This is a genomic window from Streptomyces sp. NPDC000075, assembly GCF_040301925.1.
Classification (GTDB): Bacteria; Actinomycetota; Actinomycetes; order Streptomycetales; family Streptomycetaceae; genus Streptomyces; species Streptomyces polychromogenes.
On sequence record NZ_JBEPFL010000005.1, the window covers coordinates 220277 to 276541 of the forward strand.

Annotated in this window: 52 protein-coding genes (1 of these 52 running past the window's edge); 28 read left to right on the plus strand and 24 right to left on the minus strand. The window is 71.6% G+C overall.

Annotated elements, in window-relative coordinates; genetic code table 11:
* Positions 1-377, plus strand: the 3' portion of a protein-coding gene (locus ABT403_RS08790; protein WP_344164364.1) for a hypothetical protein. Its footprint begins 190 nt before the window's first position; 377 of the gene's 567 nt are visible here — the last part of the coding sequence; the start codon falls outside the window, past its left edge; it ends in the stop codon at positions 375-377.
* A gap of 76 nt (positions 378-453) precedes the next feature.
* A complete protein-coding gene (locus ABT403_RS08795; RefSeq protein ID WP_344164367.1) occupies positions 454-1020 on the plus strand; it encodes a hypothetical protein in 567 nt (188 codons plus the stop codon).
* Positions 1021-1065: 45 nt separating this feature from the next.
* On the opposite strand, the gene ABT403_RS08800 is transcribed toward ABT403_RS08795, so the two are convergent.
* Positions 1066-2730, minus strand: coding sequence for a fumarate hydratase (locus ABT403_RS08800; protein WP_344164370.1), 1665 nt, complete (start codon positions 2728-2730; stop codon positions 1066-1068).
* Between the two features lie 136 nt (positions 2731-2866).
* On the opposite strand from ABT403_RS08800, the gene ABT403_RS08805 reads away from it, so the two are divergent.
* On the plus strand, positions 2867-3577 hold the full coding sequence (locus tag ABT403_RS08805) for a DUF1707 SHOCT-like domain-containing protein (RefSeq protein WP_425580249.1): 711 nt from the start codon (positions 2867-2869) through the stop codon (positions 3575-3577).
* A gap of 188 nt (positions 3578-3765) precedes the next feature.
* Positions 3766-4164, plus strand: coding sequence for a WhiB family transcriptional regulator (locus tag ABT403_RS08810; RefSeq protein WP_425580250.1), 399 nt, complete (start codon positions 3766-3768; stop codon positions 4162-4164).
* Positions 4165-4295: 131 nt separating this feature from the next.
* On the opposite strand, the gene glpX is transcribed toward ABT403_RS08810, so the two are convergent.
* Positions 4296-5327 carry a class II fructose-bisphosphatase gene (gene glpX, locus ABT403_RS08815; RefSeq protein ID WP_079429574.1) on the minus strand — a complete coding sequence of 344 codons (1032 nt, stop codon included), beginning with the start codon at positions 5325-5327 and terminating at the stop codon, positions 4296-4298.
* Positions 5328-5553: 226 nt separating this feature from the next.
* Here glpX and ABT403_RS08820 point away from each other — a divergent pair, with 226 nt between their 5' ends.
* A complete protein-coding gene (locus tag ABT403_RS08820; RefSeq protein WP_344165834.1) occupies positions 5554-6072 on the plus strand; it encodes a DUF4245 domain-containing protein in 519 nt (172 codons plus the stop codon).
* 131 nt (positions 6073-6203) lie between these two features.
* Here the strand turns inward: ABT403_RS08820 and ABT403_RS08825 are convergent, their stop codons facing one another.
* From ABT403_RS08825 to ABT403_RS08840, 4 genes are all read right to left on the minus strand, one after another.
* A complete protein-coding gene (locus tag ABT403_RS08825; RefSeq protein ID WP_344164379.1) occupies positions 6204-6791 on the minus strand; it encodes a malonic semialdehyde reductase in 588 nt (195 codons plus the stop codon).
* A 96-nt stretch (positions 6792-6887) separates the two neighbouring features.
* Entirely contained in the window at positions 6888-7127 is a 240-nt protein-coding gene (locus ABT403_RS08830; RefSeq protein ID WP_344164382.1) for an exodeoxyribonuclease VII small subunit, read from the minus strand.
* Between the two features lie 25 nt (positions 7128-7152).
* Positions 7153-8412 carry an exodeoxyribonuclease VII large subunit gene (gene xseA, locus ABT403_RS08835; protein WP_344164385.1) on the minus strand — a complete coding sequence of 420 codons (1260 nt, stop codon included), beginning with the start codon at positions 8410-8412 and terminating at the stop codon, positions 7153-7155.
* A 33-nt stretch (positions 8413-8445) separates the two neighbouring features.
* Positions 8446-9831 carry an APC family permease gene (locus ABT403_RS08840; RefSeq protein ID WP_344164388.1) on the minus strand — a complete coding sequence of 462 codons (1386 nt, stop codon included), beginning with the start codon at positions 9829-9831 and terminating at the stop codon, positions 8446-8448.
* 86 nt (positions 9832-9917) lie between these two features.
* Here ABT403_RS08840 and ABT403_RS08845 point away from each other — a divergent pair, with 86 nt between their 5' ends.
* A complete protein-coding gene (locus tag ABT403_RS08845; protein WP_344164391.1) occupies positions 9918-10925 on the plus strand; it encodes a 4-hydroxy-3-methylbut-2-enyl diphosphate reductase in 1008 nt (335 codons plus the stop codon).
* A gap of 32 nt (positions 10926-10957) precedes the next feature.
* Positions 10958-11707, plus strand: a complete 750-nt coding sequence (gene ppgK, locus ABT403_RS08850; protein WP_344164394.1) for a polyphosphate--glucose phosphotransferase — start codon at positions 10958-10960, stop codon at positions 11705-11707.
* A 4-nt stretch (positions 11708-11711) separates the two neighbouring features.
* Here ppgK and ABT403_RS08855 read toward each other — a convergent pair whose 3' ends face one another.
* Positions 11712-12287, minus strand: a complete 576-nt coding sequence (locus ABT403_RS08855; protein ID WP_425580251.1) for a DUF6542 domain-containing protein — start codon at positions 12285-12287, stop codon at positions 11712-11714.
* A gap of 150 nt (positions 12288-12437) precedes the next feature.
* Between ABT403_RS08855 and ychF the strand changes: the two genes are divergently transcribed.
* Positions 12438-13526 carry a redox-regulated ATPase YchF gene (ychF, locus tag ABT403_RS08860; protein WP_344164397.1) on the plus strand — a complete coding sequence of 363 codons (1089 nt, stop codon included), beginning with the start codon at positions 12438-12440 and terminating at the stop codon, positions 13524-13526.
* Between the two features lie 81 nt (positions 13527-13607).
* Here ychF and ABT403_RS08865 read toward each other — a convergent pair whose 3' ends face one another.
* From ABT403_RS08865 to ABT403_RS08900, 8 genes are all read right to left on the minus strand, one after another.
* Positions 13608-13871, minus strand: coding sequence for a type II toxin-antitoxin system RelE family toxin (locus tag ABT403_RS08865; RefSeq protein ID WP_344164400.1), 264 nt, complete (start codon positions 13869-13871; stop codon positions 13608-13610).
* Positions 13864-14133: a type II toxin-antitoxin system Phd/YefM family antitoxin gene (locus ABT403_RS08870; RefSeq protein ID WP_344164403.1), complete on the minus strand. Its 270-nt coding sequence runs from the start codon at positions 14131-14133 to the stop codon at positions 13864-13866. The genes ABT403_RS08865 and ABT403_RS08870 overlap by 8 nt, the downstream gene beginning before the upstream one ends.
* Before the next feature lie 216 nt (positions 14134-14349).
* Entirely contained in the window at positions 14350-14538 is a 189-nt protein-coding gene (locus tag ABT403_RS08875; protein WP_344164406.1) for a hypothetical protein, read from the minus strand.
* A gap of 190 nt (positions 14539-14728) precedes the next feature.
* Complete coding sequence (locus ABT403_RS08880) at positions 14729-15358, minus strand: DUF6000 family protein (RefSeq protein ID WP_344164409.1); 630 nt, start codon at positions 15356-15358, stop codon at positions 14729-14731.
* 2 nt (positions 15359-15360) lie between these two features.
* A complete protein-coding gene (locus ABT403_RS08885) occupies positions 15361-16092 on the minus strand; it encodes a HEAT repeat domain-containing protein (protein ID WP_344164412.1) in 732 nt (243 codons plus the stop codon).
* Positions 16089-16475, minus strand: a complete 387-nt coding sequence (locus ABT403_RS08890; protein ID WP_344164415.1) for a CPCC family cysteine-rich protein — start codon at positions 16473-16475, stop codon at positions 16089-16091. The genes ABT403_RS08885 and ABT403_RS08890 overlap by 4 nt, the downstream gene beginning before the upstream one ends.
* 282 nt (positions 16476-16757) lie before the next feature.
* Positions 16758-17954 carry a hypothetical protein gene (locus ABT403_RS08895; RefSeq protein ID WP_344164418.1) on the minus strand — a complete coding sequence of 399 codons (1197 nt, stop codon included), beginning with the start codon at positions 17952-17954 and terminating at the stop codon, positions 16758-16760.
* 55 nt (positions 17955-18009) lie between these two features.
* Positions 18010-18981 carry an SMP-30/gluconolactonase/LRE family protein gene (locus tag ABT403_RS08900; protein WP_344164421.1) on the minus strand — a complete coding sequence of 324 codons (972 nt, stop codon included), beginning with the start codon at positions 18979-18981 and terminating at the stop codon, positions 18010-18012.
* Between the two features lie 100 nt (positions 18982-19081).
* On the opposite strand from ABT403_RS08900, the gene ABT403_RS08905 reads away from it, so the two are divergent.
* From ABT403_RS08905 to ABT403_RS08920, 4 genes are all read left to right on the plus strand, one after another.
* Positions 19082-19519, plus strand: coding sequence for a MarR family winged helix-turn-helix transcriptional regulator (locus ABT403_RS08905; RefSeq protein WP_344164424.1), 438 nt, complete (start codon positions 19082-19084; stop codon positions 19517-19519).
* A 152-nt stretch (positions 19520-19671) separates the two neighbouring features.
* On the plus strand, positions 19672-20805 hold the full coding sequence (locus ABT403_RS08910; RefSeq protein ID WP_344164427.1) for an alpha/beta hydrolase: 1134 nt from the start codon (positions 19672-19674) through the stop codon (positions 20803-20805).
* 199 nt (positions 20806-21004) lie between these two features.
* Positions 21005-22096: an alpha/beta hydrolase gene (locus ABT403_RS08915; RefSeq protein WP_344164430.1), complete on the plus strand. Its 1092-nt coding sequence runs from the start codon at positions 21005-21007 to the stop codon at positions 22094-22096.
* On the plus strand, positions 22093-22881 hold the full coding sequence (locus tag ABT403_RS08920) for a trypsin-like serine peptidase (protein ID WP_344164433.1): 789 nt from the start codon (positions 22093-22095) through the stop codon (positions 22879-22881). Before ABT403_RS08915 ends, ABT403_RS08920 begins: the two co-directional genes overlap by 4 nt.
* A gap of 31 nt (positions 22882-22912) precedes the next feature.
* Here the strand turns inward: ABT403_RS08920 and ABT403_RS08925 are convergent, their stop codons facing one another.
* From ABT403_RS08925 to ABT403_RS08935, 3 genes are all read right to left on the minus strand, one after another.
* On the minus strand, positions 22913-23854 hold the full coding sequence (locus ABT403_RS08925) for an EamA family transporter (RefSeq protein ID WP_344164436.1): 942 nt from the start codon (positions 23852-23854) through the stop codon (positions 22913-22915).
* 44 nt (positions 23855-23898) lie between these two features.
* A complete protein-coding gene (locus ABT403_RS08930) occupies positions 23899-24708 on the minus strand; it encodes an isocitrate lyase/PEP mutase family protein (RefSeq protein WP_344164439.1) in 810 nt (269 codons plus the stop codon).
* Between the two features lie 67 nt (positions 24709-24775).
* A complete protein-coding gene (locus ABT403_RS08935; protein WP_344164442.1) occupies positions 24776-25888 on the minus strand; it encodes a pyridoxal-phosphate dependent enzyme in 1113 nt (370 codons plus the stop codon).
* Positions 25889-26108: 220 nt separating this feature from the next.
* Here ABT403_RS08935 and ABT403_RS08940 point away from each other — a divergent pair, with 220 nt between their 5' ends.
* The 7 genes from ABT403_RS08940 to ABT403_RS08970 all read left to right on the plus strand — a co-directional run bounded on the left by ABT403_RS08940 (position 26109) and on the right by ABT403_RS08970 (position 34114).
* Positions 26109-27680: a S8 family peptidase gene (locus ABT403_RS08940; protein ID WP_344164445.1), complete on the plus strand. Its 1572-nt coding sequence runs from the start codon at positions 26109-26111 to the stop codon at positions 27678-27680.
* A 165-nt stretch (positions 27681-27845) separates the two neighbouring features.
* Complete coding sequence (locus ABT403_RS08945) at positions 27846-28985, plus strand: DUF4190 domain-containing protein (RefSeq protein WP_344164448.1); 1140 nt, start codon at positions 27846-27848, stop codon at positions 28983-28985.
* 138 nt (positions 28986-29123) lie between these two features.
* A complete protein-coding gene (locus ABT403_RS08950) occupies positions 29124-29876 on the plus strand; it encodes a GntR family transcriptional regulator (RefSeq protein WP_344164451.1) in 753 nt (250 codons plus the stop codon).
* Between the two features lie 194 nt (positions 29877-30070).
* Positions 30071-30274 (plus strand): SPOR domain-containing protein, encoded by a 204-nt coding sequence (locus tag ABT403_RS08955; RefSeq protein WP_344164454.1) that lies wholly within the window; start codon positions 30071-30073, stop codon positions 30272-30274.
* A gap of 33 nt (positions 30275-30307) precedes the next feature.
* A complete protein-coding gene (locus tag ABT403_RS08960) occupies positions 30308-30730 on the plus strand; it encodes a (deoxy)nucleoside triphosphate pyrophosphohydrolase (protein WP_344164457.1) in 423 nt (140 codons plus the stop codon).
* A 154-nt stretch (positions 30731-30884) separates the two neighbouring features.
* Positions 30885-31313: an ATP-binding protein gene (locus ABT403_RS08965; protein WP_344165840.1), complete on the plus strand. Its 429-nt coding sequence runs from the start codon at positions 30885-30887 to the stop codon at positions 31311-31313.
* A gap of 182 nt (positions 31314-31495) precedes the next feature.
* A complete protein-coding gene (locus tag ABT403_RS08970) occupies positions 31496-34114 on the plus strand; it encodes a SpoIIE family protein phosphatase (protein WP_425580274.1) in 2619 nt (872 codons plus the stop codon).
* A 21-nt stretch (positions 34115-34135) separates the two neighbouring features.
* Here the strand turns inward: ABT403_RS08970 and ABT403_RS08975 are convergent, their stop codons facing one another.
* The 6 genes from ABT403_RS08975 to ABT403_RS09000 form a co-directional block, all read right to left on the minus strand.
* On the minus strand, positions 34136-34852 hold the full coding sequence (locus ABT403_RS08975; RefSeq protein ID WP_344164460.1) for a PspA/IM30 family protein: 717 nt from the start codon (positions 34850-34852) through the stop codon (positions 34136-34138).
* A 173-nt stretch (positions 34853-35025) separates the two neighbouring features.
* Positions 35026-37137: a TPM domain-containing protein gene (locus ABT403_RS08980; RefSeq protein WP_425580252.1), complete on the minus strand. Its 2112-nt coding sequence runs from the start codon at positions 37135-37137 to the stop codon at positions 35026-35028.
* A gap of 918 nt (positions 37138-38055) precedes the next feature.
* On the minus strand, positions 38056-38838 hold the full coding sequence (locus ABT403_RS08985; RefSeq protein WP_344164463.1) for a succinate dehydrogenase/fumarate reductase iron-sulfur subunit: 783 nt from the start codon (positions 38836-38838) through the stop codon (positions 38056-38058).
* Positions 38835-40736: a fumarate reductase/succinate dehydrogenase flavoprotein subunit gene (locus ABT403_RS08990; protein ID WP_344164466.1), complete on the minus strand. Its 1902-nt coding sequence runs from the start codon at positions 40734-40736 to the stop codon at positions 38835-38837. The genes ABT403_RS08985 and ABT403_RS08990 overlap by 4 nt, the downstream gene beginning before the upstream one ends.
* On the minus strand, positions 40736-41560 hold the full coding sequence (gene sdhC / locus ABT403_RS08995; protein WP_344164469.1) for a succinate dehydrogenase subunit SdhC: 825 nt from the start codon (positions 41558-41560) through the stop codon (positions 40736-40738). Before sdhC ends, ABT403_RS08990 begins: the two co-directional genes overlap by 1 nt.
* A 104-nt stretch (positions 41561-41664) precedes the next feature.
* Complete coding sequence (locus ABT403_RS09000) at positions 41665-41889, minus strand: Rv0250c family protein (RefSeq protein ID WP_344164472.1); 225 nt, start codon at positions 41887-41889, stop codon at positions 41665-41667.
* A gap of 359 nt (positions 41890-42248) precedes the next feature.
* Here ABT403_RS09000 and ABT403_RS09005 point away from each other — a divergent pair, with 359 nt between their 5' ends.
* The 9 genes from ABT403_RS09005 to ABT403_RS09045 all read left to right on the plus strand — a co-directional run bounded on the left by ABT403_RS09005 (position 42249) and on the right by ABT403_RS09045 (position 56166).
* Positions 42249-44666, plus strand: coding sequence for an ABC transporter family substrate-binding protein (locus ABT403_RS09005; protein ID WP_344164475.1), 2418 nt, complete (start codon positions 42249-42251; stop codon positions 44664-44666).
* 368 nt (positions 44667-45034) lie between these two features.
* Positions 45035-46939 (plus strand): translational GTPase TypA, encoded by a 1905-nt coding sequence (typA, locus tag ABT403_RS09010; protein WP_344164478.1) that lies wholly within the window; start codon positions 45035-45037, stop codon positions 46937-46939.
* Positions 46940-47363: 424 nt separating this feature from the next.
* On the plus strand, positions 47364-49010 hold the full coding sequence (locus ABT403_RS09015; protein WP_344164481.1) for a peptide ABC transporter substrate-binding protein: 1647 nt from the start codon (positions 47364-47366) through the stop codon (positions 49008-49010).
* Between the two features lie 180 nt (positions 49011-49190).
* On the plus strand, positions 49191-50114 hold the full coding sequence (locus ABT403_RS09020) for an ABC transporter permease (protein ID WP_344164484.1): 924 nt from the start codon (positions 49191-49193) through the stop codon (positions 50112-50114).
* Positions 50115-50142: 28 nt separating this feature from the next.
* Positions 50143-51072 carry an ABC transporter permease gene (locus ABT403_RS09025; protein ID WP_344164487.1) on the plus strand — a complete coding sequence of 310 codons (930 nt, stop codon included), beginning with the start codon at positions 50143-50145 and terminating at the stop codon, positions 51070-51072.
* Positions 51073-51090: 18 nt separating this feature from the next.
* Positions 51091-52146, plus strand: coding sequence for an ABC transporter ATP-binding protein (locus ABT403_RS09030; RefSeq protein WP_344164490.1), 1056 nt, complete (start codon positions 51091-51093; stop codon positions 52144-52146).
* Positions 52139-53284 carry an ABC transporter ATP-binding protein gene (locus ABT403_RS09035; RefSeq protein ID WP_344164493.1) on the plus strand — a complete coding sequence of 382 codons (1146 nt, stop codon included), beginning with the start codon at positions 52139-52141 and terminating at the stop codon, positions 53282-53284. Before ABT403_RS09030 ends, ABT403_RS09035 begins: the two co-directional genes overlap by 8 nt.
* A gap of 232 nt (positions 53285-53516) precedes the next feature.
* Positions 53517-55142, plus strand: a complete 1626-nt coding sequence (locus ABT403_RS09040; protein ID WP_344164496.1) for a peptide ABC transporter substrate-binding protein — start codon at positions 53517-53519, stop codon at positions 55140-55142.
* 79 nt (positions 55143-55221) lie between these two features.
* Positions 55222-56166 (plus strand): GNAT family N-acetyltransferase, encoded by a 945-nt coding sequence (locus ABT403_RS09045; protein WP_344164499.1) that lies wholly within the window; start codon positions 55222-55224, stop codon positions 56164-56166.
* The last annotated feature ends 99 nt before the right edge of the window (positions 56167-56265 follow it).

The window sequence follows — 56265 nt, forward strand, 5'->3', positions numbered from 1 at the left end:
AGATCCCGCCGCCTCCGCCCGCCTATGGCGGGGACAAGCCGTCCGAGATCATCGATCCGGGCGAGTTTGCGGAGGTCGCGAGCCGTTACGGCAACTGGGCTTCGCTCGGGGCGCTCAATTCCGCCGAGTCCGAGCACCACAAGTACCGGGGTGCGATGGTGGCCGCCCTGGCAGCCGCGCAGGAGGTGCTCAAGTTCATTCCGGAGGGCCAGGACGCGGTTCCCGCCTCCGCCTTCACGTCTGAGCGCGGCAGGGCCCGCTACGAGAGGGACCCCGGCAAATTCAGCCGGGACAGCCTCGAGCGCAAGCTGAATGCCACGAACAGGGCCCTCGCCGCTCTCGACAGCCCCTCGCCCCCCGCCGCCGACGAGCACTGACGAAGAAGAGGGGCCCGCACCGACGGGGAGGTTTCGCGCCATGGGCGGGCCGCATAGCGGACTTTATGATCATGTCATGTTGAAAGCCCGTTCTTCCCTGGAAGCGCACTTGTACATGGATCTGCACCCGTGTGAGTGCGGGGGTAGCGGTGGTTTCGAGCGGCGGCATCATCTGGAGCAGCAGGGCGAGGACCTCGTGACGGTGTACGAGGGGGCGTGCCGTGCCTGTGGGCGGGACAGGCGTTTCGCCTTCGTGATGGACGACGAGATCCCGCCCCCTCCGCCCGCGTACGGCGGGGACAAGCCGTCCGAGATCATCGATCCGGGTGAATTCGCCGAGGTCGCGAGCCGTTACGGCCGCTGGGCCGCGCTCGGGGCTCTCAACGCGCCCGAGTACGAGCGTCACCAGTACCGGGGGGCGATGCTGACGGCGCTGGCCGCCGAGGAGGAGGTGCTCAAGTTCGTGCCGGAAGGTCAGGACGCGGTTCCCGCCTCCGCCTTCACGTCCGAGCGTGGCAGGGCCCTCTACGAGAAGGATCCGGACAAGTTCAGCCGGGACCTGCTTGAGTTCGACATCGAGGTCTCGCAAAGGGCCCTGGCCGCGATGGAGAGCGACCCGCCCCCCGCCGCCGACGAGCAGTGACGAACGAGAGGGGCCCGCACCGGTCGGTGCGGGCCCCTCTCGCTGCTACAGGCCCGGGCCGCGGACCGGGATGTGGGTGAACGTCGGCTCCGGGGCCGGGTTCTGGAAGAAGTCGTTGCCCTTGTCGTCCACGACGATGAACGCCGGGAAGTCCTCGACCTCGATCTTCCAGACCGCCTCCATGCCGAGCTCCTCGTACTCCAGGACCTCGACCTTCTTGATGCAGTCCTGCGCCAGGCGGGCCGCCGGGCCGCCGATGGAGCCGAGGTAGAAGCCGCCGTGGGCGCCGCACGCGTCGGTCACCTGCTGCGAGCGGTTGCCCTTGGCCAGCATCACCTTGGAGCCGCCCGCCGCCTGGAACTGCTCGACGTAGGAGTCCATGCGGCCGGCCGTGGTCGGGCCGAAGGAGCCGGAGGCGTAGCCCTCGGGGGTCTTGGCCGGGCCGGCGTAGTACACCGGGTGGTCCTTGAGGTACTGCGGCATGCCCTCGCCCGCGTCCAGCCGCTCCTTGATCTTGGCGTGCGCGATGTCGCGGGCCACGACCAGAGGTCCGGTGAGGCTGAGGCGGGTCTTGACCGGGTGCTTGGTCAGCGTCGCCAGGATGTCGTCCATCGGCTGGTTCAGGTCGATGCGGACCACGTCGGCCGACTCGTCGAGGTGCGCGTCGGTGGTCTCCGGCAGGAAGCGCGCCGGGTCGGTCTCCAGCTGCTCCAGGAAGACGCCCTCGGCGGTGATCTTCGCGACGGCCTGGCGGTCGGCGGAGCAGGACACCGCGATGGCCACCGGGAGGGAGGCGCCGTGGCGGGGCAGGCGCACCACGCGGACGTCGTGGCAGAAGTACTTGCCGCCGAACTGGGCGCCGATGCCGATCTTCTGCGTCAGCTCGAAGACCTGCTGCTCCAGGGCCTCATCGCGGAAGCCGTGGCCGAGCGGGGAGCCCTCGCGGGGGAGCTCGTCCAGGTAGTGCGCGGAGGCGTACTTGGCGGTCTTGAGCGCGTGCTCGGCGGAGGTGCCGCCGACCACGATCGCCAGGTGGTACGGCGGGCAGGCCGCCGTACCGAGCGAACGGATCTTCTCCTCCAGGAACTTCATCATGGAGGCCTCGTTGAGGACCGCCTTGGTCTCCTGGTAGAGGAAGGACTTGTTGGCCGAGCCGCCGCCCTTGGCCATGAAGAGGAACTTGTACGCGCCGCCGTCGGTCGCGTAGAGCTCGATCTGCGCGGGCAGGTTCGAGCCGGTGTTCTTCTCCTCCCACATGGTCAGCGGGGCCATCTGCGAGTAGCGCAGGTTGAGCCGGGTGTAGGCGTCGTAGATGCCGCGCGAGAGGGCCGCCTCGTCCCCGCCCTCGGTCAGCACGTTCTGGCCGCGCTTGCCCATGACGATCGCCGTGCCCGTGTCCTGGCACATCGGGAGCACGCCGGCCGCCGCGATGTTGGCGTTCTTCAGCAGGTCGAGGGCGACGAACTTGTCGTTCGCGCTCGCCTCCGGGTCGTCGATGATGCGGCGCAGCTGCGCGAGGTGCGCGGGGCGCAGGAAGTGCTGGATGTCGTGGATGGCCTCCTCGGCGAGCTTGCGCAGCGCCTCCGGCTCGACCTTGAGGAACGTACGCCCGTCGGCCTCGAAGGTCGAGACGCCCTCGGAGGTCACCAGCCGGTAGGGGGTGGTGTCCTCGCCCAAGGGCAGCAGGTCGGTGTACGCGAACTCCGGCATGGTGGCCAATCCTCACTCGGCAGACAGCGCTGACGCCCGATTTGGCAGCGCGGCTATCCAGCGTAGAACCTCCCGGCGCGGGCTCGTCTGTGAGGTAAGGCTCACCGGCCAGTATCGCGATCTATCGTGTCTCGCTATGCTGACCGTCGTGGACCTGGAAAAGCACCCCGCCGCCCCTGCCCCCGCGCCCGCTCCCGAGGCGCCCGTCGCCCCCTCCGCCCCGGCCGCCGGCAGGCTGCGCGCCTCCGACGCCGACCGGGACCGGATCGCGCAGATCCTCGCCGACGCCCTCGCGGAGGGCCGGCTGACCGCCGACGAGCACTCCGAGCGCCTGGACACCCTCTACGCGGTCAAGACGGTGGGGGAGCTGGAGGTGCTCGTCCGGGACCTGCCGGCCGGCGCCGCCGCCGCCGGCGCCCACCGGGCCGCCGCCCCGGCCCCCGCCTCCCCGGGCACCGGCCCGGTCGAGTCCGTGGTGGCCGTGTGCAGCAGCTCCGCCCGCAGGGGCCGCTGGCGCCCGGGGGCGCACACCCGCGCCGTCTCCGTCTTGGGCGACATCACGATCGACCTCACCGAGGCGGTCTTCGAGCAGCAGCTCACCGAGTTCAACGTGGTCTCGGTCCTCGGCAACGTCGAGATCCTGGTCCCGGAGAACGTCACCCTGCGCGGCTACGGCAGCGGGGTCCTCGGCAACTTCGAGGTGCGCGGCGAGGGCGCGGCCGCCGACCCCCAGGCGCCGGTCGTGATCGTCCGCGGTTTCGCCCTGCTCGGCAACATCGAGGCCCGCCCCAAGCTCGGCGCCCGCCTGGTCGACCTCGCCGGCCGGCTCCGCAAGCGACTCGGCTGACCCGGCCGCCGGGCCCGCCCCGGGCCCGCCCGGCGGTCGGCCCGGGGCGGGCGGGGTAGGGGGGCGGGGGTGGGCGGGTTTCGGACGAACCGCGTCCGGCCCGCCGTCACCGGTGCATAGGGGCACGCGCAGCGGGTAGGGACAGGTGCATCGTCTCTCGCTCGCGTATACGTCGTCAGGAGTAGACCGTGCCGCATCCGCCGCATCAGTCCGTGCAGGCAGCCGCCGTCCAGAGCCTTCAGGCGCGCCCGGCAGCCGTGCCGAAGCCACGGGTGGCGGCGAGGGAAGAGGAGGACGGCCCCTGGCACACGGAGGCGGTGTGCCGCAGGGACGAGGCGGGGCTCTTCTTCGCACCGTCCAAGGAGCCGACCGCGGCCCGGCTGGCCCGCGAGGAGGCCGCCAAGCGGGTGTGCGCGCGCTGTCCCGTGATGGTGGCCTGCCGGGAGCACGCCCTGCTCCAGCCGGAGCCGTACGGGGTCTGGGGCGGCCTGACGGCCGCCGAGCGGCGGGTGGTGCTGGGCCGCAGGCGGCGCCGCGCCGCCGAGCTGCTGCCCGGCGCGGCCGGGCCGGTCGCCGCAGCCGGCTGACCCGTACCGCCGCCTGACCCCGTACCGCCGCCTGATCCGTACATCCGTACCGGACACGCCCGAGGGGCGGTCCCCCGCACGGGGACCGCCCCTCAGGCGTGTCTGTGGCGTCATCGGCCGCAGGGCGCTCCCTACTGGGCGCGGCCCAGGGAGATGCCGCTGTAGGCGCGGAGCTTCGACAGCCGGTGCGTGGAGTCGATCTGCCGGATCGTGCCCGACTTCGAGCGCATGACCAGCGAGGACGTGGTCGCCGTCTCCGAGCGGTAGTGGACGCCGCGCAGCAGCTCGCCGTCCGTGATGCCGGTGGCGACGAAGAAGACGTTCTCGCCGGACACCAGGTCGTTGGTGGTCAGGACGCGGTCCAGGTCGTGGCCGGCGTCGATGGCCTTCTGGCGCTCGGCCTCGTCCTTGGGCCAGAGCTTGCCCTGGATGGTGCCGCCGAGGCACTTTATGGCGCAGGCCGAGATGATGCCCTCCGGGGTGCCGCCGATGCCCATGAGCAGGTCGACGCCGGTGCCTTCGCGCACCGCCATGACCGAGCCGGCGACGTCACCGTCGGAGATGAACTTGATCCGGGCGCCGGTCTCGCGGATCTCCTTGACGATGCCTTCGTGGCGGGGGCGGTCCAGGATGACGACCGTGACGTCCTCGGGGGCGATGCTCTTGGCCTTGGCGACCCGGCGGATGTTGACCGAGACGGGGGCGTTGATGTCGACGAAGTCGGCGGCCTCGGGGCCGGTGACCAGCTTGTCCATGTAGAAGACCGCGGACGGGTCGAACATGGTGCCGCGGTCGGCGGCGGCCAGGACGGCGATGGCGTTCGGCATGCCCTTGGCGTTCAGGGTCGTGCCGTCGATGGGGTCGACGGCGATGTCGACCTCGGCACCGGTGCCGTCACCGACGTGTTCGCCGTTGAAGAGCATCGGTGCTTCGTCCTTCTCCCCCTCGCCGATGACGACGACGCCGTTCATCGAGACGGTGGAGATCAGGGTCCGCATCGCGTTGACCGCGGCGCCGTCGGCGCCGATCTTGTCGCCACGGCCGACCCACCGGCCCGCGGCGAGCGCCGCAGCCTCGGTGACCCGTACGAGTTCCAGGGCGAGGTTGCGGTCAGGCGAGTCGGGGGCGACTTCGAGCTGGGGCGGCAGGTTGTGCTCGGTCATCGGAGCGCACCTTTCTGTACGACGACGGCCGGAGTGTGAGGGTGTGGGAACTCTATCGGTTCGTCGACATATTGAGCAGAGCGGGTCACTTATGAGCGGATTATCGGTCGGGCCGTCCGGCTGAGCGGACACCGTACGCCCCTCGCGCGCCGCGTGCCCCAGCCGCCACGCCGACCCCCGGCGGTGATCGCCGTCTGCCATGCGGGACGATGGTGGGGTGGCAGGTATGAAAGGCAAGCAGACGGTCTGGGACATGGTCCGGTCGCTGGCGGTGATCGGTGTCGTGGTGGCGGGTATCTACATGTTCATCCCGCACGACGACAAAGCCGACCCGACGCGCACGGTGGACTACCGGGTGGAGACCCTGACGGCCCGCCGCGCGGCCCCGTACCCGGTGGCGGCGCCCGTGGGCCTGCCGGAGCAGTGGCGGGCGACGTCGGTCACCTTCGAGCGCAAGAACGCCAACGCCTGGCACCTGGGCTTCCTGGACCCGGAGAAGCAGTACGTGGCGATCGAGCAGTCCACGGACGCCTCGAAGAAGAACCTGGAGAAGCTCACCCAGAAGGCCGCGCCCACCGGGCAGACCCAGCAGGTCGGCGACCGCGCCTGGGAGCGCTGGGACGGCGAGAAGTACGACGCGCTGGTCCGCCAGGACCAGGGCTACGTGACGGTGGTCACCGGCACGGGCTCCTTCGAGCAGCTGGGCACGCTGGCGGCGGCGCTGGAGTTCAAGCAGGGGCAGTGAGCCCCCCCGGCGCCCCGCGCCGGACGGACGTCCGTCCGTACGTCCGTCCGTACGTCCGTACCTACGCGAAAGGCCGCCCGCCCGGGGGAACCGGGGCGGGCGGCCTTTGCGCGTATCCGTCGGGCCGGGGCTCAGACGGTGGTGATGACCTCGTCGTAGGACAGGCGCGGCGAGCGGGGGTGGAAGGCGTCCTCGCCCGGCTTGCCGATGTTGACGACCATCAGGGCGGAGTGGTCGCCGTCGAGGAACTCCTTGCTGATGCCCTCGAGGTCGGCACCGGTCATCGGGCCGGCGGCCAGGCCGGCGGCGCGGACGCCGACGATGAAGTAGGCGGCCTGCAGCATGGCGTTGCGGGCGGCGAAGGCCTCGCGGGCCGGGCGCTCGGTGAAGAAGTCCTTGACCTGCGGGTAGTGCGGCAGGAGGGTGTCGAACTCGTCGTGGAACTCGTTGTCCGCGGCGAGGATCGCGACCAGCGGGGCGGCGGCGGTCTTGGCCTTGTTGCCGTCCGACATCAGGTTCACCAGGCGCTCGCGGGCCTCGGCCGAGCGGACCAGGGTGATGCGCAGCGGGGTGCCGTTGAAGGCGGTCGGGCCGTACTTCACCAGGTCGTAGATGGCCTGGACCTGCTCGTCGGTCACCGGCTCGTCGGAGAACGAGTTGGCGGTGCGGGCCTCGCGGAACAGCAGGTCCTGAGCAGCGGCGTCGAGCACGAGAGACATCGGTAAGCCTTCTTCTGTACGGAGGTGAAGCGGTGACCCGACTGTAGGACAAAAGTAGATGAAAATTCAACTACTTTCCTTTGCGGGTGATCCGGATCACTCCCCGGAGCCGCCCCCGTCGGCCGCCTCCGCGGCCTCCCGGGCCGCCAGCGCCGAGTCCAGCCGGGCGCGGGCCCCCTCCAGCCAGTGCCGGCACACCCGCGCCAGCTCCTCGCCGCGCTCCCAGAGCGCGAGCGACTCCTCCAGCGAGGTGCCGCCGGCCTCCAGTCTGCGGACGACCTCGACGAGCTCGTCGCGGGCCTGCTCGTAGCCCAGCGCGGTATCGGTCTCAGACATTCCCGTGTCCCATCGTAGATGTGTGTTACAGCGACTTTGTTGCCGGAACGTGTCCGTCCGTACCGGTTCCCGAGCGGGCCTCCAGGACGGTCACCGCGAACTCGCCCTCGGCCACCCGCGCCCGCAGCTCCTCGCCCGGCGCGACCTCCCCGGGCGCCCGCACCACGTGCCCGTCCGCCCGCTGGAGCACCGCGTACCCGCGCTCCATCGTGGCCGCAGGCGACAGCGCCACCACCCGGGCCCGGGTGTGCTCCAGCTCCGACTCCGCCCGGTCCAGCAGGTGCCCCAGCGTGCGCCGGCTGCGGGCCAGCAGGGCCTCCAGCTCGTCCTCCCGGGTCTCCACCATCCGCTGCGGATGGACGAACACCGGCCGCGCCAGCGCGTGCGCCAGCCCGCGCTCCTCCCGCTCCAGCAGCCCCCGCAGCGCCCGCAGGCCCCGGCCCTGGAGCTGGCGCACCCGCTCCAGCTCCTCACCGACGTCCGGCACCACCTTCTTCGCCGCGTCCGTCGGAGTCGACGCCCGCAGGTCCGCCACCAGGTCCAGCAGCGGGGAGTCCGGCTCGTGCCCGATCGCCGAGACCACCGGCGTACGGGCCGCCGCGACCGTCCGCACGACCTCCTCGTCCGAGAACGGCAGCAGGTCCTCCACACTGCCGCCGCCCCGCGCCACGATGATCACGTCGACCTCGTCCAGGGCGTCCAGCTCCTTGACCGCCCGCACCACCTGCGGCACCGCGTGCACCCCCTGCACGGCCACGTTGCGCACCTCGAAGCGCACCGCCGGCCAGCGCCGCCGGGCGTTCTCCAGCACGTCCCGCTCGGCCGCCGAGGCGCGCCCCACGACCAGACCGATCAGCTGCGGCAGGAACGGCAGCGGCTTCTTGCGCTCCAGCGCGAACAGCCCCTCCGACGCCAGCGACCGCTTGAGCCGCTCCAGCCGCGCCAGCAGCTCCCCGATGCCGACGGGCCGTATCTCCGTGACCCGCAGGGACAGCTGCCCGCGCGGCGCGTACCACTCCGGCTTCGCCAGGACGACGACCCGCGCGCCCTCCGAGACCACGTCCGCGACCTCGTCGAAGACCTGACGGAAGCAGGTCACGCTGACGGAGATGTCGTGCGACGGGTCGCGCAGCGTCAGGAACACGACCCCCGCCCCCGGCCGCCGGGACAGCTGCGTGATCTGCCCCTCCACCCACACCTGGCCCAGCCGGTCGATCCAGCCCCCGATGAGCCGGGACACCTGACCGACCGGCAGCGGCGCCTCCGCCGACGTATTCAGACCCATGCAAGGAGGCTAACCGGCGCCGCTGACAGGGGCTCAGGCCCCGGGCGGGGTGTCGGGTCCCGTACGGGCCCCCGTCCGGCCCCGCTGGAAGAACAGCACCCCCAGCCCCACCGCCAGCCACAGCACCCCCACCGCCTGCGCCGCCGGGGAGGCCTCCACGATCACCGCGACCGTCACCGCCGCCCCCAGCACCGGCGCCACCAGGTGCCTGCCCCAGCTCGGCGGCCCCTCCATGCGCCGCACCACGAACCAGCCCACCACCGACGCGTGCAACAGGGTGAACGCCACCAGCGCCCCCACGTCCACCACCGAGACCAGATGGTCCAGCCCGTCGTCGCGCCGGGCCGCCCACACCGCCGCCACCAGCGTCACCGCCGCCGCCACCAGCAGCGCCACCCTCGGCGTACCCCCCGAGGTCCGGGCCAGGACCCCGGGCAGCCGCCGCTCCCGGGCCATCGCGAACAGCAGCCGCCCCGCCGCCGCCTGCCCCGCCAGCGCCGCGAACGCCGCCCCCACCGCCTTGCTCACCGCCACCAGATCGTGCAGCCAGCCCCCCACCGACGCCTCGACCGCCGTATAGAACGCCGGCCCCTGCAACGCCGGATCCGCCGCCAGCTCCGCCGCCGGGAACGGGGCCAGCAGCGCCGCCAGATACGTCTGCGCCACGAACAGCACCCCCGTCAGCCCCAGGCAGAACAGCACCGCCCGGGCCACCCGCGCACCGCCCCCCGTCACCTCCTCCGCGAACGAGGCGATCGCGTCGAAGCCCAGGTACGACAGCACCGCCACCGACACCGCCCCCACCACCGCCGCCGTCGAGAACCCCGCCGAACCGTCACCCGTCAGCGGCGACAGCCACCCGCGCCGCGCCCCGTCCCGTACCAGCACCGTCACCGCCGACACCAGGAACACCAGCAGGACCGCGATCTCCATCGCCAGCACCGCGAACCCCACCCGCGCGGCCGCCCGCACCCCCCACAGGTTCAGCAGGGTCGTCACCACCACGGCCAGCGCCGTCCACACCCACCGCGAGACCTGTGGCACCAGCGCGTTCATCGCGATCCCCGAGAACAGGTACGCCACCGCCGGGATCAGCAGGTAGTCCAGCGCCGCCATCCACCCGGCGATCATCCCCGGCCCCTCGCCCAGCCCCTTGCGGGCGTAGGTGAACACCGACCCCGCCTGCGGGGCCACCCGCACCATCTGCGCGTACGAGAACGCCGTGAACCCCATCGCCCCCGTCGCGACCAGGTAGACCAGCGCCACCGCCCCGTGCGACTTCGCGTCCAGCGTGCCGAAGACCCCGACCGGCGCCATGGGGGCGATGAACAGCAGCCCGTAGACCACCAGGTCCCGGAAGCCCAGGTTCCGCCGCAGTGCGGGGCGCGCGGCCGTACCGGGATCCACAGCGGCTGCCATCGTTCCTCCGGGGGGCGGTGAGGACGGACGTTCGACCCAGTCTCTGCCGGACGGGGGACCTCCGGCCTCCTGGAGCCCCCCGTACGATGGAGCGTATGACTGCCCCCGCACCCGCCTCCCGCCGCGTCCTGCTCGCCGCCCCGCGCGGTTACTGCGCGGGAGTGGACCGCGCCGTGATCGCCGTCGAGAAGGCCCTCGAACAGTACGGCGCCCCGGTCTACGTCCGCCACGAGATCGTGCACAACAAGTACGTCGTCCAGACGCTGCAGAAGAAGGGCGCCATTTTCGTCGAGAAGACGGAGGAGGTCCCCCCGGGCAACATCGTCATGTTCTCCGCGCACGGCGTGGCCCCCGTGGTGCACGAGGAGGCGGCGCGCGGCCGGCTCGCGACGATCGACGCGACCTGCCCGCTGGTCACCAAGGTCCACAAGGAAGCGATCCGCTACGCCAACGAGGACTTCGACATCCTCCTCATCGGCCACGAGGGCCACGAGGAGGTCATCGGCACCTCCGGTGAGGCCCCCGACCACATCACCATCGTCGACGGCCCCGACGACGTGGCCAAGGTCGAGGTCCGCGACGAGTCCAAGGTCGTCTGGCTCTCCCAGACCACCCTCTCCGTCGACGAGACGATGGAGACGGTCGACGCGCTGAAGACCAAGTTCCCGCTGCTCGTCTCCCCGCCCAGCGACGACATCTGCTACGCCACCTCCAACCGCCAGGCCGCCGTCAAGGCGATGGGCGCCGACGCCGACCTGGTCATCGTCGTCGGCTCCAAGAACTCCTCGAACTCCATCCGCCTCGTCGAGGTCGCCCTGGACGCCGGCGCCCGCGCCGCGCACCTGGTCGACTTCGCCAGCGAGATCGACGAGGCCTGGCTGGAGGGCGTCACCACCGTCGGCCTGACCTCGGGCGCCTCCGTGCCGGAGGTCCTCGTCGAAGAGGTCCTGGAGTGGCTGGCCGCGCGCGGCTTCGCCGACGTGGAGATCGTCAAGACGGCCGAGGAGTCCATCGTCTTCTCGCTCCCCAAGGAGCTGCGCCGGGACCTGCGCACCGAGGCCGCCGAACTGGTGGCCGGAGCCTCCGACGAGTAGCCCGCACGGCGGCACCTTCGTACGGTGAGTCCATGCAGATCTTCGGTGTGGACATCGGCGGTACGGGGATCAAGGGCGCTCCCGTGGACCTGGACCGCGGCGAGCCGGCGCAGGAGCGCCACAAGGTACTGACACCACATCCGGCCACCCCCGAGGGGGTGGCCGGAGGCGTCGTCGAGGTCGTCCGGAACTTCTCCTGGGACGGCCCGGTCGGCGTCACCTTCCCCGGGGTGGTCACCCACGGCGTGACCCGGACCGCCGCCAACGTCGACAAGGCCTGGATCGGCCTCGACGCGGCGGCCCTGCTGACCGAACGGCTCGGCGGCCGCCAGGTCACCGTCCTCAACGACGCCGACGCGGCCGGCATCGCCGAGATGACGTACGGGGCGGGGCGCGGGGTGCCCGGCACGGTCGTCCTGCTCACCCTGGGCACCGGCATCGGCAGCGCCCTCTTCCGCGACGGCCGGCTCGTGCCCAACACCGAGCTGGGCCACCTGGAGCTCAAGGGCCACGACGCGGAGACCCGGGCCTCGGTGAAGGCCAAGGAGGACGGGGACCTCAGCTGGGAGCGCTGGGCGCGCCGGCTGGACAAGTACCTGGCGCACGTGGAGATGCTCTTCTCCCCGGACCTCTTCATCCTCGGCGGCGGCGTCAGCCGCAAGCCGGACAAGTTCGTCCCCCTGCTGGAGAACGTCCGGGCGCCGATCGTCCCCGCGAAGCTCCAGAACAACGCGGGCATCGTCGGCGCGGCGATGGCGGCGCGCGACGGCCTCACCCGCTGACCGGTCAGTAGGCGGCGCTGCTCCGGCCGGCGCTCCGGCTCCGGCTCCCGCCGCCGCTCCCGCCGGTCCTTCCGGTCCTTCCGGCCCCGCCGGCCCCGCCGGTCCCGCCTGCGGTCCGCCGGGCCGCGGCGGCCCGGCGGCGCCCGCTCAGCGCGGCCCGCCGCACCAGCGCGATCAGCCCCGCCACCAGCGTCCCCGCGTACAGCCACCCGGCGTGCAGGGACAGCGCCGACACCACCCCCATGAGCTCACCGCCGAAGCCGCCGGAGCCCCCGGAGACGGGCCACACCCCGGCCGCGAAGGCGATCGGCACGGACACCGGCGCGGTGATCAGGTCGGCCGGCCGCACCCACAGGGCGGTGGCGGCGGCCACGGGCAGGAAGAGCAGCCCGTACGCGAACAGGGAGGAGTCGAAGAGCAGCCAGCACACCCCGGCCACCAGCAGCATCGCCGCACAGGCGAACAGCCCGCCGCCGAGCCCGGTCAGCCGCGGCCGCGGCATCCGCCGGCCGGCCGGCGCGGGGGGTCGGGGGCGCCGCCCCGCCTGGGCGGGCACCTGCGGGTGACGTACCGAACGCATCCTGTATCGCTCCACCCCACCAACCTAGGCGCGACCCCCCGCCCAGCCCGCCCGGACACGCGTACAACCATGTGCGCTCATCGGGAAAGTAAACTGTCAGACGGCCCAGTCCGGGCCGCCGCCCCCACTCAGCTACGGGAAGTCGCCAACGTGTCGCTCACGATCGGAATCGTCGGTCTGCCGAATGTCGGCAAGTCGACCCTGTTCAACGCCCTGACCAAGAACGACGTACTGGCGGCCAACTACCCGTTCGCCACCATCGAGCCGAACATCGGCGTCGTCGGCGTCCCGGACCAGCGCCTCGGCGTCCTGGCCGGGATCTTCGGCTCCCAGCGGATCCTCCCCGCCACGGTCGACTTCGTCGACATCGCCGGCATCGTGCGCGGCGCCTCGGAGGGCGAGGGCCTGGGCAACAAGTTCCTCGCGAACATCCGCGAGTCGGACGCGATCTGCCAGGTCATCCGCGCCTTCAAGGACGAGAACGTCGTCCACGTCGACGGCAAGGTCTCGCCCAAGGACGACATCGAGACGATCAACACCGAGCTGATCCTCGCCGACCTCCAGTCCATCGAGAAGGCCGTCCCCCGCCTGACGAAGGAGTCCCGCCTCCAGAAGGACAAGGTCGCGGTCCTGGCGGCGGCCGAGAAGGCCCAGAAGATCCTGGAGAACGGCGACACCCTCTTCTCCCAGGGCATCACCAAGGGCACCGAGCAGGGCGACCTCCTGCACGAGCTGCACCTGCTCACCACGAAGCCGTTCCTCTACGTCTTCAACGTCGACGAGGACGAGCTGACGGACGAGGCCTTCAAGGCCGAGCAGTCCGCCCTGGTCGCCCCGGCGGAGGCCATCTTCCTCAACGCCAAGCTGGAGGCGGACCTCGCCGAGCTCGACGACGAGGAAGCCCTGGAGCTCCTCCAGTCGGTCGGCCAGGACGAGCCCGGCCTGGCCACCCTCGGCCGCGTCGGCTTCGCCACCCTGGGCCTCCAGACCTACCTGACGGCCGGCCCGAAGGAAACCCGCGCCTGGACCATCAAGCAGGGCGCCACCGCCCCCGAGGCGGCCGGCGTGATCCACACCGACTTCCAGCGCGGCTTCATCAAGGCGGAGGTCATCTCCTTCGCGGACCTGGTCGAATGCGGCTCGGTCGCGGAAGCCCGCGCGAAGGGCAAGGCCCGCATGGAGGGCAAGGACTACGTCATGCAGGACGGCGACGTGGTCGAGTTCCGCTTCAACGTGTAGCCGCCGCGTCACCACGCAGGCCGGAAGGGGTCGGGCTCCCGTGAGCCCGGCCCCTTCGGCGTTCCCGGGACGACGTGGCGATCAGGTCTCGTAGACCCTGGAACGGTGCCCGACGTGTACCACCCACACCACGAGCTCCCCGTTCTCGGCGGTGTAGACGACGCGATGGTCGCCGACCCGCAGGCGGCGGCGCTCAGGCTGGGATACGAGAGCGGTGGTGTTGAAGCCGAAAGGGTCGGTCTCCAGCTCTGTCAGTCTGGCCAGGATGCGCAGCGCCATGTCGCGGGGGATCTTCCGGAGCTCGGCCTGCGCCTCGGGGCGGAAGAGGGTTCGGTACTCACTCACCGCGCGCCAGCGTCTCCCTCATGATGTCCTCGATCGGGATGCCGCGTGCGGGGTTGGCCAGGCGCTCGTCGATGATCCGGTTGATCTCGCGCTCTTCCCACTCCTGGTACTTGCGCAGAACCTCGATGGAGACGACGGCGGCGACTTCCTTGCCTCGGCGAGTGATCACCGTGGGCACGTCGTCGCGGTCCGCGCGCTCCACGACCTCCGCCAGATGGGCGCGCACATCGCGAATGGACTCTATGGGCAGCGGCTGCGTCATGCGCTCAAGCGTACCGAGTGTCCCATGTGTACACAATGTCTTCGGTGGGCGGCCTGCCTTCGAGGCGGACGCGCGTGCTGGATGTGCTGGATGAGTCCGCACCGTGCTGGATGGGTGCTGGATCACCACTTCCAGAACCACGTTTTCGCAGGTCATTCTTGCGGTCCGCGCAGAGTCCGCAGCGTGCTGACTTCGGTCAGCGCGCGGGGGGAGCGGCTACGCCGCTTCGTCGACCTGTAGCTGAGCATCGGCGGACTGGTCCACGTCCGCCTTGTCGACGGCGGCCCGGGTCCGCTCCTCGGAGTCGGGCCACAGATGGGGGCAGATGTTCAGCGTCATGGCCGCGTTGGTGTGGTTGAGGCGCTCGGAGAGCGTCTTCACGAACTCGCCGTGCTTGATCAGCATGCTGGCGTAGTAATGCCGAAGGGCGTGGGGTCCGGTGCCCTTCGTAGATGTCCGCCCCTCGTCGCTCACCCCTGTCGGCGAGCATCTGCGGGCGCGACGGGCTGTGCTTGGCTGACAGGCGACGGGGCGGAGACTCGCGCACCTCTGGTGCGGCCCTGCCCCAGCACGCTCGGGGGCCGATGCACCCCGATTACGGGCGGGACCAGCCGTTGGCGAAGGCGCAGTGGAGGTCCGTCCATCGGCGCAGCTCGGCGGGGGTGTGGCTGGGGTAGCCGAGGCGTCCCACGCCCTTGCCCCAGTGGTCCCAGAGGCCGTCGGGCTCCGTGAAGCGGTTGGCGTGGTTGGTGCCGAGGCGGGCGTCGAGGTGGAGGAGGGCGCCAAGTGCGTCGGGCTGGTCGTAGTGCAGGTCGGTGCGGGGGAGGTAGCGGTCGAGGTAGGTAGTCAGGATCTCGGCGTCCGCGTGCGTGCCGAAGCGGGCCAAGGCGAAGCAGTAGGCGCCGCCGGAGTAGCAGACCTCGCTGGCCAGGAGCAGGTTGCCGATGCGCTTGCGGAACGATTCACGGCGATCGACACCGATCAGCCAGGCGGCTGTGAGGCGCGAGCGCCATTCGTAGGCGAGTAGGGCTTCCAGTTCGGCGTCGGTGATGGTGGCGGCGTCGTCGATCAGGTGGCGGGCGAAGCGTTTGGCGTGCGGCCACCCCGGCCGCAGGACGCGCGCGCTGTTCAGTTCGAGGTAGCGCGGGTGGTCCGAGTCCTTCCTCGTGACGTAGCGCTCGATCACGTAGCCGTAGCCGGTTTTCTTGGGGTGCTGGGATGGCATCGTCACCTCTCCGGGTACAGGTCGGTACGGTCGATCCAGCTGGGGGCGACGAAGATGTTGTCGCCGGTGGGGGCTTCGGAGGCTTCCAGTAGGGACCAGGTGCGGGACTCCTCGACCAGGTGCTCCCAGGGCGCGGTCCAGTCGAGTTCCCAGTCCAGAGCAGTGCCGGAGATGCCGTACGTGCGGCCAGCGTCCACCCGCCAGAACTGGGAGTAGAGGATCACCTGGGCGTGGCCGGCAAGGTCGTCGATGATCTCCGTGAAGTGGGCCGAGGGCCAGCCAGGGGCGTCGTCCGCAGCGATGGCGCGTAGGCGCGCGGTGAGCGGCGGGACGACAGGAGTGCGGGCACCGAGTTCGGTCAGGGCCCAGCGGATGCCGTCGGGCTCGGTCCAGTCCGGCGGGGTGGCCCGTTCCAGGCAGGCGCGGTAGGCGCGACGGAGGGGCTCGACTGCGCCCTCGATCTCCAGGCTCGCCAGGGCGATCGCAGCCCACTCGCGGACGGTCGGGTTGCCGCTGTCCAGCAGTCCGATGAGCGCGGGGCCGCAGCGGGGGTCGCCCACCTGCTGGAAGACCTCGATGGCGGTCAGCTGGCCGAAGCCGCCGAGGGAGGGCAGGCCGTCGATGATGGCGGGGGTGGCGGCGGAGCCGAGCCAGATCAGTTCCGCGCGGGTGTCGTAGGACACGCCGGCATCGCCGTCGAGCTGCTGGACGAGTCGCTCGATGTGGGAGGTCATGACGTCGGATGGTCGCGGCGCCAGAAGGTGGGGAGCCACCAGCAGAGCACCGAGCGGTCGTCGGGCCACGGGGTGCGTTCGTCCGCGTCCCAGTCCTCGAAGGAGTCGCGGGTCGGGTCGATGGGGCGCCAGGCGGGGTCGAGCGGCTCGTCCGCGGCCGGAGGGCGAACGTACTGCCGGCCGTGCTGGTCGCAGGCGCCGAAGTCCTGGTAGTTGAGCTGGGCCTCGATCAGGGAGACCTTGTTCGCTCCGCCGTCCATGGTCGGCCAGCGGAACTGGACCCCGTCGTCCTCCCAGAAGCAGACGGGGCAGATCTCGTAGGAGCCGGGCATGGCGTCGAGCACGCGGTGCCCGCAGCAGGGACAGGGGTAGCGGTCGCTCACCTGCGCAGTCTCGTGGGAGGTCCGGCCGGTGCGCCATGGATTTCTCTGCCTCGGCACCCGCAGCCAGTCCGCAGGACACTCGTAAACGGCCTTCGGGAGCCAACGCATGCCCAACGAGGAAATCCCAGGTCAAGGCCCTGTGTAGGGCTACGCCACAGGTCAGGATCAGCCCGCAGACATTCCGCTTCAACGTGTAGCCGCCGCGTCACCACGCAGGCCGGAAGGGGTCGGGCTCCCGTGAGCCCGGCCCCTTCCGCGTTCCCGTGCCGACGTGGTGCCTGCTCAGGCCGAGGGGCGGGCGGGTTCGAGCATTGGGTCGAAGGCGGGGTCCTCGTCGCCCGGTACGTGGGGGAGGAAGCCGTCCGGGACGGTGCGGGCGGCCGTGGTGAGCAGGCGGGCCAGGACGTCCGCGTCCGTGGCCGGGGGGAGGCGGAGTGCGGCCAGGAGGCGGGCGGCGACGGTGGCGTGGTCCGGGTTGTCCTCCAGGTAGTCGGCGTTGAGGGCCGGGGGCCGGAACCCGGCCAGGGCGTCGTGCCAGGACGGCAGGACGATGGCCAGGGTCAGCGCCTCGGCCAGGGACTCGGCGATGAGGGTGGCCCTGCCCTCCGAGTCGGTGTAGAGGACGGGGCGGGGGCCGCCGGGGGTGGCCGGGCCGCAGAGGTAGTGGGTGCCGCCCGCGTTGCAGCCGGCCACGGGCTCCACCGGCAGACCGGCCGGCAGCGCGATCGCCGGCTCGATGGGGTCGGTGAGGGTGAGGTCGAACTCGCCGTCGCAGGCGAGGTACGCGTGGACCTCGGGGTTCGCGGCGATCCGGCCGAGCAGGGCCTCGTCAGAGAGGGCGTCCGGGTTGAGGGCGCGGGCGGTTTCGGGGGTGAGGGGGTGGCCCGCGAGGACGTGGCGGATGACCTCGATCGGGACGGGGCGCCCGTACTCGTCCTCGAAGTGGGCCTGGACGGCCTCCGGGGAGCGGTCGGTGAGGAGGCGGAAGAGGTGCCCGGAGCCGTCCGGGTCCGGGCTGCCGGCGGGGAACTCGATGCCCGTGCCGGCGCGCCAGGCGGTGTCGCCGCTCTCCCGCCAGAGGCAGGCGGTGACCCGCGGCACGTCGATGTCCTCGTCGCGGAAGGCGGGTTCGTCCAGGAGCGGGCGCAGGGCGGCGGGCACGTCGTCGATGCCACCGGGCCAGACCTGCTCGTCGTCCGTGGCGTACGGACTCATCCGCGACTCGTGGTCGAAGCCGCGGACGAGCACGCCCGCCGGGGTGAACAGGACGGAGAACTCGTCCCCCGAGCCGTTCACCATCAGGGCCGCCTCCCCGGCCGGGCCCCGGTCGGCGGAGAAGGCGGAGAAGGCGGAGAAGGAGTAGCGGGCGGACCGTGGATCACGGGACATGGCCTCGTCCAGTACCGCCAGCGCACGCAGGTGAGCGCGCAGCAGGTCGGGGTCCGGGAGGAGGGCGGCGGTCGTGTGCACGGTGTTCATGGCCCCATGGAAACAGCCGCCACTGACACCGCCCGGGCGGATGCGAGGGCCCGGGCTACAGACCCCGCACCGCGGCGATCGTGAAGGTGGTCGGGGTGCCCGTCGACGGGGTCATCGGGCCGCCCTTGTCGAACTGGGAGCGGACCACCAGGGTGCGGGTCGGGGTGTGGGTCAGGGTGGTGGGGATCTGGAGGGACGGGTCCGTCAGGGTGTGGAGCAGGCGGGCCCGGGTGCCGTCCGGGGTGAGCTGCCAGCGGGTCAGGGTGTTGCTGACGTTGTGGGCCACCCGGAGGGTGCCGCCGGGGGAGAGGTCGAGGCCGTCGGCGGCCTTGAGGTCGCCGCCCGTGAGGGTGACCCGGCTGAGGGCGCCCGTGGCGAGGTCGACGCGGTGGAGCTCCCCGGCGGTCATGTCCACCGCCAGGAGGTAGCGGCCCGCCGCGTCGGAGGTGATGCCGTTCAGGGTGAACTTGCCGGGCGGCGGCGGGGTGACCTGCCCGCTCAGGTCGTAGGCCGCCGTCAGGGTGCCCGAGCCGGCGCGCAGCTGGGCCGGGGTGACGCGGTAGATCACCGCGCGGACGCTGTCCGTCAGGTACGCGGTGCCGTCCGGGGTGATGGTCAGGTCGTTGACGAAGTGCGGGATGGCGGGGTCCACCTCGAAGTGGGCCAGGCGGGTGCCCGTCGCCGGGTCGTACACCGCGACCCCGGCCGTGGAGTCGGTGACCCACAGGCGGCCCCGCGCGTCGACGTGCAGGCCGTTGGCCGTGTGCCGGCCGTCGGTGCCGGAGGGCAGGAACACCTCGGCGCTGCGGGCGCCGGGGCGGGCGCGGTAGACGGTGCCGTCCGCGTACGAGCCCACGTACACGGTGCCGGTGCGGGCGTCGGCGGCTATGCCCTCGGGGTACACCTTCGCGCCGGGCAGGGTGAACGCCGTCGACACGCGGGCGGGAGCCGGGGCGGCGCCGGTGGTGAGGGCGGTGGTCAGGGCCAGCAGGGCGGCTACGGGCACGGCGTACGACAGCTTGCGCATGGGTGTGTCCTTCTTGGTAGGTGAGTTCGAAGAGTAATAAGAGGTCTAATGGTTGGCAAGGTTCGAAGGGGGAGGAGTGGTGGGGCCCTAAGATGCCGTCATGACCTCCATGCCCCCCGAGGAGCGCATCGGCTCGCACGTCAAGCGCGCCGAGCAGGCGCTCATCGCGGCGAAGACCACCGCCTGCAAGCCGGCCGCAGTAACGGTTCCGCAGTACGCGGCCCTGCTCTGGCTCGCCGAGAAGCCGGGCATCTCCGCCGCGGCCCTCGCCCGGCTCTGCGGGGTCACCGCGCCGACGATGAACACCGTGCTGAAGAACCTCCACGAGCGCGGGTTCGTCGAGCGGACCCCGCACGAGTGGCACCGCAACGTGCTGGAGACCCGCCTCACGGCCGAGGGGCGCGCCGCGATGGAGCTCGCGGACGCGGGCGCCGTGCGGGTGGAGCGGGCGCTCGCCGACGCGTTCACGCCGGAGGAGCGCGAGCGGCTCGTCGCCCTGCTGGGGCGGTGCGCGGAGGTGCTCGACGCGCTGAAGTGAGCGGGTCGGGGCAAGCCGAAACCTGAAGTTCAGGGCAAGTTTTTGCAGGGATTTGGAACTATCCGCAGAATTCGCTCATCAGGACTAACCAAGGGGATGTCCGTTGAGCTGCCCCCGACCCTGGGCAGCCGAGACCGTTCGGAGCGAAGTTCGTGGATCAGCACCCTCAGCAGTCGTCCGGCCGCGCGCCCGAGCCGGCGGCGGGCCGCGGGAGGTCACGGCGCGCGCTGTGGATCAGCGCGGGCGTCGTCGGCGCACTGGTCCTCGGCGGCGGGGGTTTCGCCGCCTACGAGAACGAGTGGTTCGACGGGAACGGCCAGGCCGTGAGCTTCGGCAAGAACCATCCGCCGGCCGCCCCCGCGGACGGCGGCTCCCCGAAGAAGGGCGCGAGCCCCTCCGCCTCGCCCACCCCCACCGGCGACCCGGACGTGCAGCTGCCCGCCGGCCCCAAGTCGGACTTCAAGCAGACCACCAAGCTCGACGACGGCACGATCATCGCCAAGACCCGCCTCGCCGGCGCCAAGTCGGGCTTCGAGGGGGACGTCTGGGTCTGGGCCCCCAAGGAGTACGACGACCCGAAGTACGCCAAGAGCGCCTTCCCGGTCCTCATCGCCCTCCCGGGCGGCAACGGCTTCCCCGCCAACTACTGGTCCGACCGCAGCCTCGGCCTCCAGAAGGCCATCAGCGAGGGCGTCCAGGCCGGGACCAGCCTGCCCTTCGTCGTGATCATGCCGGTGCTCAACCCGGACAACAAGTACTACTACGACGGCGCCGACATACCCGGCCAGCCCAAGATGGGCACCTGGATCGCGGAGGACGTCCCGGACTTCGCCCGCGCCAATTTCCGTACGTACAAGTCCCGCGACGGCTGGGCCTTCATGGGCTCCTCCTCCGGAGCCTTCGTCGGCATGAAGACGCTCCTGCAGTACCCGGACCGCTTCAAGGCCGTGATCGCCAGCGGCGGCGAGATCGTCCCGGACTCCCCGCTCTGGAAGGGCCACCAGGCGGAGATGGACGCGAACAACCCCGAGAAGCTCGCCGACAAGCTGATCCAGGCGGGCGGCCCGGACGTCTACATCAACTTCCAGATCGGCACCAAGGAGTCCGGCAAGGACCGGATGACGAAGTTCGTCCAGCAGTACGGCAAGGGCCCCGTCAAGACGACCATCCGGGACATCCAGAACGGCGAGCACAACGGCTGGCACTACGTGCGGGGCATGAAGGAGGGCTCGCTCGAGTGGATCAGCAAGGTGCTCAAGGGCCCGAAGCCCGAGCCCACCGGCTGAGCCGCCCGCCCGCCCGCCGGCCGAGCCGCCCACAGGCCGAGCCGCCCACCGCACGGCGTCCGCCACGTGGCCCTCGCCACGTCGCCCCGGTCCCAGGCAACCCCTACGGTCGTTGACACCTCTGTAGAAGCGAAAAGGGGGACCTATCGGTCCGACCCGCGCCCAACCAGGGCGCCGGAGAAGGAACGGGAACGAATCCGTGCAGTATGACCAGCAAGGCGGTGACGGCGGCCCCGCGACCGGGGGCGGCCGCCGCCCCGGGCGCCGCCCGAGCAAGCGCCAGATCCTCATCGGCGGAGGCCTCGCCCTCCTCCTCGCCGCCGGGGCCGGAGCGGCGTACGAGTTCGGCCTCTTCTCGGACATGGGGGACCCGGTCTCCTTCGGGAAGATCCAGGAGTCCGCCGCCGCCGAGGACATCCGCCCGGGGGTGCTGATGCCCACCGGCCCCAAGTCGGACTTCGTGCGCACCAGCCGTCTCGCGGACGGCACGCAGATCGCGATGACCACCCTGACCGGCAGGAAGTCCGGTTTCACGGGCGACGTGTGGGTGTGGGTCCCCAAGGAGTACGACGACCCGAGGTACGCCAAGAGCGGCTTCCCGGTCCTGATCTCCCTGCCCGGCGGCCGCGGCTACCCCAAGAACTACTGGGGCACGGGCCCCGGCCTCGGCCTCCAGCAGGCCGTGATCGACGGGGTCAAGAAGGGCACCAGCCTGCCCTTCATCCTGGTCATGCCGGTGATCAACGCCGACACCAAGCACCACTACGACGGCTCCGACATCCCCGGAGAGCCCAAGATGGGCACCTGGATGGCCGATGACGTCCCGGATTTCGCGCGGGCCAATTTCCGCACCTTCACCTCCCGCGACGGCTGGGCCTTCATGGGCTCCTCCTCGGGCGGCTTCGGCGCCTTCAAGGACGTCCTGAAGTTCCCCGACCGCTTTAAGGCGGTCATCGCCAGCGGCGTCGACTTCGTCCCCGACTCCCCGCTGTGGAAGGGGAACCGGCAGGCGATGGACGAGAACAACCCCGAGAAGCTCGCCGAGAAGCTCATCAGGGAGGGTGGACCCGACGTCTACATCAACTTCCAGATCGGCACCAAGGAGAGCGGCCGGGACCTGGCCGAGAAGTTCATGAAGGAGTACGGCAGGGGCCCCGTGCACACCCGGCTCCAGGTGATCCAGGATGGTGAGCACAACGGAAAATCGTACGTACGTGGCATGAGGGAGGGCTCCCTGGAGTGGATCAGCAAGGTGATGCAGGCACCGACCCCCGATCCCGGCGTGCGATGAGCCCCGTGGTGAAGGGGGCGACCGCGCTGGCGGCCGCGGGGATCGTGGCGGCGTGCGCCGCCGTCCTCCTCGGGGCGTCCGGCGAGCAGCCGGTGCACCCCTTCCCCACCGTCGGCGTGCTCATGGCCAACGGCGAGCACTGGTGCACGGCGAGCGTGGTCGACAGCCCCAAGGGCAACGTCGTCGCGACCGCCGCGCACTGCGTCGCCCCGGCCGGCGAGGACGGAAGGCCCGGCGAGGTGGCGCACGACGGGCTCGCCATCGGCGAGCTCTCCTTCGCCCCCGCCTTCTCCGGCGAGGGCGCGGGCAACCGTCCCCTCGGGGTGTGGAAGGTCCGCTCCATCCACGTGGACGAGCGCTGGACGAAGTGGGGCGACGAGACCGCCGACTTCGCCTTCCTCACCGTCGAACCGGACGGGCAGGGGCGCAGCCTCCAGCAGCGCGTCGGGCACGGTGAGGCGCCCAGGCCGGACTGGACCTCCGGGTACGAGCGCGAGGTCACCGTCGTCGGCTACCCCGAGTCCGACCACAACCCGCAGAACAAGCCGGTCTCCTGCACCACCCAGACCCGTCACGACACCGACGACCCGGACATGCTGTACATCAGCTGCGCCGGCTTCTGGACGGGCACCAGCGGCAGCCCCTGGATCGCCGACCGCGGCGGCACGGGCCAGCCGGGACGCCTCATCGGGGTGCTCAGCGGCGGGGACACCGACGTGGACTCCACGGCGGCCCTGTACGACGAGCGGGCCAAGGCCCTCTACGAGGCCGCCGCCCGGGGCTGAGCCGCCGGCGGCGCCACCCCGGGCGGCGGCGCTACTTCCGCCGCTCGGTGCTGACGATCACGCCCACCCCCGCCACCACGACCGCGCCGCCGAGCACGATCGGCAGGGTCAGCGCCTCGTCCAGGATCAGCGCGCCCAGCACCACGGCCACCACCGGATTGACGTACGCGTACGTGGACACCAGCGACAGCGGGGCCGCCTGGAGCAGCCACGCGTACGCGGTGAACCCGACCACCGAGCCGATCAGCACCAGGTAGCCCAGGGCCAGCCAGGAGGCGGTGGAGAAGGAGGCCGGGTCCAGGCCCTGCTGCTCGCCGCGCGCCAGCCCGACGAGCACCCCGGCGAGCCCGCCCCACACCATCTGGTACGCGCTGCCGGTGAAGGGGTTGCCCGGCAGCGGCAGCCGCCCCGCCGAGAAGGAGCCCAGCGACCAGGCGAGCGAGCCGGCCAGGACCAGCAGCACGCCCGACAGCCGGACCTCCCCGCTCAGCCCCGGGCTGGTCAGCACCGCCAGACCCGCGAGCCCCACCAGCACCCCGGCCAGGGTGCGCCCGGGCGGCCGGTCCCCGGTGGCCGCCCGCAGCACCACCACCCACATCGGCACCGCCGCCACCAGCAGTGCCGCCAGGCCCGAGGGCACCGAGGTCTCGGCCAGCACGACCAGGCCGTTGCCGCCGAGCACCAGCAGCAGGCCCACCACCAGCGTCGAGCCGAGCTGCGCCCGGGTGACGCGCAGCGCGGAGGGCCCGTACCGCCAGGCGACGATGCCGGCCAGGACCAGCCCGGCGGTGATGAAGCGGGCACCGGCGGAGAGGAACGGCGGCATGGTCTGCACGACGATCCGGATGCCGAGGTAGGTCGAGCCCCAGACGACGTACACGAGGGCGAGGGCGGTCCAGACGGCTCCGCTGGTCCTGCGGCGGGGGGCGCCGGCCTCCGCCGTCTCCGGCTCCGCCGGTATCGAGGTGCTCATGACCGGATCCTATGGTCGGTGCCTCATGCACGCTTCTCGGTATCTCACCTCTTGAGCAGGGCGTTCACCTCGCCGTACGGGAGGGCGCCGGCGAGCGAGCCGTAGGTGCCGCCGGTGAGCAGCTCCTCGGTGGCGCGGCGGGCGACGGCGTACGCGGCCTCCGCCACCCAGGACCCGAGGCTGACGCGGGCCACGCCGAGGGCGCCGAGCTCGGCGACGGAGGGGGCGCCGGGGCCGACGAGGACGTTGAGCGGGGCGTCGATGCCCTTGGCGAGCTCCGCGATCACGGCGGGGTCGGTGACCCCGGGCACGAAGACGCCGCTGGCGCCGGCGGCGAGGTAGGCGGAGGCCCGGGCGAGGGTCTCGTCGACGCGGGTCGCGCTCTCCCCGAGGCCGAAGAGGTACGTGTCCACGCGGGCGTTGATGTACAGCGGGACCCCGGCGGCGCCGGCGGCGGCCCGGGCGGCGGCCAGGCGCTCCGCCTGCTCGGCGGGGTCCCGGGTGCCGTCCTCGATGTTGACGCCGACCGCGCCGGCGGCGAGGACGCCGGCGACGGTCTCCCCGACCCCGGCGGCATCGGCCGCGAAGCCGCCCTCGATGTCGGCGGTGACCGGGACGGAGACGGCGGAGGCGACGCGGGCGATCAGGTCCAGGGCCCGGTCCCGGGCGAGGGCGTCGCCGTCGGGCGAACCGAGCGACCAGGCGACCCCGGCACTGGTGGTGGCCACGGCCGGGGCGCCGGCGGCCTCGACGATGCGGGCACTGGCGACGTCCCAGGCGTTGGCGAGGGCGAGGGGGGTGGTGGGGGTGTGCAGGGCAGTGAAGGCGGCGGCCTTCTCAAGTGCGGTGGTCATGGGGTCAGTTCAGCAGAACCCGGTGGATCCGGCTGGCGGTTTTCCGACGTGGACGCGGACGGCGGGACTACGGCGCCAGACCGGACTTGGCGCCGGCTCCGCACAGGGGGAGGACCGTCGTGCGGCCGCGCAGGAGGTCGGACGGGGCGCCGGGGCCCACCGCCGCCCAGCACGCGGCAGCGGTCGGCTCGACGAACAGGCCCCGGCGGGCCAGGTCCCGCTGGGCCTCCCGGACGCGGGCGTCGGGGACCGTCAGGATCGTGCCGCCCGACGCGCGGACCGCCGCCAGGATCTGGCGGGCCCGCGGCGGCGCCGGGATCGCGATGCCCTCCGCGAGGGTCGGCCGTTCCTCCACCGGCCGCGCCTCCTGCGCCCCCGCGGCGAACGCCGCCGCCAGCGGCGCCACCGCCTCCGCCTGCACCCCGACCAGCACCGGCGCCCGTACCCCGCGCCGGGCGAGCTCCGCCGCCGCCAGCGCCGCGCCCAGCAGCAGCGTGCCGTTGCCGACGGGGACGACGAGCACCTCGGGGAGCCGGCCGCCCAGGGCCTCCCAGACCTCGTACACGTACGTCTTCGTGCCGTGCAGGAAGTAGGGGTTGAAGACGTGGCTCGCGTAGAAGACGCCCGGCCCGTCCGCCGCCGCCCGGGCGGCCTCCGCGGCGGCCTCGCGGCCGCCCGGCACGGTCCGTACCGTCGCCCCGTGCGCCCGCATCGGCCCGGTCTTCTTCTCCGAGGTCCCCTCGGGCACGAAAACTTCACAACGCAGCCCGGCCCGCGCGCAGTACGCCGCCACCGAGGTCCCCGCGTTCCCGCTGCTGTCCGCGACCACCCGCTCCGGGCCCAGCCGCCGGGCCAGCTCGGCGAGCATCACCGCGCCCCGGTCCTTGAAGGACAGCGTGGGCATCAGGAAGTCGAGCTTGGCGTGAATCCGCTCCCCGAGCGGGATCAGCGGGGTGTGCCCCTCGGAGAGGGTGACCGAGAACGCCCCCGGCAGCGGCAGCGCCGGCGCGTACCGCCACAGCGAGTGCGGGCCCGCCGCCGGGTCCAGCGCGATGGCCGGATCGGGCGTGAAGTCGAGGTCCCAGGGGCCGCCGCAGACCGGGCAGGACCAGGGGGCGGTCCGGACGTCCGCGCGCGTGCCGTCCTCGGGGCAGAGGTAACCAGGAAGTGCGTGCGTCATGTGCGGAGCACCTTTGCTCTTTCATGGCCGTGGTATGGCACGGATGTTACGCGTCCGTGGGGCTCTTGTGGGATGACGCACGGGTGGGTCAACCTTTTTGCGGCGACGGCCCGTTGGGCGTTTCTGATTGACATGCACATGGCATCTTCGCCATGCCGTGCGCCCTTCGCCGCCCGCCCGACCCCCACGCAGCGCACCGCCGATGAGGAGGACCCCTCACATGTCCGTGATGCGTCACACCCGCCGGAAGACAGCCGGCATCAGCGCGATAGCCGCCGCGGCCCTCGCCCTCACCGCGGCCGCCGCCCTGCCCGCCTCGGCGGCAGGCGGCGGCCCGCAGGGCGTCATCGAGAACGCGGGCGTCGCCGGGTCCGTGCCCGGCAGCTACATCGTGACCCTGAAGGACTCCGCCGCCCGCTCCACCGCCGACAGCGGCAAGGCCGTCGCCAAGCGGTACGGCGCGAGGATCGACCGGACCTACAGCGCCGCCCTCAACGGCTACTCCGTCGAGGTCTCCGAGGCGCAGGCGAGGAAGCTCGCGGCCGACCCGGCCGTCGCCTCGGTCGTACAGAACCGTATCTTCACCGTCGACGCCACCCAGCCCAGCCCGCCGTCCTGGGGCCTGGACCGCATCGACCAGCGCGCCCTCCCCCTCGACCAGAGCTACACCTACCCGGACAAGGCCGGAGAGGGGGTGACCGCGTACATCATCGACACCGGCGTCCGGATCACCCACCAGGACCTGGCCGGCCGCGCCTCCTACGGCTACGACGCCATCGACAACGACAACACCGCCCAGGACGGCCACGGCCACGGCACGCACGTCGCCGGGACCGTCGCGGGCAGCAGCTACGGCGTCGCCAAGAAGGCGAAGATCGTCGGCGTCCGCGTGCTCGACAACAACGGCTCCGGCACCACCGCCCAGGTGGTCGCGGGCATCGACTGGGTGACCCGCAACGCCGTGAAGCCCGCCGTGGCCAACATGTCGCTCGGCGGCGGGGCCGACTCGGCGCTCGACACCGCCGTGCGCAACTCCATCGCGTCCGGGATCACCTACGGCGTCGCGGCCGGCAACGAGTCCACCGACGCCTCGACCAAGTCCCCGGCGCGCGTGGCCGAGGCCATCACCGTCGGCGCGACCACCAGCACCGACGCCAAGGCGAGCTACTCCAACTACGGCTCGGTCCTGGACGTCTTCGCGCCGGGCTCCTCCATCACCTCCTCGTGGGGCACGGGCGACACCGCGACGAACACCATCTCCGGTACGTCGATGGCCACCCCGCACGTCGTGGGCGCGGCCGCCCTCTACCTCTCGCAGAACCCGTCGAGCACCCCGGCGCAGGTCCGTGACGGCCTGGTCGCGGCGGCCACCCCGAACGTGGTGACGGGCCCCGGCACCGGATCGCCCAACCGCCTGCTGAACGTGGGCGCCGGCACCACCCCGCCGAGCGGCCCGCGCTTCGAGAACACCGCCGACTACGCGATCAACGACAACGCGACGGTCGAGTCCCCGATCACCGTCAGCGGGGTCTCCGGCAACGCCCCGGCGGCGCTGGGCGTGTCGGTGGACATCAAGCACACCTACATCGGCGACCTGAAGGTCGACCTGGTCGCACCCGACGGGACGCTCTACAACCTGCACAACCGCACCGGCGGGAGCGCGGACGACATCGTCAAGACCGTCACGGTCAACGCCTCCTCCGAGGTGGCCAACGGCGTCTGGAAGCTGCGGGTGAACGACAACGCGGCCGCCGACACCGGCAAGATCGACTCCTGGGCGCTGCAGTTCTGACCCGCCCGGGCCACAGGGGCGTGACACCGGGCGGGACCGCCCGGTGAAAGCGGGGGCGACCGATCACCGGGTCGCCCCCGCTGCGTACTATTTCGGGCAGCCGTTCGCGTGAGGTCGTGCGCGCGCAGCCGTTTCGAGCCCCCCTGTGATGGAGCACCTCACGCTGTGAGCACCCCGCAACCGCCCCGCCCCGACGGTCCCGGCCACTCCTGGCCGCCGCCGTCGCCGCAGCCGGGGTGGGGGCCGCCGCCCGGGCAGCCCGGGCCGCCCCCGCTCAACGGGTTCGCCCTCGCCTCGCTGCTGGTCGGGCTGCTCTGCTTCCCGCCGCTCGGGGTCGTCTTCGGCCTGGTCGCGCTGGTGCAGACCGGGCGCAGGGGGGAGCGGGGCCGGGCGCTGGCGGTCGTCGGCCTGGTGGTCTCCCTGGTGATGTCGGCCGTACTGCTGTACGGCCTGACGAGCTACACCCGGCCCTTCCTGGAGCACCTGGGCTCGCGGCCCGAGCCGGAGCAGGTCGAGGGCCAGCTGACCGACATGGACCGGCTGCGGGCGGGCGACTGCTTCAACGTCCCCGGCGGGGACCTGCTCGCCGAGACCCCCTTCACCTACCGGACCGACTGCGCGCAGGTGCACGACGCCGAGGTGACCTCCGCGGTGACGCTCGGCCCCGGCGGCTTCCCGGGCGCCTCGAAGCTCAAGGACACTGCCACGCAGACGTGCTGGAAGGCGCAGGACGCGTACGCGATGGACGCGTGGGCGCTGCCCGACTACGCGGAGATGTACTACTTCGCGCCGACCCGGGAGTCCTGGCGGGCGGGCGACCGCCGGCTCTTGTGCGTGATCGGCACCTCGGGGGAGGAGCACCGGGGGAGCCTGCGCAAGGACGCGGGGATGCTGACGCCCGAGCAGGTCACCCTCCTGGGCGCCCTGAACGCGGCGGAGGGCGCGCTGGGGCGCGCCCCGGAGCGGGAGCTGGACGAGGCGCTGCCGGAGTACCGCACCTGGGCGCGGGAGGTGGACGAGGCGCTGGGCGCGCAGGAGCGCGTACTGCGGGACGCCGAGGCCGCGCATCCGGAGGCGGGGGTCCGGCTGAAGGAGCTGGCGGCGGCGCGCGTGGCGTGGCAGCGGGCGGCGCGGGCGGTGCGGCCGTCCGATTTCCGGCAGGCGTGGGACGCGGCGGCGGACGCGCTGACGACGGAGTCGGAGAAGGCGCTGCGGGGGGCCTACGGTTTGTCGACGCGGGTTCCCGAGTGGCTGCGGGGGGCCCAGGCGGGGCCGGGGCGCGGGCCCTCGTCCGGCGCGGCCTGAGGCCTTTGGAGGTAACGCCCGGTAACGGGTTTGAGTGACCAGGCTTCATCACATCGGGTGAAACTCTGGCCCGCACTTGCACAGCTCAACAGTGGGTTGCCAGGGTGTAGCTGTCTGTCAACCTGATGGGAGTGGCCAGTGACTTTCGGTGAGCAGCCGGCCTATCTTCGCGTCGCCGGGGATCTGCGACGGAAGATCGTCGATGGGTCCCTGCCCCCGCACACCCGGCTCCCTTCGCAGGCCCGGATCCGCGAGGAGTACGGCGTCTCCGACACCGTCGCGCTGGAGGCGCGCAAGGTCCTCATGGCGGAGGGCCTGGTCGAGGGCCGTTCCGGGTCCGGTACGTACGTGCGCGAGCAGCCGGTCCCGCGCCGGGTCGCCCGCTCCGGCTACCGCACGGGAGGCGCGTCGACGCCGTTCCGGCAGGAGCAGGCGGAGTCCGGCGCGCACGGCACCTGGGAGTCCAGCAGCGAGCAGGCGCCGGCGCCGGCGGACATCGCGAAGCGGCTGGGCATCGAGCCGGGGGACCGGGTCATGCGGACCCGGTACGTCTTCCGTGACGCGGGCGAGGCGATGATGCTCTCCACCTCCTGGGAGCCGCTCTCCGTGACCGGCCGGACCCCGGTGATGCTGCCGGAGGAGGGGCCGCTGGGCGGCTCGGGGGTGGTCGACCGGATGGCCGCGATCGACGTGGTCGTGGACAACGTGGTCGAGGAGGTCGGCGCGCGGCCGGGGCTGGCGGAGGAGAACATGACGCTCGGCGGGGTGCCGGGCCACGTGGTGCTGGTGGTGACGCGGACGTACTACGCGTCGGGGCGGGCCGTGGAGACGGCCGATGTGGTCGTCCCGGCCGACCGCTACCGGCTCTCGTACCACCTGCCCGTGCGCTGACCGGGGGTTCTCAGGCGCCGCCGGGGCTCGGAAGGGGAGTTCCGGCGGCGCTTTCGCACGCCTGGCCGGATGCGTACGCCCCCCAGGTACCTCTTCGTGAAAACCCGTATCCGCTCAGTGAAGGTCGGGCGTAAGCTCAGGCATATGCGCAATGCGGTTTCCTGGGCAGGAACATCGGCGGAGGGTGGAGCGCGATGAACGACAGCGGTGCCCTGCTTCCATGGCTGGTCATACGTCAGGACGACAACGGCAACCGCTACCGGGTGGGCCGGTACGCCACCCGGGCCGAGGCCCAGAAGGTCGTCGACGTCTTCGAGGACCGGGGCCACAAGCAGCTCTACTGGGTCGAGCGGATCGGGCAGGCGGACGGCAGCCCGGCCGCCACGAGCAGGAATTGAAGGTCCGCACAGGGCCTGGCATAGGCTCCGTCCATGACTGTACGCGTGGTCGTGGGCGGAGCCCTCTGTCATGACGGGCGCCTGCTGGCCGCCCGTCGCAGCGCGCCGCCGGAGCTTGCCGGCCGCTGGGAGCTGCCCGGAGGCAAGGCCGAGCCGGGCGAGACGGTGCCCGAGGCGCTGGTGCGCGAGCTGCGCGAGGAACTCGGCGTCGAGACCGAGGCACTGGAGCGGATCCCGGGGGAGTGGCCGCTGAAGCCCGGCCTGGTCCTGCACGTGTGGACCGCCCGGCTGCTCTCCGGCGAGCCCGCCCCGCTGGAGGACCACGACGAGCTGCGCTGGCTGGGCCCGCACGAGCTGGACTCCGTCGACTGGCTCGACCAGGACCGCCCCTTCGTCGCCGAGGCGGGCCGCAGGCTCGCCGGCCAGGGAGCGGACGGGGCGCACCGGGGCGCGTGACGCTCCCGTTCTAGGCCGTCCGTGCCACAGTGCGCCCGTGGCCGGGGGATCGGGTGGTACGACGCCCCGAATATCGGGTATGTCGCTATTAGTCCCTATCTCGTCCCCCATTCGTCCCCGACGAACCTGACTGGGGTCGCTGGTGGCCCGGGAAGTGATCGGCGTGATCGACGCAGACGGTGAATGTGCCGAGTGGGCCTTCCCCGCCGAGCCCGGTGCCGTCCGCACCGCCCGCCACGCCGTACGCGGCGCCCTCCGCTCCTGGGGCCTGGACGCCGTCGGAGATGTGACCGTCCTGCTGGTCAGTGAGCTGGTGACCAACTCCCTGCGCTATGCCTCCGGCCCCATCGGGGTCCGGCTGGAGCGGCGCAATCCCGCGGCGCCGGGCCTCACCGGCGGCCCGGCCCTGCTCGTGGAAGTCTCCGATCCGCTTCCGGATCCGCCCCGCGAGAAGGTCGCCGAGCCCGACGACGAGGGCGGGCGCGGACTGCACCTCGTCGCCGTCTCCGCGCGCCGCTGGGGCACCCGGCACGGAAAGTCGGGGAAAACCGTGTGGTTCGAGTTGGCTCTTCCTGGTGAGTAACAAGATGAAGGGCGGCAGGGGGTCTCCCGGAACACGTCTGGGATGACCGCCGGACGTGGCCGGAAAACAACGGGACCCTTTTGTGATCGTGAACGCCGTGCCGTACGGGGCCGTGGTGCTGAATACTTCGGTCATGGCCGGTCCGGTTGCGGTGAGCTGGAGGGGACGGTCGCGTGAGCGAGATACCTGCGCAGGCACATCAGACCCGAGTGCCCGGGGAGTCGTGGCACGACTCCTTGTGGCACAGCAGTCCGCCTGGCTCGATATATGACTACATAAAGGTCGCGTCCTTCTCGATCGGCCCGGACGGGCTGATCGACCAGTGGAGCCTGCGCGCCGAGGAGCTGTTCGGACTTCCCGCAGCCCAGGCCGTCGGACGCGACCCCGTCGACGCCTTCATGCCGCCCGAGCTGCGCGACGGCGGGCACCGCAGGGTCGCCGAGATCCTCGACGGCAAGGAATGGACCGGCCTGGTCCCCTTCCGGATCCCCGGCGGGAACGGCGCGCACGGCGTCGCCGAGATCTACGTCATGCCCACCCAGACCGGGACCGGCGAACGGGCCGCGCTCTGCGTCGTGGTCGATGTGCGCGCACTGCGCCGGATCGAATCCGACCTCGCCGCCTCGCAGGCCATATTCGGCCAATCTCCCTTCGGCTTCCTGCTCTTCGGTACGGACCTCACCGTGCAGCGCGCCAACCGCCGCTTCGCCACCGTGTTCGGCGGCGCCGTGGAGGAACACCGCGGCCGCACCGTGCACGACTACCTGCCCCCGCACGAGGCCGACCGGATGGCGGCCGCCCTGCGCCGGGTCCTGGAGACCGGCGAATCCGTCACCGACCTGCGGATCACCGGCGCCGCCCCCGGCAGCCGCGAGAACCGGCACTGGTCCATCAACCTCTACCGGGTCCACGGCGGCACCGGCCGCCCCATCGGCATCGCCGGCCTCGGCACCGACGTCACCCGCCGCCACCTCGCCGCCCGCGAGGCCGCCGGCGTCCGCCGCAACCTCGCCCTCCTCAACGAGGCCGGGCACCGCATCGGCAGCTCCCTCGACCTGGAGACCACCGCCCGCGAACTCCTCGACGTCACCGTCCCCGGCTTCTGCGACCTGGCCGCCGTCGACCTCTACGAAGGGCTCCTCCTCGGCGACGACGACCGCCCCGCCCGCCCCCAGGGCCCCGGCGTGCCCACCCTGCCCGGCCAGGGCGTCCGGCGCGCCCCCTCGGCGCCGCTGCGCCGCGTGGCCTTCGCCTCCGCCGTATCCGACGCCCCCCTCTCCGGCCCGGGCGCACTGGTCTCCGTCGGGGAGACCCACCGCTACCCGGCCGCCTCCCCCGGAGCCGTCGCCCTGCGCACCGCGCGGACCCGGCTGATCGAGGGCGGCGGATCGGACGACCTCGTCCAGTCCACCCTGATCGTCCCGATGGTCGCCCACGACACCGTCGTCGGCCTCGCCCAGTTCTCCCGTACGAAGGGCAGCGAGCCCTTCGGCGAGCGGGACCGGGCCGTCGCCGTCGAACTCGCCGCCCGGGCCGCCGTCTGCATCGACAACGCCCGCCTCTACCGGCGCGAACACGAACGGGCGCTGATCCTCCAGCGCAGCCTGCTGCCCCCCGGCGACCCGGAGGCCGCCGGCCTGGACATCGCCTGCCGCTACCTGCCCGGCAACGCCGCCACCGAGGTCGGCGGAGACTGGTTCGACGTCATCGAACTGCCCGGGCACCGCACTGCCCTGGTCGTCGGCGACGTCATGGGGCGCGGCCTGCGCGCCGCCGTCGCCATGGGCGAGCTGCGCACCGCCGTACGCACCCTCGCGCTCCTGGACCTGGAACCCGCCGAGGTGCTCAGCGCCCTCGACGAGGTCGCCCGCGGCCTCGGCGCACCCGGCGGCGCCCAGCAGGCCTCCCGCTCCGCCCTGCACTCCCGCGACGCCGACCGCTCCGAGGTCTACCTCGCCACCTGCGTCTACGCCGTCTACGACCCGGTGACCCGGCGCTGCACCATCGCCAACGCCGGCCACATGCCGCCCGTCCTGGTCGAACCCACCGAGGACGGCGCCGAACCCCGCCCCGGACTGCTCCTGGAGATCCCCACCGGCATGCCGCTCGGCGTCGGCGGCGAACCCTTCGAGGAGGTCGAGGTCGAACTGCCCGAAGGGGCCCTGCTCGCCCTCTACACCGACGGCCTCGTCGAATCCCGCGACCACCCCCTGGAGGAGGGCCTGCGCGGCCTGCGCGGCGCCGTCGCCGACCCGGCCCGCCCGCTGGAGGAGGTCTGCGACCACGTCCTGAACACCCTGCACACCCGCCACGGCGAGGACGACATCGCCCTGCTGATGGCCCGGGTCCAGGGGCTGCCCATCGACGCCGTCGGCGACTGGCAGCTGCCCCGCGAGGCCCGCTCGGTGGGCCGGGCCCGCGAACTGGCCCGCGCCAAGCTCCCCGCCTGGGGCCTGGAAGGACTGCTCGACACCACCGAACTCCTCGTCAGCGAGCTCGTCACCAACGCCCTGCGCTACGGGGAGGGCGAGATCCGGCTCCGGCTGATCCTCGACCGGACCCTGGTCTGCGAGGTCTGGGACGCCAACCTCGCCCAGCCGCGCCGCCGCCGCGCCCGCGACACCGACGAGGGCGGCCGGGGCCTCCAGCTGGTCGGCCTGCTCTCGGCCGGCTGGGGCACCCGGCGCACCCACCGGGGCAAGACGGTCTGGTTCGAACTCCCGCTCCCGATGCCCGGCGGTGCCCCGGACGGGGCGGCGGCCGAACTCTCGGCGGAGGAACTCCTGAGCATGTACGGGTAGGCGGACCCGGTCGCCGGACCGCTAGGCTCCCCGGGACTTCAGGGCGGCCAGCCGGGCCTCGATCTCCGAGGCCCGGCCCAGCTCCTCCAGGGACTCGAACTGCGCGTCCAGCGACGAGGCCGCCAGCTCCTGCCGGCCCAGGGCCATGGCCTCCTCGCGCCGCACCTTCTCCTCGAAGCGGTGCAGATCGCTCGTCGGGTCCAGCACGTCGATGTCCTTGACCGCGTCCAGCATCGTGTTCTGCGCCTGCGCCGTCCTCGCCCGGGCCACCAGCTCGTCCCGCTTCGCCTGGAGTGCCGTCAGCTTCTCCTTCATCGAGGCCAGGCCCGCCTTCAGCTTGTCGGTGACCTCCGTCTGCGCGGCGATCACCGGCGCGGCCACCGCCGCCTCCCTCTCCGACCGCATCTGCCGCCCCAGCGCCACCTTCGCCAGGTTGTCGAACCGGTCCGCCTCCGCCTCCGCCCCCGACTCCCGCAGCCCGTCCGCCTTCCGGCTGGCCGCGAGGGCCTTGGCACCCCACTCGGCGGCCGCGTCCACGTCCTCCTTGTGGTCGGCCTCCAGCATCCGCAGGTTGCCGATGGTGGTGGCCACCGCCTGCTCGGCCTCCGAGATGTTGTTCGCGTAGTCGCGGATCAGCTGGTCGAGCATCTTCTGCGGATCCTCCGCCTGGTCCAGCAGCGCGTTGATGTTGGCCTTCGCGAGCTGGGTGACACGGCCGAGGATGGTCTGCTTGCTCATGGTGGGTCCTTCCGGGGGGTCGCCACGGCCCGGTGCGGGCGGGGGCGTCGGGGTCCTGCGGCCGGATGCGGGGCGGTGGCCTGCGGGTGGGTCCTGCCGGGCGGTCCTGCCGGGTGGGGCTCCCGGGCGGTTGTCCTGCAGGGTTGGTGGCCGCCGGGTGCGGGGTGCGGCGTTCAGAAGCGCCCGCCGCCGCCCATACGGCCCCGGGTGCCCTCGCCGCCGAAGGACCCCGGCCCGCTCCCACCCCCACCGCCGAAGCCCCCGCCTGCGCCCCCGCCTCCGCCGAAGCCGCCCCGGCCGCCGCCGCGCAGGAGCTCGCCGAGGATGATCCCGCCGAGCACCGCCCCGCCCCGGCCGCCGCCGGCCCGCTGCCCGGCGTACGGGTTCCGGTACGCCCCGACGTCCCGCTCCGCCAGCCGCTGCGCCTGCCGGGCCAGCGCGTCCGCCTGCTGCGCCTCCACCAGCGCGCCCGCCGGATCCGTGCCCGCCGAGGACACCGACCGCTCCAGGTGGCGCTGCGCCTCCGCCAGCCGGGTCCGGGCCTCGCTGCCCACCGCGCCCCGGCTGGTGGTGACGTAGTCCGCCGCCGCGCCGATCGCACTGCGGGCCGACAGCTGGGCCTGCTCCAGCAGGGCCGCCGCCCGCCGCCGCCCCGACTCCTGCTCCCGCGCCCCCGCCAGGGCCCCGTCGAGCGCCGCATCGGCCTCCTCGACCCGCCGCAGCGCGTCGATCGGGTCGTACCGGCCCGCCTCCTGCTCCCGCCGCACCTCGGCCAGTACGGCCTCCGCCCGGGCGATCCGGCCCCGCAGGTCCGCCGTGGAGGAGCCCGCCGTGGTCCCGGTCAGCAGGCCGTGCGCGTCGGCGAGGTCGGTCTCCGTCTCCGTGAGGGCGCCCGGCAGCCTCCCCGCCGCCTCCGCCAGCTCCCGCGCCCGCCGCTCCACCGCGTCCACCAGCGTCGCCGCCTGGTCCACCGCCCCCTCGGCGGCCCGCACGTGCACCGCCGCCCGGCCGCTGTCCCCGCCGTCGAGCGCCGCCCGCGCCTCGCCGAGACTGGTGGTCGCGAACAGCAGCCGGTCCTTCGCCTGTTCGGCGTTGGAGGCGACCGGAGCGGACGCCGAGTCCGCGTACCGGCCGGCCAGGGCCGTCAGGGTGGCCTCGGCCGTGGTCGTCCGGCCGGTCAGTGCCCGGAAGTGGGCCTCCACCGTCGCCAGCGCCTGCGGGGCGTTCCGCTCCAGGTCCCGCAGCCGGTCGAAGGCCGCCGACTCGGCGTCCAGCCGCCGGTTCGCCTCCGCGCAGCGGGCCAGGATCTCGTCCAGCATCCGGCGGCGGGTGGCGTCGTCCTCCGGGTAGGCGTCGTCCAGCTGCTGGCGCAGCCGGAAGGCGTGCGTCAGCTCGCCCCTGGCGTAGGCGACCGCCCCGGTGAAGGCGGTGACGGCCTCGTCACCGAACTGGGCGGTCGCGAAGCCGAGTTCCTCGGTGCTGGTGCGGACCGCGTCGTCGGTCTCCACCAGCAGGCTGCGGGCCCGGGCGTCCAGCTCGGGCAGCGGCGCCGGCTCGGCCCGCCGCCCGTCCCAGCCGGGGTGCTCCGTCGCCGTCCCCCGCCCGCCGCCCCCGCGCCGCCGGCGGCGGGTGAACGCGTACACCCCGAGCGCCCCGACCGCGCCGACGGCCACCACCGGGAGCACGTAGTCCCCGGCCCCGCCCGCCCCCTGCCCGGCGCCGCCGCCCGGGTCGGCCGGCCCGGGGGTGATGGCGGGGGCGGGCACGCGCTTGCCGCCGAGGACCGCGTCGTAGCCGTTCGCCGCCCCGATCGCGGCGCCCGCCCAGTCGTTCTGCCGCAGCGCGGGCTCGACGGCGGTACGCGCGACGTCGGCGAGCTGCGCCTCGGTGAAACCGGAGTCCACGTCGGCCGAATAGGCGTACTGGCGTACGCCGGTCGCCACGGCGAGCAGCAGGTCGTCCCGCCCGAAGCCGTTCTTCTGGGCCGTGGCGTCGGCCCAGCTCTGCGGGGAGCGGCCGGAGAAGTCGTGGACGTAGGCCACGAAGAGCTGGATCCGCCGGTCGGAGTACAACCGCTCCAGCGCGGCGGTGACGGCGGCCCGCCGGTCCCCGAGGGCCCCGACCCGATCGGTGATCTGCCCCTGCTCCAGGGTGACGGGATCCTCGGCACGGGCCGTGGGCGACGCCGCCACGCCCCCGCCCCACCACCCGGCGAGCACCACCAACACGACGCCACACCGCAGCGCGAAGCGCTGTCGTGGCGTCGGGCGGCTCGGCGGGTACACATTTGGGAGGGTATGAGGGGTTCTGGGGCCCCGCACCTGGAGGACGGGGTCCCGGCGGGGCGGTCTCAGAGAAGGCTTGGGGGTTTCCCGTCAGTCTCATCGTCCTTCCGCGTCGGGCCGCCCTGTCAAGGGCGCTCCTTCGTCGCGTCGCTTCGCGATGTCGCTGCGCTCCACCCTTGACAGACCGACCCGCCGCGAAATGCCGAAGACTGCCGGGAACCCCCCAAAGGAACGGGACGGATGGAAGGCAGCATGCGGCGGGATCAGGGATGAGCCGGGCAGGCCGGGACACGGCAGACCGGGCATCCGGGCCCCCCAGCACCGTCAATCGGCGCCACCCCACGCACCAGATCGCTACGCGCTGCCCATTTCTCAGCGTCCGGCGGCCGTCTGGGGCCGCTACCCGCACGAACGGCCGATGAGATGGGCATCCGGGGCCGGTGGGCGCGTCAGATCGCTACGCGCTGCCCATTTCTTGGCGTCCGGCGGCCGTCTTGGGCTGGTACCGGCACCACAAGCCAACCGGCAGAGCATCCCGGCCCAGGACGGCGGCAAGCCGCCGAGAAAAGAGAAGCGCGTAGCGATCTGACGCGTGGGCTGGCACTGATTGACGGTGATGGGGGCCGGAAGGCTGGTCTGCCGGCCCCCGGCCTGCCCGGCTGATCCCTGACACGGCCGCATGCCCCATGAACATCCGTCCCGTTCCTTTGGGGGTTTCCCGGCAGTCTTCGTTTTTCCGTGGCGGGACGGTCTGTCAAGGGTCGCCGCAGGCGATCGCGAAGCGACGCGACGAAGGAGCGCCCTTGACAGGGCGGCCCGACGCGGAAGGACGATGGGACTGACGGGAAAGCCCCAAGCCTTCTCTGAGACCGCCCAGGTCAGACCCCGCTCACCCGCACCCCCGGCCCCGCCCCACCCCTACCGCGGGTCCGACGCCGAGCGGCGGCGGATGCGGGTGCCCAGCCATACCAGGGGGTCGTACTTGCGGTCCACGGCCCGCTCCTTCAGCGGGATCAGGGCGTTGTCGGTGATCTTGATGCCCTCCGGGCAGACCTCCGTGCAGCACTTGGTGATGTTGCAGTAGCCCAGCCCGTGCTCCTCCTGGGCCGTCCGCTTGCGGTCCAGGCCGGCCTCCTCGGCCGCGTCCAGCGGGTGCATGTCCAGTTCGGCGACCCGCATCAGGAAGCGCGGACCGGCGAAGGCGGTCTTGTTCTCCTCGTGGTCGCGCACCACATGACAGGTGTCCTGGCACAGGAAGCACTCGATGCACTTGCGGAACTCCTGCGAGCGTTCCACGTCCACCTGCTGCATCCGGTACTCGCCCGGCGCCAGGCCGGCGGGCGGCACGAACGCCGGGACGGAGCGCGCCTTCTCGTAGTTGAAGGACACGTCCGTCACCAGGTCCCGCACCACCGGGAAGGCGCGCAGCGGGGTGATCGTGACCGTCTCGGACCGGTCGAAGACCGACATGCGGGTCATGCACATCAGCCTCGGCCGCCCGTTGATCTCCGCGCTGCACGAGCCGCACTTGCCCGCCTTGCAGTTCCAGCGCACCGCCAGGTCCGGGGCCTGGGTGGCCTGGAGCCGGTGGACGATGTCCAGGACCACCTCGCCGTCGTGCACCTCGACGGTGAAGTCCCGCAGGTCCCCGCCCTCCGCGTCGCCCCGCCAGACCCGGAAGCGGGCGTCGTAGGTGGTCATCCGTAGAGCTCCTCTTCGGCGAGGTACTTGGCCAGCTCGTCCTTCTCGAACAGCGCGAGCAGGTCGGGGCGGATGGGGTCGGTCCGTACGTGTTCGAGGGCGATCCGGGCGGCCGCCGGATCGGCGGGTGCCGGGTCGACGGGGCGGCACAGCAGGTTCACCGGCCGCCACGCCCGCTCCATCGTCGGGCGGTCCTCGCGGGTGTGCCCGCCCCGGCTCTCCGTGCGCTCCAGGGCGGCGCGGGCCACGCACTCGCTGACCAGCAGCATGTTGCGCAGGTCCAGCGCCAGGTGCCAGCCCGGGTTGAACTGCCGGTGCCCCTCGACGCCGGCGCGGGCAGCCCGGACGCGCAGGGCGGCGAGCCGTTCCAGGGCCTCGGCCATCTCGGCCTCGCGGCGGATGATGCCGACCAGGTCGTTCATGGTCGTCTGGAGCTCCTGGTGGAGCGTGTACGGGTTCTCCGCGCCCTCGTCGGCGTGGAAGGGGGCCAGTGCCTCGGCGGCTGCCGCGTCGATCTGCTCCTGGGAGACCGCCGGCCGCTCCCCGCCGCCCGCCGCGTGCTCCGCCGCGTGCAGGCCGGCCCGCCGTCCGAAGACCAGCAGGTCGGAGAGGGAGTTGCCGCCGAGCCGGTTCGAGCCGTGCATCCCGCCCGCGACCTCACCGGCCGCGAACAGCCCCGGCACCCCGGCCGCGGCGGCGGTGTCGGAGTCGACCGCGATCCCGCCCATCACGTAGTGGCAGGTCGGGCCGACTTCCATCGGCTCGGCGGTGATGTCCACGTCCGCCAGCTCCTTGAACTGGTGGTACATGGAGGGCAGCCGGCGTTTGATCTTCTCGGCGGGCATCCGGGTGGACACGTCCAGGAAGACCCCGCCGTGCGGGGAGCCGCGACCGGCCTTGACCTCGGAGTTGATGGCCCGGGCGACCTCGTCGCGGGGGAGCAGCTCGGGCGGGCGCCGGTTGTTGTCCGGGTCCTCGTACCAGCGGTCGCCCTCCTCCTCCGTCTCGGCGTACTTCTCCTTGAAGACGTCCGGGACGTAGTCGAACATGAACCGCTTGCCCTCGGAGTTGCGCAGCACCCCGCCGTCGCCGCGCACCGATTCGGTGACGAGGATGCCCTTCACGGACGGGGGCCAGACCATGCCCGTGGGGTGGAACTGCACGAACTCCATGTTGAGCAGCGGGGCTCCGGCGAGCAGGGCCAGCGCGTGGCCGTCGCCGGTGTACTCCCAGGAGTTGGAGGTGGTCTTGAAGGACTTGCCGATCCCGCCCGTGGCCAGCACCACCGCCGGGGCCTCCAGGACGAAGAAGCGGCCGGTCTCGCGCTCGTAGCAGAACGTGCCCGAAACGCGGTCCCCGTCCTTGAGGACCCTGGTGACCGTGCACTCCTGGAAGACCTTGAGCCGGGCCTCGTGGTCCCCGTGCTCCTTGAAGTCCTCCTGCTGGAGCTGGACGATCTTCTGCTGGAGGGTGCGGATCAGCTCCAGGCCGGTACGGTCGCCGACGTGCGCGAGGCGCGGGTACTCGTGCCCGCCGAAGTTGCGCTGGGAGATCCTCCCGTCGGGGGTGCGGTCGAAGAGCGCGCCCCAGGTCTCCAGTTCCCACACGCGGTCCGGGGCTTCCTTGGCGTGCAGTTCGGCCATCCGCCACTGGTTGAGGAACTTCCCGCCGCGCATGGTGTCGCGGAAGTGGACCTGCCAGTCGTCGTGCTCGTTGGCGTTGCCCATGGAGGCGGCGATCCCGCCCTCCGCCATGACCGTGTGGGCCTTGCCGAAGAGGGACTTGCAGATCACGGCCGTACGGGCGCCCCGCTCCCGGGCCTCGATCGCGGCCCGCAGGCCGGCGCCGCCCGCGCCGACCACGACCACGTCCCACTGCTGCCGGTCGACTTGGGTCATCAAAAGATCCTCGGGTCGGTGAAGGTGCCGGTGGCCAGCAGGTACACGTAGAAGTCGCACAGGGCCACGCTGATCAGGGAGGCCCAGGCGAGCTGCATGTGGCGGGTGTTGAGCCGGCCGGCCCAGCTCCACAGGCGGTAGCGCACCGGGTGTGCCGAGAAGTGCTTCAGGCGGCCGCCCATGATGTGCCGGCACGAGTGGCAGGACAGGGTGTAGGCCCAGATCAGCGTGATGTTGACCAGGAACAGCAGGGTCCCGAGGCCCATGTGGCCCCAGGCGTAGTGGCCGTCGCGGAAGGTCAGGACGGTGTCGTACGTGAGGATCCCCGCGACCGGGACGGCGGCGTAGAAGAAGTACCGGTGCGCGTTCTGGAGGATCAGCGGGAAGCGGGTCTCGCCCGTGTACCCGGTGTGCGGTTCGGCGACCGCGCAGGCGGGCGGGGAGGCCCAGAAGCCCCGGTAGTAGGCCTTGCGGTAGTAGTAGCAGGTCAGCCGGAAGCCGAGGGGGAAGACCAGGATCAGCAGGGCGGGGGACAGCCCCCACCAGCTGCCGAACAGGTCGAGGTTGGGGCCGCCGCGCATCGTCTCGCAGTTCTCCGCCAGACAGGGGGAGTAGAAGGGGGAGACGTACGGGGCCGCGTAGTAGTGGGCGTTCGCGAACGCCCGCCACGTCGAGTAGACGATGAAGGCGAGCAGCCCGGCCGCGGTGCCGGCGGGGGCCAGCCACCACCGGTCGGTGCGCAGGTGCCGGGGCGTGATCGCGGCCCGGGAGGGGGAGTGGACCCCGCCGGGCCGCTGCCGGGATGGTTCCGTGCCTGTGGCCAAGGAGAACTCCGGGTGGAGTGCGATGAGGGGTGGCCCAGGAGGCCCGGCCGCTCGCGCGGCCGGGCCAGATGGGGGTGGGTGGCGACGGGTGGCCGGTGCCGGTCTCAGGGGGCGCGGCGGTCGCGGACGCCGAGGCCCTCGTCGTCGGTGTCCGTCCACTTGGACTGGTCGTACGGGGTGTCCGGGACGGAGACCATCCCGGCCGGGCCGGCGGGCTTGGTGGCGGCGGCCGGCGACTGCCGGGCGACGTCCTGCTCCAGCCGTTCCACCGAGCGGACCAGCTCGTTCAGGTTGCGTCGTACGGCCGTCAGATCGTCTTGCAGGGACATGACGTGACCTCACTTCCGCGGGGGTGCGGTGGCAACGCTCACGGGCGCCTGCGAGTGTCGCGCCTTCCGTCCCCGGTTGTGAAGGGACGTGCAGCGATTCCGGGCGCGCAGGCGCAAACCGTGCGCCCCTCCCTGCCCCCATTTTCATCCCTCGAACGAGGGACCGCCCGTCCGGGCCGCAACCGGGATTGGTCCGCACGGGTGGGGTTCGCGGCGTGGCGCGGGTCCGGTCCGGAGGACCCGGCGGCCCGTCTATTTCAGTGGGTTTCGGCACCAGTGTGATCAGCTCCATATACCGCCGAACGTGATCAAGGCCCCCCTCTTTCACGGCTCCACGCCCCGCCCCGGAGGTACCACCCATGACCCAGAGAACGCGCAGGTCCTTGGCGCTCCTCACCTCGGGAGTCCTTGCACTGCCGCTCCTCGCGGGCTGCGGGGCGGGCGACGACGACGGGGGTCCGGCCGCCGCCGGACCCGACATCGCGCTGACGGCCCGCGACCAGGTAGCCGACGGCGGGGTCCTGCGCTGGGCGGTGGACTCGCTGCCGGAGACCCTGAACGGTTTCCAGGCCGACGCGGACGCCACCACCACCCGGATCACGGGGGCGGTGCTGCCCCACCTGTTCACGCTGGACGCCAAGGGGCGGCCGGTGGCCGATCCGGACTACCTGGAGAAGGCGGAGGTCGTCGAGCGCGAGCCCAAGCAGGTCGTCCTGTACAAGCTGAACCAGAAGGCGGTGTGGAGCGACGGGCGCGAGATCGGCGCCGCCGACTTCGTGGCGCAGTGGCGCGCCCTGAACGGCAAGGACTCGGCGTACTGGACGGCCCGCAACGCCGGCTACGAGCGGATCGAGAAGATCGAGCGCGGCAAGAACGACCTGGAGGTCAAGGTCACCTTCGTCCGCCCGTACGCGGACTGGCGCTCCCTGTTCAGCCCCCTCTACCCGAAGCAGGTCATGGGCACCCCGGAGGCCTTCAACGAGGGGGCCCGGGGCGTCCTCAAGGTCACCGCGGGGCCCTTCAACCTGGGCGCCGTCGACAAGAAGACCGGCACCGTGGCCCTGACCCGCAACCCCCGCTGGTGGGGCCGGCCCGCCAAGCTGGACACCCTGGTCCTGACGGCGGTCCCGCGCGCCGGCCGCCCGGCCGCGCTGGCCGCCGGGAAGGTGGACCTGGCGGAGATCGACCGCGCGGGCGCCGACCGGATCGCCCTGGCCCACCGCGACGCCGGCCGCGTCGACGGCAGCCACGGCCCGGGCGCCTCGCTGACGCCGGCGCAGGCCACGCTCTCCTGGGCGCTGGCCCACGGCGCCGACGAGGCCAAGGCCAGGGAGGAGCAGGAGAGCCGGCAGAAGAACGCCGAGGCGGTGAAGAAGTACGCGGACGAGCAGTCGGCCCTGCGCGGCTTCGAGGTCCGCAAGTCGCTGGAGCCCTCGTACACCCAGCTGGCGATGAACGGGGCCTCCGGCCCGCTGTCGGACGAGCGGGTGCGCCGGGCGATCGCCCGGGCCCTGGACCGCAAGGAGCTCGCGGAGGTCGTCCTCAAGCCGCTGGGGCTGCCGGCGAAGCCCGTCGGCAGCCACCTGGCGCTGGCCGGGCAGCAGGCGTACGCCGACAACAGCGACGCCCTCGGCGGCCAGGACACCCACGCCGCCCAGGCCCTCCTCGCGGACGCGGGCTGGCGCAAGGGCGGCCGGCTCACCGAGCCCGCCGCGAAGGCGGGCCCGGAGGGCGAGGGGGCGACGGACGACGGCAAGACCCCGGGCGGGGCCAAGCCGGGACCGGGCGACGGCACCGGCAACGACGGGCTTTACATCGTGGGCCAGGACGACGGCCGCAACGGCGCCGCGCGCAAGGACCGCCCGGACCGCCGGGGCCGGCCGTCCGCCCCCGGCGTCCACGCCGTGGGCCCGCGGGCGCTCGAGGAGGGCCCGGCGGTCTTCGACGGGGAGCACATGCTGGGCGCCCCGGGCGAGCGGCCCTCCCCGGCGCTGGCCCCGGCCTCCCTGGCCGTCCAGCAGGAGGAGGCCCTGCTGGCCCAGGCGGGCGCCGTCGAGGACGGCAAGCGCGCGGCGGCCGCCAGGGCAGCGGCCGCGGCGAAGGCGGACGGCGAGGGCGAGGGCGAGGACGCCAAGGAGCCCGCCAAGGAGCCCGCCAAGGCGACCCCGGCCCCGGCGCCGGCCAAGCAGACCGCCCCGCGCACCTCCGGCGCCATGCTCGCCAAGGACGGCAAGCAGCTCACCCTGCGCTTCGTCCTGCCGGCGGGCCCCGGCTCGGAGGCCCTGCGCGCGGTCGGCGAGCGGATCTCGCGGACGCTCCAGAAGATCGGCATCAGCACCCAGACGACCAAGGTCCCGGACGAGAGCTTCTTCAAGGACCACATCGCCTCGGGCCAGTACGACCTGGCCCTGTACTCCTGGCCCGCCACGGCCTTCCCGGCCACCGACGCCCGGCCGATCTTCGCCAAGCCGGAGCCGGCCGCCGACGGCTCGCTGCTCGTCGAGCAGAACTACACCCGGGTCGGCACCGACCACATCGACCAGCTCTTCGACCAGGCGGCCGGCGAGCTGGACGAGGCGAAGGCCCGCGAGCTGGTGCGCAAGGCCGACGCCCGGATCTGGGCCGCGGCCGGCTCCGTCCCGCTCTACCAGCGCCCCGAGCTGGTGGCGGCCAAGCCGGGCCTGGCCAACGCCGGCGCCTTCGGGATGGGGGTGCCGCGCTTCCAGGACATCGGCTGGAAGAAGCCGCCCACGGCCAAGGACGCGAAGCGGAAGTAGCCGCGGCCGAGGGCCCCGGCGGCCGGGAGGCGCCCCGGCGAAGAAGTGGTGAAAAAACGGGGCCTGTCAGGTTGACCGGCGGGTAGCAAGCTCAGAAGTGACTCAAGTCCCTTGCCCGCCGGAAGCCCCGGCGGGCAAGGTCGTGCGTACCCGTTGACCCGCATGAACACAGGCCGCTCCGACAGCCGGGACTCCCCACCCACACCCCGGCCGTCCTCAGTCGTCCGGCCTCTTGACAGACCCCCCGGCAGGCGGTTCCCGCCGTTCGACGTACGATGGGGTAAGGCCGTGGCAGGTTTTCCGCCCGGCAGAGGCTCGCGTGCCAGGCCGTACGCGACGCCATCCACGATCCCGGGAGAAGCGCCGAAGTGCCCACGCGCCACGACATCCGTAACGTCGCCATCGTCGCCCACGTCGACCATGGCAAGACGACCATCGTCGATGCCATGCTCAAGCAGGCCGGTGCCTTCGCCGCCCACCAGCAGCTCGACGACCGCATGATGGACTCGAACGACCTGGAGCGTGAGAAGGGCATCACGATCCTCGCCAAGAACACGGCGGTGAAGTACCACCCCAAGGACGGCGGGGCCCCGATCACGATCAACATCATCGACACCCCCGGCCACGCCGACTTCGGTGGCGAGGTCGAGCGCGGTCTGTCGATGGTGGACGCCGTCGTCCTCCTGGTGGACGCCTCCGAGGGTCCGCTGCCCCAGACCCGCTTCGTGCTGCGCAAGGCCCTCCAGCAGCGCAAGCCGGTCATCCTCTGCATCAACAAGACGGACCGCCCGGACTCCCGGATCGACGAGGTCGTCAACGAGACCTACGACCTGTTCCTGGACCTGGACGCCGACGAGGACCAGATCGAGTTCCCGATCGTCTACGCCTGCGGCCGTGACGGCATCGCCTCGCTGACCAAGCCGGAGGACGGCACCGTCCCCGCGGACAGCGACAACCTGGAGCCGTTCTTCTCCACCATCCTGGAGCACGTCCCGGCCCCGACCTACGACGAAGAGGCCCCCCTCCAGGCCCACGTCACCAACCTGGACGCCGACAACTTCCTCGGCCGCATCGCGCTGCTCCGCGTCGAGCAGGGCGAGCTGCGCAAGGGCCAGACGGTCGCGTGGATCAAGCGTGACGGCACGGTCTCCAACGTCCGCATCACCGAGCTGATGATGACCGAGGCGCTCACCCGCAAGCCGGCCGAGGTCGCCGGCCCCGGTGACATCTGCGCCGTCGCCGGTATCCCCGACATCATGATCGGCGAGACCCTGGCCGACCCGGAGAACCCGATCGCGCTGCCGCTCATCACGGTGGACGAGCCGGCCATCTCCATGGTCATCGGCACCAACACCTCCCCGCTGGTCGGCCGCGGCGGCTCCGGCAAGGGCGCGGACGCGAAGACCGCGGTCAAGGACCGCAAGGTCACCGCCCGCCAGGTCAAGGACCGCCTCGACCGCGAGCTGATCGGTAACGTCTCGCTGCGCGTCCTGGACACCGAGCGCCCGGACGCCTGGGAGGTGCAGGGCCGTGGTGAGCTGGCGCTCGCCATCCTGGTCGAGCAGATGCGCCGCGAGGGCTTCGAGCTGACCATCGGCAAGCCGCAGGTCGTCACCAAGGAGGTCGACGGCAAGACCTACGAGCCCGTCGAGCGCATGACGATCGACGTGCCCGAGGAGCACATGGGTGCGGTCACGCAGCTCATGGGCGTCCGCAAGGGCCGCATGGACAACATGTCGAACCACGGCTCCGGCTGGGTCCGCATGGAGTTCGTCGTTCCGTCCCGCGGCCTCATCGGCTTCCGTACGGAGTTCCTGACCCAGACCCGCGGCACCGGCATCGGCCACTCGATCCACGAGGGCCACGAGCCGTGGTTCGGCCAGCTGATCACCCGTAACAACGGCTCCCTGGTCGCCGACCGCGCCGGTGCGGTCACCGCGTTCGCGATGACCAACCTCCAGGAGCGCGGCGTGCTGTTCACCGACCCCGGCACCGAGGTGTACGAGGGCATGATCGTCGGCGAGAACTCGCGCGCCGACGACATGGACGTGAACATCACCAAGGAGAAGAAGCTCACGAACATGCGCTCCTCCTCCGCCGACTCCTTCGAGGCGATCGTCCCGCCGCGCAAGCTCTCCCTGGAGCAGTCCCTGGAGTTCTGCCGCGACGACGAGTGCGTCGAGGTGACCCCGGAGGCCGTGCGCATCCGCAAGGTCGTCCTGGACCAGAAGGAGCGTTCGCGCACCGCTTCGCGCGCCAAGTCCGCCAAGTAGGACCCGAGTCGGCTCCTGGCCGAAACGCGTACGTTCGGCGACGGCCCCTCCCCCCACCGGTCCGGTGCGGGGAGGGGCCGTTCCCGTTTGTCAAACGGATTGTGTCGCTCATGTGTCCGCATACCGACCGTGACACTCCGGAAGATGAACTAACCGTCCGTTTCGCACGTGTCTGTCTCCTATCCGTTTGTCCGGATTTCGGGTTTTCGCCATGCGGTGATGTTGTGAAAACGAGACCACTTAAGTGTGGTTTACGGTCTGGGCGTCCCTGAGGATGGCTCCATTGAGCTCGGGTCAATGGGTCACACGCTGTGGGGAGCGTCGACTCACGAGCACACACGACGGGACCGGATTTCGCTGTCAGGGGTGTCAGCGGAGACCGGACCCTCATCATCGACAGTGACTCCTGAGGAGGCAATTACCCATGCGCGGAGCAACGAGCGCCAAGTGGGTCGTGGGTGCCGTCATCGTGGCGATGGCTGCCACGGCATGCAGCGGTGGCGACAAGGACACCAAGAGCGAGGGCGCCAAGGGCGGCACGTTCCGGATGGGCATCACCGAGCCCACCGCGATCGACCCCTTCAACTCGCAGGAGTCCGAGGGTGCGCTCATCACGCACAACCTCTTCACGGGCCTCTACAGCGCCACCGTCGACGGCAAGCTGAAGCCCGAACTCGCCGAGTCGGTCCAGACCAGCGACGACGGCAAGACCTGGACCTTCAAGATCAAGCAGGGCACGAAGTTCTCGAACGGCGAGCCCGTCGACGCCGAGGCCTTCGTCCGCGGCTGGACCCGTGTGGTCGCCAAGGACTCCGCTTCCGACGTCGCCTACCCGTTCGCGGGCGTCAACGGCTACAAGGAGCTCAACGGCGGCAACGCCACCACCTTCGCGGGTGTGACCGCTCCTGACGCCGGCACCCTGAAGGTCGAGCTCTCCGAGGCCGACTTCGAGTTCGACAAGAAGACCGTGCACCAGGCCTTCAGCCCGGTCCCGAAGGTCGCCGGCGCCGCCAGCAACAAGGCGTACAACGACGCGCCGATCGGCAACGGCCCCTTCAAGATGGAGGGTTCGTGGCAGCACAACAAGTCCATCACCCTCGTCCGTAACGACGACTACGGCTTCGAGAAGGCCAAGCTCGCCAAGGTCGAGATCTCGATCCTGAACGCGGCCAACGGCTCCACCCTCGAGTACCAGGGCTTCCAGTCGGGCCAGTTCGACTGGGCCCGTATGCCCACGCCGCAGCTTCCGGTCGCGAAGGCCAAGTACTCGCCGAAGAAGCAGTGGATCGAGGCCGACACCAGCGGTGTCAACTACCTGGTCGCCTTCAACCAGGTCGCCCCGCTGAACAACCCCGACGCCCGCAAGGCGATCTCCTACGCGATCGACCGCGAGGCCATCGCCAAGGGTGTCTTCCAGGGCATGCAGAAGCCCGCCACCTCCGTCCTGCCGCCGTCCTTCGCGGACACCTACCAGGACGGCGTCTGCTCCTCCTGCGTCAAGCAGGACAAGGAGAAGGCCAAGCAGTTCGCGGAGAAGGGCGGCCTGAAGCCGGGCACCGTCCTCGACTTCGGCTACAACACCGGCGCCGGCCACGAAGAGTGGGTCCAGGCCGTCGCGCAGCAGCTGAAGGACGTCCTCGGCCTCGAGGTCAAGCTGAACGGCAAGCCGTTCAAGGAGGCCCTGGCGCAGCAGCAGGACAAGGGCACCGGCGGCCTGTGGCGCTCGGCCTGGGGCGCGGACTACCCGACCCCGGACAACTTCCTGTACCCGCTGCTCGACTCCGGTTCGATCAACGAGGACCCGGCGACGGGCAAGGCGGCCGGTGACAACCGCGGCCGTTACAACAACCCGAAGTTCGACGAGCTGATCACCAAGGCCCGCGGCACCAAGGACCCGGCGGCCCGCGCCGCGGTCTACAAGGAGGCCGAGAAGCTCGCGGTCGACGACGAGCAGGGTCTCATCCCGCTGTGGAAGCGCACCCAGTTCCGCCTCGCGGCCAACGACAAGTTCAACAACATCCAGCTGGACTTCTTCGAGGACCCGAACCTCGCTGAGATCTCGGCCAAGTAAGAGCCTCCTCATCAACAGGTAGGCGAAGGTCGTGGGGGCCCGGAGTCACACTTCGGTCCCCACGGCCTTCGCCCAGTCCCGGGCGCACCCCTCAGTCTCGTCGATCCGCGCCCGGATGCGGCCAATCTCCCGATCGGATGATGCCGCCAACCCCCACGCCCGGTATGTGAAGGAGGCATCGTGGGAAGATATGTGATCCGGCGGCTCGGACAGATGGTCGTCGTTCTCTTCGGTGCGACGGTTATTCTCTTCTGCTGTCTTTTCGTGCTCCCCGGCGACCCTGTGGGTTCGCTCGGTGGTGACAAGGCCCGTGACCCGGCCGTCGTCGAAGCGCTCCGCGAGCGCTACGGCCTCAACGACCCGCTGCCCGTGCAGTACGGGCACTTCGTCTCGAACCTCGTGCAGGGTGACCTCGGTGAGGACTACACCCAGCGCCGGCCGGTGACGGAGGTCCTCGGGCCGAAGCTCGTGAACACCGCTGAGCTCGCCCTTGCGGCCATCGTCCTGGACATCCTGATCGGCCTGGTGGCGGGTCTGATCGCCGCGCTGTTCAGATATTCGTTCTGGGACGTGTTGATCACGCTCTTGACCACCATGGCCGTCGGCTTCCCGTCCTTCGTGATCGGCATGGTGCTCCAGAAGGTCTTCGTGGTCCAGCTCGACTGGGTCCCGCTGATCTCCGACGGCACCATGAAGTCGCTGATCCTGCCCGCCTTCACGCTGGCGATCCTCGACGCCGCCCTCGTGGCCCGGCTCATGCGCGGCACCATGCTCGAGGTGCTGCGCGCCGACTACGTCAAGACGGCCGTCGCCAAGGGTCTGCCCCGGCGGACCGTGCTCGTCAAGCACGTCATGCGCAACTCGATCATCCCGGTCGTCACGTACCTGGGCATCTCCTTCGGCTCGCTGCTCGGTGGCGCCCTGATCACCGAGGCGATCTTCAACTGGGACGGCATCGGGCTCGCCCTGGTGCAGGCGGTCCAGCAGCAGAACAACCCGATCATCATCGGCGTGGTGAGCTTCGGCGTCGCCGTGTTCGTTCTGCTGAACCTCCTCGTCGACCTCTTGTACGCGGTCCTCGACCCGCGCATCCGCCTCGCCTGATCCAGGCAGCCCGTTCTAGGAGTTACCCATGACCGAGCTCACCAAGAGCACATCGGTGGCGGGGGACGCGACCGCACCGGCGCAGGCCGCGAACGCGGAGGCCGAACCGGCCGTCGCCCGCGTGACCCAGTGGGGCGAGATCCGCCACCGCTTCCTCGCCAACAAGCTGGCCGTCGTCGGCCTCGGCCTCGTCCTGCTGCTGTTCCTCACCGCGATCTTCGCTCCGCTGATCGCCCCGCAGGACCCGCTGGCCCAGGACCTGACCAACACCCTTCAGGACCCGGGCAACGGGCACCTGCTGGGCACCGACGCCCTCGGCCGCGACCAGTTTTCCCGCATCATCTACGGCACCCGCATCGCCGTGATCATCGGTCTCGCGTCGATCGTCCTCGCGTGCCTCATCGGCATCGTCATCGGCGCGCTGGCCGGCTACTTCGGCCGTGCCACCGACTCGGTGCTGATGCGCATCGCCGACGTCTTCTTCGCCTTCCCGCTGCTGATCGGCGCCATCGTCATCATCATCGTGATGGGCCGGGGCATCATGCCGGTGATCATCTCGCTGGCCGTCTTCTCCTGGCCGACGGTCTCCCGTCTGCTGCGCAGCTCGATCCTCTCGGTCCGCGAGGCCGACTACGTGCTGGCCGCCCGCGCCCTCGGCGCGGACACCCGCCGGATCATCCTGCGGCACATCATCCCCAACTCCATCGCCGCCGTGATGGCCTACGCCGCGTTCAGCGTCGGCGGCGCCATCGTGGCCGAGGCCTCGCTGTCCTTCCTGGGCGTGGGCGTCAGCCCGGAGGTCCCGGAGTGGGGCAACATGCTCGCCGCCGCCAAGGACTTCATGGGTGTCAAGGACTTCCTGTGGACCTACCCCAGCATCGCGATCGTGCTGACGGTCCTTGGCTTCGTATTCGTCGGTGACGGGCTCCGCGACGCCCTCGACCCGAAGCTGCGCTAGAAGGGCGGCACCACCGAAATGACTGCATCAAGCATCACCGCAGACGCGCCCCGCCAGAGCGGCGGGGACGCCGAGGTGCCCGTGCTCGAAGTGCGTGACCTGCACGTCGAGTTCGCGACCCGCGAAGGCGTCGTCAAGGCCGTCAACGGCGTCAACTACAGCGTCTCCTCCGGCGAGACCCTGGCCGTGCTCGGCGAGTCCGGCTCCGGCAAGTCCGTGACCGCCCAGGCGATCATGGGCATCCTCGACTCGCCCCCCGGGCGGGTCGCCAAGGGCGAGATCCTCTTCCGCGGCGAGGACATCCTCAAGCTTCCGGAGAACGAGCGGCGCAAGCTGCGCGGTCCGAAGATGGCGATGATCTTCCAGGACGCGCTGTCCGCGCTGAACCCGGTCTTCTCCGTCGGCAACCAGCTGGGCGAGATGTTCCGCGTCCACCAGGGCATGTCGAAGAAGGACGCGAAGGCCAGGGCCATCGAGCTCATGGACCGGGTGAAGATCCCCGCGGCCAAGAGCCGGGTCAACGACTACCCGCACCAGTTCTCGGGCGGTATGCGCCAGCGCATCATGATCGCGATGGCGCTCGCCCTGGAGCCGGACCTGATCATCGCCGACGAGCCCACCACGGCGCTCGACGTGACGGTCCAGGCCCAGGTCATGGACCTGCTGGCCGACCTGCAGCGCGAGTACAACATGGGTCTGATCCTGATCACCCACGACCTCGGCGTCGTCGCCGACGTCGCGGACAAGATCGCCGTGATGTACGCGGGCCGCATCGTCGAGCAGGCCCCGGTCCACGAGCTGTACTCGCGCCCCGCGCACCCGTACACCCGTGGTCTGCTGGACTCGATCCCGCGCCTGGACCAGAAGGGCCAGGAGCTCTACGCGATCAAGGGTCTGCCGCCCAACCTGCTGAAGGCCCCCTCCGGCTGCGCCTTCAACCCGCGCTGCCCCAAGGCGCAGGACATCTGCCGCACCGAGATGCCGCCCCTGCTCCAGGTGACCGAGCAGGACGGCACCGAGCTGGCCGGCCGCGCCAGCGCCTGCCACTTCCGCGAGGAGCAGCTCCATGGCTGAGTTCGACAAGAAGGATGACGCCGTGGACGCCACCCCCGGTATCAGCGAGGTCGAGGTCGTCGAGGCGGCGACCGAGACGGCGGCCGTGGCCGCCATCGAGGCGCCCGTCGAGCGCGGCGAGCCGATCCTGCAGGTGCGCAACCTGGTCAAGCACTTCCCGCTGACCCAGGGCATCCTGTTCAAGAAGCAGATCGGCGCCGTCCGCGCGGTCGACGGGATCTCCTTCGACCTGCACCAGGGCGAGACCCTCGGCATCGTCGGCGAGTCCGGCTGTGGCAAGTCCACCGTCGCCAAGCTGCTGATGCTGCTGGAGACGGCGACGTCCGGCGAGGTCTTCTACAAGGGCCAGGACATCACCAAGCTGTCGGGCAGGGCCCTCAAGGCGGTGCGCCGCAACATCCAGATGGTGTTCCAGGACCCGTACACCTCGCTGAACCCGCGCATGACGGTCGGCGACATCATCGGCGAGCCCTTCGAGATCCACCCCGAGGTGGCCCCGAAGGGTGACCGGCGCCGCAAGGTCCAGGAGCTGCTGGACGTGGTGGGCCTGAACCCGGAGTACATCAACCGCTACCCGCACCAGTTCTCCGGCGGCCAGCGCCAGCGCATCGGCATCGCCCGCGGCCTCGCGCTCCAGCCCGAGATCATCATCTGCGACGAGCCGGTCTCCGCGCTCGACGTGTCGGTGCAGGCGCAGGTCATCAACCTGATGGCGAAGCTCCAGGACGAGTTCAACCTGTCCTACATCTTCATCGCGCACGACCTCTCGATCGTCCGGCACATCTCGGACCGCGTGGGCGTCATGTACCTGGGCAAGATGGCCGAGATCGGCACCGACACCCAGATCTACGACCACCCCACCCACCCGTACACCCAGGCGCTGCTCTCCGCGGTGCCGGTGCCGGACCCGGCGGCCCGCGAGGGCCGTGAGCGGATCATCCTGACCGGTGACGTCCCGTCGCCGGCCAACCCGCCGTCGGGCTGCCGCTTCCGCACCCGCTGCTGGAAGGCGCAGGACATCTGCTCCACCGAGGTGCCGCTGCTGGCGGTTCCGGAGCGGTTCAAGGGCGAGGACACCGCGGCCGCGCACGAGTCCGCGTGCCACTTCGCCGAGGAGAAGACGGTCCTGGCCGTCTGATCCCCCGCGCGCAACCGACCGGGCACGGCCGTTCACGGCCGTGCCCGGTCGGCGTTCCGCGGCCCGGCGGGGGCGTACCCGTACCGGCTCGGTAACGTGACGGCTCAGGTATGTTCTATGGGTCCGGGCGTCCCCGAGGATGGCCCCATCGAGCTCGCGTCTCGGGTCAAGCGCTGTGGGGAGCGTCGGCTCACGAGCACATCGACAGTGACTCCTGAGGAGGCAATTTCCCATGCGCGGAGCAACACGCGCCCGGTGGGCCGTCGGCACGGTCGTGCTGGCGATGGCCGCGACGGCCTGCGGCGGCGGTGACGACCCCGCGGCCGAAGGCAGGAACGGCGGCCACATCAGCGTCCGGCTGAGCGAACCGCAGCACGGCCTGATCGGCCAGAACACCGGCGAGTCCGAGGGCGCCGAGGTGCTCCACGCGCTCTTCACGGGTCTGGTCGCGTATGACGACAAGACCAGCGAGCCCAAGCTCGCGGTGGCCGAGTCCATCGAGACGACCGACTCCAAGACCTGGACGGTCAAGCTCAAGGACGGCTACACGTTCCACAACGGCGAGAAGGTCGACGCGCAGTCCTTCGTCCGCGCCTGGAACTGGGGGGCCAACCAGGAGAACAACGCCGAGGCGATGGGCTTCTTCTCCAAGATCGAGGGCTCCGACGAGCTGGCCCCGGGCAAGGGGAAGACCCCCACCGCCAAGGAGCTCAAGGGCCTCAAGATCGTCGACAGCAAGACCTTCGTCGTGACGCTGAAGGCGCCGTTCTCCCAGTTCAAGACCATGCTGGGCTACAACGCCTTCTATCCGCTCCCCAAGGCCTTCGAGGCGGACCCGCAGAAGTTCGGCGAGGCGCCGATCGGCAACGGGCCGTTCCAGATGGACGGCCGGTGGGAGCACAACAAGCAGATCAAGGTCAAGAAGTACGCCAAGTACCCGAGCGACGGCCGGGCCAAGCTCGACGGCGTCACCTTCAAGATCTACGACAACCTCGACACCGCCTACGCCGACCTCCAGGCCGGCAAGCTGCAGATCGTGGACAAGCTGCCGGTCAACGCGCTGCCCACCGTCTCGCAGGAGTTCGGCGAGCGCTACATCTACAAGCCGGAAGCGTCCATCGGCTACATCGGCCTCCCGCTGGAGGCCAACCGCGAGGCCTTCGGCAAGCCGGAGGTCCGCAAGGCGATCTCCATGGCGATCGACCGGGACGCCATCGCGAAGAGCATCTTCCACGGCACCCGCAAGCCCGCCGACGACTTCATCAGCCCCATCGTGCCCGGCTACCGCAAGGGCGCCCTGGGCGAGGCCGGACTGTTCAACCCGGTCAAGGCCCGGGAACTGTTCGAGCGGGCCGGCGGCATCCCGGGCAACAAGATGGAACTGGGCTACGACGCCGACGGCGACAACAAGGAGTGGATCGAGGCCGTCGCCGGCCAGCTGAAGACGAACCTGGGCATCGAGGTCACCCCGAAGCCCTTCCCGAAGATCGGCGACATGCTCGACGAGCTGAAGGCCCAGAACTTCGAGGGCGCCTTCCGCACCGGCTGGGCCATGGACTACCCGGCGGCCGAGGACTACCTGCGGCCGGTCTTCTCCAAGGAGGCCATCGCCAACGGCTCCAACTACGGGCACTACAAGAGCGACGAGTTCGAGGCGGCCCTCGCCGCGGCCGACCGCTCCACCGACCCGGCCGACAGCACGAAGCTCTACCAGAAGGCCGACGACATCGTCATCCGGGACCTCCCGTACATCCCGGTCTTCACGTACATGTCCGCCGCCGCCTACACCAAGGCCGTGACCCACGTCGAGGTCGACGCCCAGGGCCGCATGGACCTCGCGAACGTCCAGATCACCTGAGGCCCCCACCCGCCCCCGGACACCGGGGGCGGGTGAAAGCCGGTTGCGGCCGCGCGCCGGCGCGGCCGACAGTGGGCGGATGGCCAACGACACGCTGACCGTCCGCCCCGCCGGTCCCGGCGACGCCCAGGACATCTGCGCCCTGCTCAACGCCGTGGACCTCGCCGAGATCGGCAGACCCGAGACCGACCTCGGCAGCGTCGAGGCCGACCTCAACCACCCCGACGTGGACCTGGCCGCCGACTCCTGGCTCGCCTTCCAGGGCGGCCGGCTCGTCGCCTACGCCCTCGTCTGGGCCGACTCCGGCCCGGGACTGGTCGACGGCGACCACTACGTCCTGCCCGGCCACGACCGGGCCGCGCTGGCGCTGCTGCGGCGGATGGAGGACCGGGCCCGCCGGATGGCCGCCGGCACCGGAGCGGGCGCCCGGCTCCGCCTCCACCTCAACGTCCGCCCCACCCTCGACCTCACCCTCCTCACCGGCCGCGGCTACCGCGGCGTCCGCCGCCACCAGGTGATGACCCGCCCCCTCTCGGCCGCCGCCGACCTCCCGCCCACCCCGCCCGCCGGCCTGCTGCTGCGCGACTGCGCCGCCGACGAGAGCGACCGGCGCCGCGCCCACGCCCTGGTCGAGGAGACCTTCGCCGCCCACTTCGGGCACGCCCACCGCACCTACGAGGGCTGGCTCGACCACATCGACGGCCGCCGCCTCGACTGGTCGCTGGTGTGGATCGCGAGCCTGCCCGGCGAGGGCGACACGGCCGTCCTCGTCACCCGCGACGACCGCACCAGCATGGGCTGGATCAGCCACCTCGGCGTACGGAAGGAGGCGCGCGGCCGGGGCGTCGGCGGCTTCCTGCTGCGCCACGGCTTCGCCGCCTACGCCGCCCGCGGCCGCGACACCCTGGGCCTCGGCGTGGACACCCTCAACGAGACCGGCGCCCTGGCCCTCTACGAGGCGCACGGCATGGCCCCGCACTACGCGGTCGACACCTGGGAGCTCATGTTGCACCCCCAGGGGTGACAGGCGGGGGGCGCGAGGGTGCAAAAAGGCCGACCGGGAGTGAAATCACCCCTACATAGGGTGACATTGCCCCTAAGTGAGTCTTGGGACCCCTAGGAG

What these genes read in the sequence shown, in the direction of transcription:
- ABT403_RS08895 (WP_344164418.1), bottom strand. Translation starts at nt 17,954, where the DNA reads ATGAACACCGTGCACACGACCGCCGCCCTCCTCCCGGACCCCGACCTG.
- ABT403_RS08840 (WP_344164388.1), bottom strand. Translation starts at nt 9,831, where the DNA reads ATGGCAGCCGCTGTGGATCCCGGTACGGCCGCGCGCCCCGCACTGCGG.
- ABT403_RS08930 (WP_344164439.1), bottom strand. Translation starts at nt 24,708, where the DNA reads ATGACCACCGCACTTGAGAAGGCCGCCGCCTTCACTGCCCTGCACACC.
- ABT403_RS09030 (WP_344164490.1), top strand. Translation starts at nt 51,091, where the DNA reads ATGACTGCATCAAGCATCACCGCAGACGCGCCCCGCCAGAGCGGCGGG.
- ABT403_RS09025 (WP_344164487.1), top strand. Translation starts at nt 50,143, where the DNA reads ATGACCGAGCTCACCAAGAGCACATCGGTGGCGGGGGACGCGACCGCA.
- ABT403_RS08825 (WP_344164379.1), bottom strand. Translation starts at nt 6,791, where the DNA reads ATGTCTCTCGTGCTCGACGCCGCTGCTCAGGACCTGCTGTTCCGCGAG.
- ABT403_RS08935 (WP_344164442.1), bottom strand. Translation starts at nt 25,888, where the DNA reads ATGACGCACGCACTTCCTGGTTACCTCTGCCCCGAGGACGGCACGCGC.
- ABT403_RS08990 (WP_344164466.1), bottom strand. Translation starts at nt 40,736, where the DNA reads ATGACCCAAGTCGACCGGCAGCAGTGGGACGTGGTCGTGGTCGGCGCG.
- ABT403_RS08855 (WP_425580251.1), bottom strand. Translation starts at nt 12,287, where the DNA reads ATGCGTTCGGTACGTCACCCGCAGGTGCCCGCCCAGGCGGGGCGGCGC.
- ABT403_RS09000 (WP_344164472.1), bottom strand. Translation starts at nt 41,889, where the DNA reads ATGTCCCTGCAAGACGATCTGACGGCCGTACGACGCAACCTGAACGAG.
- ABT403_RS09045 (WP_344164499.1), top strand. Translation starts at nt 55,222, where the DNA reads ATGGCCAACGACACGCTGACCGTCCGCCCCGCCGGTCCCGGCGACGCC.
- ABT403_RS08870 (WP_344164403.1), bottom strand. Translation starts at nt 14,133, where the DNA reads ATGACGCAGCCGCTGCCCATAGAGTCCATTCGCGATGTGCGCGCCCAT.
- ABT403_RS08920 (WP_344164433.1), top strand. Translation starts at nt 22,093, where the DNA reads ATGAGCCCCGTGGTGAAGGGGGCGACCGCGCTGGCGGCCGCGGGGATC.
- ABT403_RS09040 (WP_344164496.1), top strand. Translation starts at nt 53,517, where the DNA reads ATGCGCGGAGCAACACGCGCCCGGTGGGCCGTCGGCACGGTCGTGCTG.
- ABT403_RS08820 (WP_344165834.1), top strand. Translation starts at nt 5,554, where the DNA reads ATGAAAGGCAAGCAGACGGTCTGGGACATGGTCCGGTCGCTGGCGGTG.
- ABT403_RS08795 (WP_344164367.1), top strand. Translation starts at nt 454, where the DNA reads ATGTTGAAAGCCCGTTCTTCCCTGGAAGCGCACTTGTACATGGATCTG.
- glpX (WP_079429574.1), bottom strand. Translation starts at nt 5,327, where the DNA reads ATGACCGAGCACAACCTGCCGCCCCAGCTCGAAGTCGCCCCCGACTCG.
- ABT403_RS08960 (WP_344164457.1), top strand. Translation starts at nt 30,308, where the DNA reads ATGACTGTACGCGTGGTCGTGGGCGGAGCCCTCTGTCATGACGGGCGC.
- ABT403_RS09015 (WP_344164481.1), top strand. Translation starts at nt 47,364, where the DNA reads ATGCGCGGAGCAACGAGCGCCAAGTGGGTCGTGGGTGCCGTCATCGTG.
- xseA (WP_344164385.1), bottom strand. Translation starts at nt 8,412, where the DNA reads ATGGGTCTGAATACGTCGGCGGAGGCGCCGCTGCCGGTCGGTCAGGTG.
- ABT403_RS08955 (WP_344164454.1), top strand. Translation starts at nt 30,071, where the DNA reads ATGAACGACAGCGGTGCCCTGCTTCCATGGCTGGTCATACGTCAGGAC.
- ABT403_RS08830 (WP_344164382.1), bottom strand. Translation starts at nt 7,127, where the DNA reads ATGTCTGAGACCGATACCGCGCTGGGCTACGAGCAGGCCCGCGACGAG.
- ABT403_RS08805 (WP_425580249.1), top strand. Translation starts at nt 2,867, where the DNA reads ATGCTGACCGTCGTGGACCTGGAAAAGCACCCCGCCGCCCCTGCCCCC.
- ABT403_RS08925 (WP_344164436.1), bottom strand. Translation starts at nt 23,854, where the DNA reads ATGAGCACCTCGATACCGGCGGAGCCGGAGACGGCGGAGGCCGGCGCC.
- ppgK (WP_344164394.1), top strand. Translation starts at nt 10,958, where the DNA reads ATGCAGATCTTCGGTGTGGACATCGGCGGTACGGGGATCAAGGGCGCT.
- ABT403_RS08900 (WP_344164421.1), bottom strand. Translation starts at nt 18,981, where the DNA reads ATGCGCAAGCTGTCGTACGCCGTGCCCGTAGCCGCCCTGCTGGCCCTG.
- ABT403_RS08875 (WP_344164406.1), bottom strand. Translation starts at nt 14,538, where the DNA reads ATGCTGATCAAGCACGGCGAGTTCGTGAAGACGCTCTCCGAGCGCCTC.
- ABT403_RS08880 (WP_344164409.1), bottom strand. Translation starts at nt 15,358, where the DNA reads ATGCCATCCCAGCACCCCAAGAAAACCGGCTACGGCTACGTGATCGAG.
- ABT403_RS08845 (WP_344164391.1), top strand. Translation starts at nt 9,918, where the DNA reads ATGGAGCGTATGACTGCCCCCGCACCCGCCTCCCGCCGCGTCCTGCTC.
- ABT403_RS09005 (WP_344164475.1), top strand. Translation starts at nt 42,249, where the DNA reads ATGACCCAGAGAACGCGCAGGTCCTTGGCGCTCCTCACCTCGGGAGTC.
- ABT403_RS08905 (WP_344164424.1), top strand. Translation starts at nt 19,082, where the DNA reads ATGACCTCCATGCCCCCCGAGGAGCGCATCGGCTCGCACGTCAAGCGC.
- ABT403_RS08940 (WP_344164445.1), top strand. Translation starts at nt 26,109, where the DNA reads ATGTCCGTGATGCGTCACACCCGCCGGAAGACAGCCGGCATCAGCGCG.
- ABT403_RS08800 (WP_344164370.1), bottom strand. Translation starts at nt 2,730, where the DNA reads ATGCCGGAGTTCGCGTACACCGACCTGCTGCCCTTGGGCGAGGACACC.
- ABT403_RS08985 (WP_344164463.1), bottom strand. Translation starts at nt 38,838, where the DNA reads ATGACCACCTACGACGCCCGCTTCCGGGTCTGGCGGGGCGACGCGGAG.
- ABT403_RS08975 (WP_344164460.1), bottom strand. Translation starts at nt 34,852, where the DNA reads ATGAGCAAGCAGACCATCCTCGGCCGTGTCACCCAGCTCGCGAAGGCC.
- ABT403_RS08885 (WP_344164412.1), bottom strand. Translation starts at nt 16,092, where the DNA reads ATGACCTCCCACATCGAGCGACTCGTCCAGCAGCTCGACGGCGATGCC.
- ABT403_RS09035 (WP_344164493.1), top strand. Translation starts at nt 52,139, where the DNA reads ATGGCTGAGTTCGACAAGAAGGATGACGCCGTGGACGCCACCCCCGGT.